Annotated in this window: 52 protein-coding genes (1 of these 52 only partly in view); 27 read left to right on the top strand and 25 right to left on the bottom strand. The window is 72.3% G+C overall.

Annotated elements, in window-relative coordinates; genetic code table 11:
* On the bottom strand, window positions 1-815 hold the 5' portion of the coding sequence (gene hemE, locus AC3YNX_RS11330; RefSeq protein WP_241248887.1) for a uroporphyrinogen decarboxylase. The gene continues 283 nt to the left of window position 1, outside the view; 815 of the gene's 1,098 nt are visible here — the first part of the coding sequence; the start codon lies at window positions 813-815; the stop codon falls past the left edge of the window.
* Window positions 816-931: 116 nt separating this feature from the next.
* Between hemE and AC3YNX_RS11325 the strand changes: the two genes are divergently transcribed.
* Window positions 932-1,498: a DUF3000 domain-containing protein gene (locus AC3YNX_RS11325; RefSeq protein ID WP_127784805.1), complete on the top strand. Its 567-nt coding sequence runs from the start codon at window positions 932-934 to the stop codon at window positions 1,496-1,498.
* 74 nt (window positions 1,499-1,572) lie between these two features.
* Entirely contained in the window at window positions 1,573-2,883 is a 1,311-nt protein-coding gene (locus tag AC3YNX_RS11320) for a ribonuclease D (protein ID WP_489995539.1), read from the top strand.
* Here the strand turns inward: AC3YNX_RS11320 and AC3YNX_RS11315 are convergent.
* The 6 genes from AC3YNX_RS11315 to AC3YNX_RS11290 form a co-directional block, all read right to left on the bottom strand.
* Window positions 2,880-4,037, bottom strand: a complete 1,158-nt coding sequence (locus AC3YNX_RS11315) for a sensor histidine kinase (protein WP_489995538.1) — start codon at window positions 4,035-4,037, stop codon at window positions 2,880-2,882. The two genes, AC3YNX_RS11320 and AC3YNX_RS11315, sit on opposite strands and share 4 nt — an antisense overlap.
* 7 nt (window positions 4,038-4,044) lie before the next feature.
* Window positions 4,045-4,710 carry a response regulator transcription factor gene (locus AC3YNX_RS11310; RefSeq protein WP_127783296.1) on the bottom strand — a complete coding sequence of 222 codons (666 nt, stop codon included), beginning with the start codon at window positions 4,708-4,710 and terminating at the stop codon, window positions 4,045-4,047.
* A 74-nt stretch (window positions 4,711-4,784) separates the two neighbouring features.
* A complete protein-coding gene (gene dxs, locus AC3YNX_RS11305; RefSeq protein ID WP_489995928.1) occupies window positions 4,785-6,725 on the bottom strand; it encodes a 1-deoxy-D-xylulose-5-phosphate synthase in 1,941 nt (646 codons plus the stop codon).
* A gap of 49 nt (window positions 6,726-6,774) precedes the next feature.
* Window positions 6,775-7,935 carry a CaiB/BaiF CoA transferase family protein gene (locus AC3YNX_RS11300; RefSeq protein ID WP_489995927.1) on the bottom strand — a complete coding sequence of 387 codons (1,161 nt, stop codon included), beginning with the start codon at window positions 7,933-7,935 and terminating at the stop codon, window positions 6,775-6,777.
* 157 nt (window positions 7,936-8,092) lie between these two features.
* On the bottom strand, window positions 8,093-9,352 hold the full coding sequence (locus AC3YNX_RS11295) for a class I SAM-dependent RNA methyltransferase (protein ID WP_489995537.1): 1,260 nt from the start codon (window positions 9,350-9,352) through the stop codon (window positions 8,093-8,095).
* Window positions 9,353-9,428: 76 nt separating this feature from the next.
* Window positions 9,429-11,435, bottom strand: coding sequence for an APC family permease (locus AC3YNX_RS11290; RefSeq protein ID WP_489995536.1), 2,007 nt, complete (start codon window positions 11,433-11,435; stop codon window positions 9,429-9,431).
* A 115-nt stretch (window positions 11,436-11,550) separates the two neighbouring features.
* Here AC3YNX_RS11290 and AC3YNX_RS11285 point away from each other — a divergent pair, with 115 nt between their 5' ends.
* Entirely contained in the window at window positions 11,551-12,213 is a 663-nt protein-coding gene (locus tag AC3YNX_RS11285) for a potassium channel family protein (protein ID WP_127783304.1), read from the top strand.
* Between the two features lie 57 nt (window positions 12,214-12,270).
* Entirely contained in the window at window positions 12,271-12,927 is a 657-nt protein-coding gene (locus tag AC3YNX_RS11280) for a potassium channel family protein (RefSeq protein ID WP_127783306.1), read from the top strand.
* A gap of 15 nt (window positions 12,928-12,942) precedes the next feature.
* Here AC3YNX_RS11280 and AC3YNX_RS11275 read toward each other — a convergent pair whose 3' ends face one another.
* The gene (locus AC3YNX_RS11275) at window positions 12,943-13,620 is read right to left on the bottom strand and encodes a DUF3159 domain-containing protein (RefSeq protein WP_489995535.1); all 678 of its coding nucleotides are present in this window, start codon (window positions 13,618-13,620) and stop codon (window positions 12,943-12,945) included.
* A 49-nt stretch (window positions 13,621-13,669) separates the two neighbouring features.
* On the bottom strand, window positions 13,670-14,047 hold the full coding sequence (locus AC3YNX_RS11270; protein ID WP_127783310.1) for an OB-fold nucleic acid binding domain-containing protein: 378 nt from the start codon (window positions 14,045-14,047) through the stop codon (window positions 13,670-13,672).
* A gap of 113 nt (window positions 14,048-14,160) precedes the next feature.
* On the opposite strand from AC3YNX_RS11270, the gene AC3YNX_RS11265 reads away from it, so the two are divergent.
* Window positions 14,161-14,901: an alpha/beta hydrolase gene (locus AC3YNX_RS11265; protein ID WP_489995534.1), complete on the top strand. Its 741-nt coding sequence runs from the start codon at window positions 14,161-14,163 to the stop codon at window positions 14,899-14,901.
* Here AC3YNX_RS11265 and AC3YNX_RS11260 read toward each other — a convergent pair.
* Complete coding sequence (locus AC3YNX_RS11260; protein ID WP_489995926.1) at window positions 14,898-15,626, bottom strand: DUF3710 domain-containing protein; 729 nt, start codon at window positions 15,624-15,626, stop codon at window positions 14,898-14,900. The two genes, AC3YNX_RS11265 and AC3YNX_RS11260, sit on opposite strands and share 4 nt — an antisense overlap.
* Before the next feature lie 2 nt (window positions 15,627-15,628).
* Window positions 15,629-16,159: a dUTP diphosphatase gene (gene dut, locus AC3YNX_RS11255; RefSeq protein WP_127783314.1), complete on the bottom strand. Its 531-nt coding sequence runs from the start codon at window positions 16,157-16,159 to the stop codon at window positions 15,629-15,631.
* Between dut and AC3YNX_RS11250 the strand changes: the two genes are divergently transcribed.
* Complete coding sequence (locus AC3YNX_RS11250; protein ID WP_127783316.1) at window positions 16,158-16,673, top strand: DUF3093 domain-containing protein; 516 nt, start codon at window positions 16,158-16,160, stop codon at window positions 16,671-16,673. The genes dut and AC3YNX_RS11250 overlap by 2 nt on opposite strands.
* Window positions 16,674-16,773: 100 nt before the next feature.
* On the opposite strand, the gene AC3YNX_RS11245 is transcribed toward AC3YNX_RS11250, so the two are convergent.
* Complete coding sequence (locus AC3YNX_RS11245) at window positions 16,774-17,076, bottom strand: DUF4193 domain-containing protein (RefSeq protein WP_127783318.1); 303 nt, start codon at window positions 17,074-17,076, stop codon at window positions 16,774-16,776.
* Between the two features lie 394 nt (window positions 17,077-17,470).
* Between AC3YNX_RS11245 and AC3YNX_RS11240 the strand changes: the two genes are divergently transcribed.
* A complete protein-coding gene (locus tag AC3YNX_RS11240; RefSeq protein ID WP_489995533.1) occupies window positions 17,471-18,598 on the top strand; it encodes a phosphotransferase family protein in 1,128 nt (375 codons plus the stop codon).
* Window positions 18,599-18,798: 200 nt separating this feature from the next.
* Window positions 18,799-19,500 carry an envelope integrity protein Cei gene (gene cei / locus AC3YNX_RS11235; protein ID WP_489982952.1) on the top strand — a complete coding sequence of 234 codons (702 nt, stop codon included), beginning with the start codon at window positions 18,799-18,801 and terminating at the stop codon, window positions 19,498-19,500.
* A gap of 12 nt (window positions 19,501-19,512) precedes the next feature.
* On the opposite strand, the gene AC3YNX_RS11230 is transcribed toward cei, so the two are convergent.
* Window positions 19,513-20,355, bottom strand: a complete 843-nt coding sequence (locus tag AC3YNX_RS11230; RefSeq protein ID WP_489995532.1) for an inositol monophosphatase family protein — start codon at window positions 20,353-20,355, stop codon at window positions 19,513-19,515.
* Between the two features lie 117 nt (window positions 20,356-20,472).
* Between AC3YNX_RS11230 and ppgK the strand changes: the two genes are divergently transcribed.
* The 3 genes from ppgK to lpdA all read left to right on the top strand — a co-directional run bounded on the left by ppgK (window position 20,473) and on the right by lpdA (window position 24,361).
* Complete coding sequence (ppgK, locus tag AC3YNX_RS11225) at window positions 20,473-21,258, top strand: polyphosphate--glucose phosphotransferase (RefSeq protein WP_489995531.1); 786 nt, start codon at window positions 20,473-20,475, stop codon at window positions 21,256-21,258.
* A 133-nt stretch (window positions 21,259-21,391) separates the two neighbouring features.
* Window positions 21,392-22,780, top strand: a complete 1,389-nt coding sequence (locus tag AC3YNX_RS11220) for an RNA polymerase sigma factor (RefSeq protein ID WP_489982950.1) — start codon at window positions 21,392-21,394, stop codon at window positions 22,778-22,780.
* 177 nt (window positions 22,781-22,957) lie between these two features.
* Complete coding sequence (gene lpdA / locus AC3YNX_RS11215; protein ID WP_127783328.1) at window positions 22,958-24,361, top strand: dihydrolipoyl dehydrogenase; 1,404 nt, start codon at window positions 22,958-22,960, stop codon at window positions 24,359-24,361.
* 90 nt (window positions 24,362-24,451) lie between these two features.
* On the opposite strand, the gene AC3YNX_RS11210 is transcribed toward lpdA, so the two are convergent.
* Both AC3YNX_RS11210 and AC3YNX_RS11205 read right to left on the bottom strand, forming a co-directional pair.
* Entirely contained in the window at window positions 24,452-24,805 is a 354-nt protein-coding gene (locus tag AC3YNX_RS11210; RefSeq protein WP_164860632.1) for a DUF952 domain-containing protein, read from the bottom strand.
* The gene (locus tag AC3YNX_RS11205; RefSeq protein WP_489995530.1) at window positions 24,806-25,870 is read right to left on the bottom strand and encodes a glutathione S-transferase family protein; all 1,065 of its coding nucleotides are present in this window, start codon (window positions 25,868-25,870) and stop codon (window positions 24,806-24,808) included.
* A 402-nt stretch (window positions 25,871-26,272) separates the two neighbouring features.
* Between AC3YNX_RS11205 and AC3YNX_RS11200 the strand changes: the two genes are divergently transcribed.
* The gene (locus AC3YNX_RS11200) at window positions 26,273-26,464 is read left to right on the top strand and encodes a DUF7455 domain-containing protein (protein WP_127783332.1); all 192 of its coding nucleotides are present in this window, start codon (window positions 26,273-26,275) and stop codon (window positions 26,462-26,464) included.
* A 94-nt stretch (window positions 26,465-26,558) separates the two neighbouring features.
* On the opposite strand, the gene AC3YNX_RS11195 is transcribed toward AC3YNX_RS11200, so the two are convergent.
* Both AC3YNX_RS11195 and AC3YNX_RS11190 read right to left on the bottom strand, forming a co-directional pair.
* On the bottom strand, window positions 26,559-26,858 hold the full coding sequence (locus tag AC3YNX_RS11195) for a DUF1540 domain-containing protein (protein WP_489982948.1): 300 nt from the start codon (window positions 26,856-26,858) through the stop codon (window positions 26,559-26,561).
* 124 nt (window positions 26,859-26,982) lie between these two features.
* Complete coding sequence (locus tag AC3YNX_RS11190; protein ID WP_127784812.1) at window positions 26,983-28,713, bottom strand: DEAD/DEAH box helicase; 1,731 nt, start codon at window positions 28,711-28,713, stop codon at window positions 26,983-26,985.
* A 228-nt stretch (window positions 28,714-28,941) separates the two neighbouring features.
* On the opposite strand from AC3YNX_RS11190, the gene AC3YNX_RS11185 reads away from it, so the two are divergent.
* Entirely contained in the window at window positions 28,942-30,234 is a 1,293-nt protein-coding gene (locus AC3YNX_RS11185; RefSeq protein WP_489982947.1) for a YihY/virulence factor BrkB family protein, read from the top strand.
* Here AC3YNX_RS11185 and AC3YNX_RS11180 read toward each other — a convergent pair.
* Together AC3YNX_RS11180 and AC3YNX_RS11175 are read right to left on the bottom strand one after the other, a co-directional pair.
* Window positions 30,201-30,443 (bottom strand): DUF3039 domain-containing protein, encoded by a 243-nt coding sequence (locus AC3YNX_RS11180; protein WP_127784813.1) that lies wholly within the window; start codon window positions 30,441-30,443, stop codon window positions 30,201-30,203. The genes AC3YNX_RS11185 and AC3YNX_RS11180 overlap by 34 nt on opposite strands.
* A 109-nt stretch (window positions 30,444-30,552) precedes the next feature.
* Complete coding sequence (locus AC3YNX_RS11175) at window positions 30,553-30,906, bottom strand: DUF3099 domain-containing protein (RefSeq protein WP_127783335.1); 354 nt, start codon at window positions 30,904-30,906, stop codon at window positions 30,553-30,555.
* Window positions 30,907-31,013: 107 nt separating this feature from the next.
* Here AC3YNX_RS11175 and AC3YNX_RS11170 point away from each other — a divergent pair, with 107 nt between their 5' ends.
* The 8 genes from AC3YNX_RS11170 to AC3YNX_RS11135 all read left to right on the top strand — a co-directional run bounded on the left by AC3YNX_RS11170 (window position 31,014) and on the right by AC3YNX_RS11135 (window position 41,019).
* Complete coding sequence (locus AC3YNX_RS11170) at window positions 31,014-32,564, top strand: DUF7782 domain-containing protein (RefSeq protein WP_489995529.1); 1,551 nt, start codon at window positions 31,014-31,016, stop codon at window positions 32,562-32,564.
* A gap of 136 nt (window positions 32,565-32,700) precedes the next feature.
* Window positions 32,701-33,957, top strand: a complete 1,257-nt coding sequence (locus AC3YNX_RS11165) for an ABC transporter ATP-binding protein (protein ID WP_127783337.1) — start codon at window positions 32,701-32,703, stop codon at window positions 33,955-33,957.
* Complete coding sequence (locus AC3YNX_RS11160; protein WP_489982944.1) at window positions 33,954-35,315, top strand: ABC transporter substrate-binding protein; 1,362 nt, start codon at window positions 33,954-33,956, stop codon at window positions 35,313-35,315. The genes AC3YNX_RS11165 and AC3YNX_RS11160 overlap by 4 nt, the downstream gene beginning before the upstream one ends.
* Before the next feature lie 63 nt (window positions 35,316-35,378).
* Window positions 35,379-36,773, top strand: a complete 1,395-nt coding sequence (locus AC3YNX_RS11155) for a carbohydrate ABC transporter permease (protein ID WP_489995528.1) — start codon at window positions 35,379-35,381, stop codon at window positions 36,771-36,773.
* Window positions 36,770-37,657, top strand: coding sequence for a carbohydrate ABC transporter permease (locus AC3YNX_RS11150; RefSeq protein ID WP_127783340.1), 888 nt, complete (start codon window positions 36,770-36,772; stop codon window positions 37,655-37,657). Before AC3YNX_RS11155 ends, AC3YNX_RS11150 begins: the two co-directional genes overlap by 4 nt.
* A 16-nt stretch (window positions 37,658-37,673) precedes the next feature.
* Window positions 37,674-38,099, top strand: coding sequence for a D-aminoacyl-tRNA deacylase (gene dtd, locus AC3YNX_RS11145; protein WP_489995527.1), 426 nt, complete (start codon window positions 37,674-37,676; stop codon window positions 38,097-38,099).
* 191 nt (window positions 38,100-38,290) lie between these two features.
* Entirely contained in the window at window positions 38,291-39,271 is a 981-nt protein-coding gene (locus AC3YNX_RS11140) for a sigma-70 family RNA polymerase sigma factor (RefSeq protein WP_489982942.1), read from the top strand.
* Between the two features lie 101 nt (window positions 39,272-39,372).
* Window positions 39,373-41,019, top strand: coding sequence for a fumarate hydratase (locus AC3YNX_RS11135; RefSeq protein ID WP_489982941.1), 1,647 nt, complete (start codon window positions 39,373-39,375; stop codon window positions 41,017-41,019).
* Window positions 41,020-41,053: 34 nt separating this feature from the next.
* Here AC3YNX_RS11135 and AC3YNX_RS11130 read toward each other — a convergent pair whose 3' ends face one another.
* Both AC3YNX_RS11130 and AC3YNX_RS11125 read right to left on the bottom strand, forming a co-directional pair.
* Window positions 41,054-43,750, bottom strand: coding sequence for a bifunctional acetate--CoA ligase family protein/GNAT family N-acetyltransferase (locus AC3YNX_RS11130; protein WP_489982940.1), 2,697 nt, complete (start codon window positions 43,748-43,750; stop codon window positions 41,054-41,056).
* Between the two features lie 36 nt (window positions 43,751-43,786).
* Window positions 43,787-44,983, bottom strand: a complete 1,197-nt coding sequence (locus AC3YNX_RS11125) for an acetoin utilization protein AcuC (RefSeq protein ID WP_127783345.1) — start codon at window positions 44,981-44,983, stop codon at window positions 43,787-43,789.
* 125 nt (window positions 44,984-45,108) lie between these two features.
* Between AC3YNX_RS11125 and AC3YNX_RS11120 the strand changes: the two genes are divergently transcribed.
* On the top strand, window positions 45,109-45,819 hold the full coding sequence (locus AC3YNX_RS11120; RefSeq protein WP_127784814.1) for an iron-dependent transcriptional repressor DtxR: 711 nt from the start codon (window positions 45,109-45,111) through the stop codon (window positions 45,817-45,819).
* A gap of 107 nt (window positions 45,820-45,926) precedes the next feature.
* A complete protein-coding gene (gene galE / locus AC3YNX_RS11115; RefSeq protein WP_489995526.1) occupies window positions 45,927-46,898 on the top strand; it encodes a UDP-glucose 4-epimerase GalE in 972 nt (323 codons plus the stop codon).
* Here the strand turns inward: galE and AC3YNX_RS11110 are convergent.
* The 3 genes from AC3YNX_RS11110 to AC3YNX_RS11100 form a co-directional block, all read right to left on the bottom strand.
* Window positions 46,864-47,970: a DUF4192 domain-containing protein gene (locus AC3YNX_RS11110; RefSeq protein ID WP_489995525.1), complete on the bottom strand. Its 1,107-nt coding sequence runs from the start codon at window positions 47,968-47,970 to the stop codon at window positions 46,864-46,866. The genes galE and AC3YNX_RS11110 overlap by 35 nt on opposite strands.
* Before the next feature lie 152 nt (window positions 47,971-48,122).
* The gene (locus tag AC3YNX_RS11105) at window positions 48,123-48,749 is read right to left on the bottom strand and encodes an MBL fold metallo-hydrolase (RefSeq protein WP_127783348.1); all 627 of its coding nucleotides are present in this window, start codon (window positions 48,747-48,749) and stop codon (window positions 48,123-48,125) included.
* The gene (locus tag AC3YNX_RS11100; RefSeq protein WP_489995524.1) at window positions 48,746-49,834 is read right to left on the bottom strand and encodes an S-(hydroxymethyl)mycothiol dehydrogenase; all 1,089 of its coding nucleotides are present in this window, start codon (window positions 49,832-49,834) and stop codon (window positions 48,746-48,748) included. Before AC3YNX_RS11100 ends, AC3YNX_RS11105 begins: the two co-directional genes overlap by 4 nt.
* 206 nt (window positions 49,835-50,040) lie before the next feature.
* On the opposite strand from AC3YNX_RS11100, the gene AC3YNX_RS11095 reads away from it, so the two are divergent.
* The 3 genes from AC3YNX_RS11095 to AC3YNX_RS11085 all read left to right on the top strand — a co-directional run bounded on the left by AC3YNX_RS11095 (window position 50,041) and on the right by AC3YNX_RS11085 (window position 53,085).
* Complete coding sequence (locus tag AC3YNX_RS11095) at window positions 50,041-50,430, top strand: nuclear transport factor 2 family protein (RefSeq protein ID WP_489995523.1); 390 nt, start codon at window positions 50,041-50,043, stop codon at window positions 50,428-50,430.
* A 94-nt stretch (window positions 50,431-50,524) separates the two neighbouring features.
* On the top strand, window positions 50,525-51,988 hold the full coding sequence (gene sthA / locus AC3YNX_RS11090) for a Si-specific NAD(P)(+) transhydrogenase (protein ID WP_127783351.1): 1,464 nt from the start codon (window positions 50,525-50,527) through the stop codon (window positions 51,986-51,988).
* 143 nt (window positions 51,989-52,131) lie between these two features.
* Window positions 52,132-53,085, top strand: coding sequence for a proteasome assembly chaperone family protein (locus AC3YNX_RS11085; protein WP_206517992.1), 954 nt, complete (start codon window positions 52,132-52,134; stop codon window positions 53,083-53,085).
* 26 nt (window positions 53,086-53,111) lie between these two features.
* Here the strand turns inward: AC3YNX_RS11085 and AC3YNX_RS11080 are convergent, their stop codons facing one another.
* Window positions 53,112-53,579, bottom strand: coding sequence for an SRPBCC family protein (locus tag AC3YNX_RS11080; protein WP_127783352.1), 468 nt, complete (start codon window positions 53,577-53,579; stop codon window positions 53,112-53,114).
* A 79-nt stretch (window positions 53,580-53,658) separates the two neighbouring features.
* Between AC3YNX_RS11080 and AC3YNX_RS11075 the strand changes: the two genes are divergently transcribed.
* Window positions 53,659-56,166 carry a DEAD/DEAH box helicase gene (locus AC3YNX_RS11075; RefSeq protein WP_489995522.1) on the top strand — a complete coding sequence of 836 codons (2,508 nt, stop codon included), beginning with the start codon at window positions 53,659-53,661 and terminating at the stop codon, window positions 56,164-56,166.
* Window positions 56,167-56,274 lie beyond the last annotated feature (108 nt).

Genomic DNA, 56,274 nt, shown 5'->3' with positions numbered 1-56,274 from the left:
CCCATGGCCCCGAGCAGCTCGCCGGTGCCCACGCCGAAGTGGATGCGCGGCAGCCCGGCGGTGCCGACCGCCTCCAGCACCCGCGCGGAGTGCGGCAGCACGAACTCGCGGTAGTCGGCCAGCGACAGCGCACCCGCCCAGGAGTCGAACAGCTGCACCGCGTCCACGCCGGCCTCGACCTGGGCGGAGAGGAACGTGATGGTGGAGTCGGCCAGCCGGCCCAGGAGGGCGTGCCAGGTGGTGGGGTCGGCGTACATCAGCGCCTTGGTGCGCTCGTGGTTGCGGCTCGGCCCGCCCTCGATGAGGTAGGAGGCCAGGGTGAACGGGGCGCCGGCGAAGCCGATCAGCGGGGTCTCGCCCAGCTCGCCGACCAGCAGCCGCACGGCCTCGGCCACCGGGGCCAGCTGGTCCGGGGTGAGCGGGGGCAGCGCGGCGACGTCGGCACTGGTGCGCACCGGCTCGGCCACCACCGGACCGGTGCCGGCGACGATGTCCAGGTCGATGCCCGCGGCCTTGAGCGGCACCACGATGTCGGAGAACAAGATGGCGGCGTCCACGTGGTGTCGGCGCACCGGCTGCATGGTCACCTCGCACACCAGCTCGGGCGTGAAGCAGGCGTCGAGCATGCCGATGCCCTTCCGCGCCTCGCGGTACTCCGGCAGCGACCGGCCGGCCTGGCGCATGAACCAGATGGGTCGGTGGCTGGGCTGCTGGCCGCGCGCCGCCGCCAGCAGCGGTGCGTCCGGCAGCGTGCGGCGGGCCCCGGTGGCGGGGATGACTGAGGTACTACCGTGGCTGTTCATCTCGGGGTCCATGCTGCCATGACGCGAGCCCGGCCCGGCGCCGCCACAGCCCCTCCGGCGCGACGGGTCCGACCGGCGCGCCTCCGGTCCGCGGGACCAGCCCGCGGCTAGCGTCCGTTCGTGTGACGATGTCCGGTGTGCTGGCCCAGCCAGAGGAGTTCCGCAAGGCAGTGTCCGCGCTGTCCGCTGCCTCGGCACGGGACGAGATCGAGCTCGGCCCCATCCGCCCGCCGCAGAAGCTGGCGCCCTACACATACGCCATCGGTGCCGAGGTCGAGGGCGCCGACGGCGAGCACAGCGAGGCCAGCGGCCGCCTGGTGCTGCTGCACGACCCGGACGGCCACGACGCCTGGAACGGCACCCTGCGCCTGGTCGCCTACATCCAGGCCGAGCTGGACGCCGACACCGCCAACGACCCGCTGCTGCCCGACGTGGGCTGGACCTGGCTGCTGGACGCCCTGGTGCAGAGTGGGGCGGACTACACCGCGCTGGGCGGCACGGTCACCGTGACGTCCTCGGTGCGCTTCGGCGACCTGGCCGGTCCGGCCCGCACCAACCAGCTGGAGCTGCGCGCGTCGTGGACGGCGAGCACCCCGGCGCTGGCCGCGCACGCCGACGCCTTCTGCGCCGCGCTCAGCTCGGCCGCCGGCCTGCCCCCGCTCGGCGTCCACTCCCTCCCGCCGCGCCGCGACTGACGCCCCGCACCGTGGTGGCCCCGCACCCGCCCGCAGCGTCGGGCGGCTCGCCCCGCGCCGTAGGGTCTGGTGCCGTGGTCGACAACCCTGAGCAGGCACGCACCGAGACCGACCCGTCCGCGCAGGAGCTGGCGCCCGACGCGGCGCCGGTGCCCAGTGCGGTTCCGCTGCTCACCCCCGCCGACGGCGTGCCCGACCTGGTGACGTCCGCCGGTGCGCTGACCGCGGTCGCCGAGCAGCTGGCTGCCGGCACGGGCCCGGTGGCGCTGGACGCCGAGCGAGCCTCCGGCTTCCGCTACTCCCAGCGCGCCTACCTGGTGCAGCTGCGCCGCCGCGGCGCCGGCTCGTTCCTGGTCGACCCCATCCCCGTTGCCAGTGACATGGCGCCACTGGCCGCCGCGCTGGACGGGCCCGAGTGGGTGCTGCACGCCGCCAGCCAGGACCTGCCCTGCCTGGCCGAGCTGGGCCTGCACCCCGCCTCGGTGTTCGACACCGAGCTGGCCGGGCGCCTCGCCGGCTTCGAGCGGGTGGGGCTGGCCGCGATGGTGGAGCGGGTGCTCGGACTGGCGCTGACCAAGGGCCACGGCGCCGACGACTGGTCCAAGCGGCCGCTGCCGCACGACTGGCTGGTGTACGCCGCGCTGGACGTGGAGGTGCTGCTGGAGCTGCGCGACGCCCTGGCCGCCGAGCTGGCCGAGCAGGGCAAGACCGAGTGGGCCCGCCAGGAGTTCGAGCACGTGCGCACCGCCGGTGGCCCCAAGCCCAAGCCCGACCGGTGGCGGCGCACCTCCGGGATCCACAAGGTGCGCAAGCCCCGTCAGCTGGCCGCGATCCGCGAGCTGTGGCTGGAGCGGGACAAGGTGGCCGCCGCCCGTGACATCGCCCCGGGCCGGGTGCTGCCCGACGCCGCGATCGTCAGCGCCGCGGTGGCCGATCCCACCGACGTCGGCGCGCTCACCGCGCTGCCGGTCTTTGGCGGTCGCGCCCAGCGGCGGCAGGCCCGCACCTGGCTGACCGCGCTGGAGCGGGCCCGCGCGCTGCCCGCCGACCAGCTGCCCACCGTCACCGCCCAGCACGAGGGCCCGCCGCCGGTGAGCCGCTGGTCCGACCGCGACCCCGACGCCGCAGCCCGGATGACCGCCGCCCGCAGCGCGCTCACCGCCCTCAGCGAGCAGCACCGGGTGCCGGCGGAGAACCTGCTGCTGCCCGACCTGCTGCGCCGGGTCTGCTGGAGCCCGCCCGCCGACCTGGACGTCGCCGCGGTGGCGGAGGTGCTGCGCGCCGGTGGCGCCCGGCCGTGGCAGCGCGAGCTGCTGGCCGAGCCGCTGGCCCAGGCGCTGCGCAGCACCGCCGACACCGCCGAGGCTGTCCCGGGCAGCAGCTAGCCAGCCGCGTCGGAGCTGCCGGCCGATCCGGTCGGTGGCGCGGGCGGCAGCGTCACCGTCACCTCCAGGCCCCCACCGGGCACGGGCGCCCCGTGCACGGTGCCCGCGTGCGCCTGCACCACCGCGGCCACGATGGCCAGGCCCAGGCCCGACCCCCGGTGCGCGGTGCGGCCGGTGCCCCCGCGGTGGAACGGCTCGAACAGCGCGGCCACCTCGTGGGCGGCCACGGGCGGCCCGGACGAGGTGACCGTCAACACCACCGCGCCGGTGGCCGCCACCTCGGTGCGCACCCGCAGCCACCCGCCGGGGACGTTGTGGCGCACCCCGTTCTCCACCAGGTTGCCCACCACCCGGGCCAGCAGTGCCGGGTCCCCGATCGTCGTCGCCGGCTGCAGCTGGCGGGTGACGGTGACCTGGCGCGCAGCCCGCTCCGGCTCCACCGCCGCCAGCGCCGGCGCCACCAGCGGGACCAGGTCCACCCGCTCGTGCACGGCCAGACCTGTCGCGCTGGTGCGGGCCACCATGAGCAGGCCCGCCACCATCGCCTCGGCGCGGTCGGTGGCGTCGCGCAGCACCTCCCCCATCCGGCGCAGCTCGGCGGCGTCGGCGAACGGGTCGGCCAGCGTCACGTCCACCTCGGTGCGCATCACTGCCAGCGGGGTGCGCAGCTCGTGGCTGGCGTCGGCGACAAACCGCTGCTGGGCCTCGAAGGACTGCTGCAGCCGATCGAGCATCCGGTCGAAGGCCTCGGCCAACCGGCCCACCTCGTCGCGGGGACCGGCGGCACCGGCGAGGCGGGTGCGCTCGTGCAGGGTGGTCTGGGACAGCGCCTGGGCCGTGGCGGTCACGTCGGTGAGGGGCCGCAGCACCCGACCGGTCAGCGTCCACGCCAGCAGGGCCGCCGCGGCGACCACCAGCAGCACCGCCACCGAGCCGTGGCCCAGGACGTCGGCCTGGGCCTGGTCGCGCACGGTGGCCAGCAGCACCTCGGGGGTGGTGACCACGCCGTCCACCACCACGGGCGCAGACGCGGGCAGCACCGCCACCGGCGACGAGGTGCGTCCAGCCAGCACCCAGGCCAGCAGCACCAGCACCAGGCTCATCCCCGCGACCAGCGCGGTGGCCAGCAGCGTCAGCCGCAGCCGCAGACCCACGGGGGGCTCAGTCCTGCACGGGCAGGCGGTAGCCCGACCCCACCACCGTGTCGATCACTCCGGGCTCACCCAGCTTCTTGCGCAGGGTCATCATCGTCACCCGCACCGTGGTGGTGAACGGGTCGGCGTTCTCGTCCCACACCCGCTCCAGCAGCTCCTCGCTGCTCACCACCGCACCCTGCGCGGCCATGAGCACCTCCAGGACGCCGAACTCCTTGCGCGTGAGCTCCACCAGCCGACCGTCGCGGTGGATGGTGCGACGGGCGGGATCCAGCTCCAGGTCGCCCACCACCATCGTCGGCGGGGTGGCCGGGGTGGTGCGCCGGCCCAGCGCCCGCACCCGGGCCACCAGCTCGGGGAACGCGAAGGGCTTGGTGAGGTAGTCGTCGGCGCCCATGGCCAGCCCGGACACCGTGTCGGCCACGCTGTCGCTGGCGGTGAGCATCAGCACCCGGCTGATCCCGCCGCCGGCCACCAGCTCCTGGCAGAGCGCGTCGCCGGAGACACCGGGCAGGTCGCGGTCGAGCACCACCACGTCGTAGCGGGTCACCGACGCCTTCTCCTGGCCGGCGAGGCCGTCCAGGGCGACGTCCACCGCCATGCCCTCACGCCGCAGTCCCCTGGCCACGGCCTCAGCCAACGGCTCCTCGTCCTCCACCACCAGAATGCGCACCCGCCCAGACTGCCACGTCAGCCTGTGACCTTTCTGAGACGCACCTGCGCAGGGGTGCCGGAGAGCCCTGCGGGCTAGTGCCGCTCGGACTCGCCGGTCTCCTGCTGGTCGCTCTCCGGGGCGCCGGAGAGCACGTCGGTGGACATCGCGGCGACCCAGCCGGTGATCTTGCGAGACAGGTGCTGGGCCGTGAGGTCGACGTCGGCCAGCACCTGCCCGCGCGAGGCGTGGTCCTGGAACTGCTGCGGGACGCCGAGGTCGCGGCAGGGCACGTCGACCTCCGCGGTGCGCAGGCGCTGCGAGACCGCCGAGCCGACGCCGCCGTGCACGCCGCCGTCCTCCAGCGTCAGCACCAGCCGGTGCCCGCGGGCCAGCTCCACCAGGTCCTCGCTCACCGGCAGCACCCAGCGCGGGTCCACCACGGTGACGCCGATGCCCTGCTTGGCCAGGCCCTGCGCGGTCTGCAGCGCCAGGTCGGCGAAGGCACCGACCGCCACCAGCAGCACGTCGCGGGCGTCGTCGGTGTCCGGGCGCAGCAACACGTCCGTGCCACCGGGCAGGCGCTCCAGGGCCGGCACCTGCTCGGGGACGGCGCCCTTGGGGAAGCGCAACGCGGTGGGCCCGTCGGTGACGTCGAGCGCCTCGGTGAGCTCCTCGCGCAGGGTCTGGGCGTCGCGCGGGGCGGCCACCTGCATGCCCGGCACCACGCCGAGCAGGGAGAGGTCCCACATGCCGTTGTGGCTGGCCCCGTCGGAGCCGGTGATGCCCGCCCGGTCCAGCACCAGGGTGACCGGCTGGCGCAGCAGCGCGACGTCCATCAGCAGCTGGTCGAACCCGCGGTTGAGGAAGGTGGCGTAGACCGCCACCACCGGGTGCATGCCACCCAGGGCCAGGCCGGCCGCGGAGGTCATCGCGTGCTGCTCGGCGATGCCCACGTCGAAGCACCGGTCCGGGTACTTCTCGGCGAACGGGGTGAGCCCGGTGGGACCGGGCATGGCGGCCGTGATGGCCACCAGCTCCGGGCGCAGCGCGCCGTGGGCGACCATCTCGGCGGCGAACACCGACGTCCAGCCCTGCGGCGCGGTGCCCACCGGCACGCCGGTGATGGGGTCGATGATGCCGGTGGAGTGCATCTGGTCGGCCTCGTGGTTCTCCGCGGGGGCGAAGCCCATCCCCTTGCGGGTGACCGCGTGCACGATCACCGGGCCGCCGAAGGCCTTGGCGCGGCGCAGCGCGGCCTCCATCATCTGCTGGTCGTGCCCGTCCACCGGACCGAGGTACTTGATGCCCAGGTCGGCGAACATCGCCTGCGGGCTCACCGCGTCCTTGATGCCGACCTTCATCCCGTGCAGCAGCGCGTAGGCGGAGCGACCCACCCAGGGCAGGCGCTGCACGGTCCTGCGGCCGGTGGCCAGCGCCTTCTCGTAGGCCGGCTGCACCCGCAGCGCGGCGAGGTGGTTGGCCAGCCCGCCGATGGTGGGCGAGTAGGAGCGGCCGTTGTCGTTGACCACGATGACCACCGAGCGGTCCTGGCCGGCGGCGATGTTGTTCAGCGCCTCCCAGCACATGCCCCCGGTGAGCGCGCCGTCACCGACCACCGCCACCACGTGCCGGCGCTGCTTGCGCAGCTGGAAGGCCTTGGCCAGCCCGTCGGCGTAGGACAGCGCCGCCGAGGCGTGGCTGGACTCCACCCAGTCGTGCTCGCTCTCCGCGCGCGAGGGGTAGCCGGACAGGCCGTCCTTCATGCGGAGGGTGTCGAAGCCGGCCTGGCGGCCGGTGACGATCTTGTGCACGTAGGCCTGGTGGCCGGTGTCGAAGATCAGCGGGTCCGACGGGGAGTCAAACACCCGGTGCAGCGCGAGCGTCAGCTCCACCACACCGAGGTTCGGCCCCAGGTGGCCGCCGGTGGCGGCCACCTTCTGCACCAGGAACTCACGGATCTCGGTCGCGAGCACGCGGAGCTCGGCCAGGTCCAGGCGCCGGAGATCGGCGGGCGACTGGACACCTCGCAACAGGCTCACAGCACTCACAACCCTCCGAGAAGACGACAGAACCCGTCCCACTCTACGTAGCGCTGGAGCGGACGGCCCCCGCCGCCAGCAGCGCGTCAACCTCGTCCGTCCCTACGCCCCAGTCGATCAAAGCGGCCCGGGTGTGCTGGCCCGGGTGCGGTGCCGGAGAGCGCACCGAGCTGGGGGTGCGGGTCAGCCGGGGAGCCGGTCCGGGCTGCGTCATGCCGGCGACCTCGACGAACGAGCCCCGAGCGACGGCGTGCGGGTGGGTGACGGCCTCGGCCGGGGAGAGCACCGGCGCCACGCAGGCGTCGGTGCCGTCGAAGACCTTGGTCCACTCCTCGCGGGTGCGGCTGGCGAAGATCGTGGTGAAGGTCTCGGTCAGCGCGGGCCAGCTGGACGGGTCGTTGCGGTCGGCGACGTCGCCGGCGCCCAGGCCCAGCCCGGTGAGCAGCTGGTCGTAGAACTGCGGCTCGATGGCGCCGACGGCCATGAACTGCCCGTCGGCGCAGGTGTAGCAGCGGTAGAACGGGGCGCTGCCGTCGAGCATGGCGCCGCCGCGCTCGGTGGGCCAGAAGCCGCTGGCCTGCCAGCCGTGCAGCATGGAGGTGAGCATGGCCGCGCCCTCGCTCATGGCGGTGTCCACCACCTGGCCGCGCCCGGAGCTCTGCCGCTCGTACAGCGCGGCGAGCACGCCGGCCACCAGCATCATCGCGCCGCCGCCGAAGTCGGCCACGTAGTTCACCGGCGGCACGGGCGGACCGTCCATCGGACCGATCGGGTGCAGCGCCCCGGAGTAGGCGAGGTAGGTGAGGTCGTGCCCGGCGGCCTGGCTCAGCGGACCGTCCTGGCCGTAGCCGGTGAGCCGGGCGAAGATCAGTCCGGGGTTGCGCTCGGCGCACTGCTCGGGGCCGAAGCCCAGCCGCTCGCAGACACCGGGGCGGAAGCCCTCCACCAGGACGTCGGCCTGCGCGGCCAGCTGCAGCACCACCTCCACGCCGGCGGGGTCCTTGAGGTCCACCGCCACCGAGCGCCGGCCGCGGCCCAGCGGGTCCAGCGGCGGGTCGGCGGGAGCGGTGCCGCCGACCGCGGTCGCGCGGTCCACCCGCAGCACCTCCGCCCCCATGTCGGCGAGCATCGTGACCGCGAACGGCCCCGGCGCCAGGCTGGCGATCTCCAGCACCTTCAGTCCCTGCAGCGGTCCGGCCACGATGTGATCCCACTCTCGTTCAGGCAGCACTTACGGTCAGCGCAGACGGTAACCGGTGTGACCCACGCCGCTGTCAGGTACCTCCACTGAGCGGACTGCCTTGGTAGCGGTTGCCGACGCGGGGGCCCCGCTTGGGCGTACTTGCAGACGCCCCACGGAGTCAGCGCTGGAACAGGGCGATGCACTCCACGTGGTGGGTCATCGGGAAGGCGTCGAAGGCGCGCAGCACGCTCAGCCGGTAGCCCTGGGCGGCCAGCAGGGCCACGTCGCGGCCCAGCGCCGCCGGGTCGCACGCCACGTAGACGATGCGGGTGGGCTCGGCCGCGGTGATCGCCTCCACCACCGCCCGTCCGGCTCCGCTGCGCGGCGGGTCGAGCACCACCACGTCCACCGGCACCGGCAGCGTCCGCAGCTGCTGCTCCACCTGCCCGGCCACCATGCGCACCTGCGGCAGGTCGGCCAGCGCCGCCGTGCCGTCGGCCACCGCCTGGCGGGAGGACTCCACCGCCACCACGGTGCCCGCAGCCCCCACCTGCTCGGCCAGCACCGCGGAGAACAGGCCCACCCCGCTGTAGAGGTCCCAGGCGGTGCCGCCGGCCGGGGCGTCGGCCAGCTCGGCCACCACCTGCGCGTAGACCTCGGCCGCGCCCACGTGGGCCTGCCAGAAGCCGTCGGCGGCCACTGCCCAGGTGCGCCCCGCGGCCTGCTCGGTGGCGGTGGCGCTGCCGCGGCGCAGCTGGGCCACCGGGCGCGGCTTGCGCCGGCCGCGCTGCGGGCGCTGCGGGGTGGTCAGCTCCACCACGTGCTGCTCCCCCGCGCCGTCGCGCACCACCTGCAGGTCCGCACCGGGGGTCCACTGCTGCCCCACCACGTCGTCCAGGGCGTGCGGCACCGCCTGCGGGCAGCCCAGCACCGGGATCACGTCGTTGCTGCGGTGCGGGTGAAAGCCCGGCTGGCCGTCGGCGGTCACCGCCATCCGCACCCGGCTGCGCCAGCCCAGGCCGTCGGGCGCGCCGGGCAGCTCCTCCACCACGACGTCCTCGGCGGTCATGTCCAGCCCGCCGAGGCGGCGCAGCTGCTCGGCCACCACCATGGCCTTCATCTGCCGCTGGGCGGGCAGCGCGGCGTGCTGGAAGTCGCAGCCACCGCAGCCGCCGGGACCGGCCACCGGGCAGCGTGGCACCACCCGGTCGGGCGAGGCGGTGAGGACGGCCACGGCGTCGGCACGGCAGAAGGACCCGCCGCGGTCCTCGGTGACCAGCGCGCGCACCCGCTCGCCGGGCAGGCCGTGGCGGACGAACACCACCCGACCCTCGTGCCGCGCCACGCAGAACCCGCCGTGCCCGGGGGCGCCGAGCTCCAGCTCCAGCGTCTCCCCCGTCCAGTCCAGGCTCTCCCCGGGTGCTGCCGTGCTGCTCATCGTGGTGCCGTCCTGCTCATCCTGGTGCTCATCGTGGTGCTCATCCTGGTGCTCATCGTGGTGCTCATCCTGGAGCTCATCGTGGTGCCGTCCGCTCGTCGAATCCGCGCCGGGACGCCCCCGGCGTCACCGACGGTGAGTCGGTCTTGCCGCCCTTCTGCGACGACGTCAGCTGCCACGGCACGCTGGTCACCATCACGCCGGGCTGAAACAGCAGCCGGCTCTTCAGCCGCAGCGCGCTCTGGTTGTGCAGCAGCTGCTCCCACCAGTGCCCCACCACGTACTCCGGCACGTACACCGTCACCACGTCGCGCGGGGACTCCCGGCGCACCCGGCTCACGTAGTCCAGGACCGGTCGGGTGATCTCCCGGTACGGCGACTCCACCACCTTCAGCGGCACCGGGATGTTGCGGGCGTTCCACTCCCGCACCAGCGCCCGGGTGTCCTTGTCGTCGACGTTCACCGTCACCGCCTCCAGCACGTCCGGCCGGGTCACCCGGGCGTAGGCCAGCGCCCGGATGGTCGGCTTGTGCAGCTTGGAGACGAGCACGATGGAGTGGTTGCGGCTGGGCAGCACCTGTTCACCCTCCGCCGACTCCAGCTCCACCGCCACCCGCTGGTAGTGCCGGTGGATCATCGTCATCATCAGGTAGAGCATCCCCATCGCCAGGATCGCGATCCACGCACCCGCCAGGAACTTGGTGAGCAGCACGATCACCAGCACGGCACCGGTCATGGTCATGCCCACCGCGTTGATGGTCTGGGACCGCCGCATCCCTCGACGCGCCATCGGGTCGGTCTCCACCTGCATCAGCCGGCTCCAGTGTCGGACCATGCCGAACTGGCTCACCGTGAAGGAGACGAACACCCCCACCACGTACAGGTTGAGCAGCGAGGTGACGCTGGCCTGGAAGGACACCACCAGCACGATCGCGGCGGCGGCGAGGAAGACGATGCCGTTGGAGAAGGCCAGCCGGTCGCCACGGGTGTGCAGCTGGCGCGGGAGGTAGCGGTCCTGGGCCAGGATCGAGCCGAGCACCGGGAAGCCGTTGAACGCGGTGTTGGCCGCCAGGGCCAGCACCAGGCCGGTGACGGCCGCGATGAAGTAGAAGCCCGGGGAGAAGCCGGAGAACACGGCCTGCGCGATCTGCGCCACCAAGGTCTTCTGCTCGTAGCCGGCGGGGGCTCCGTGCAGCTGGGTGGCCGGGTCCTCGGCGATGCGCACGTCGGTGAGCACCGCCAGGCTGACCAGGCCCAGCAGCATGGTCACCGAGATGACGCCGAGCAGCAGCAGCGTGGTGGCCGCGTTCTTGGACTTGGGCTTGCGGAAGGCGGGCACCCCGTTGCTGATGGCCTCCACCCCGGTGAGTGCCGCCGAGCCCTGGCTGAACGCGCGCAGCAGCAGGAAGGCCAGCGCGAACCCGGTGAGCTCGCTGCCGTGCTCGGGGACCAGCTCGAAGTTGGCCGACTCCGCCTGCACGTCGTCGCCGAGCAGCAGGATCCGGCTCAGTCCCCAGGCGATCATCACCAGCATGCCGCCCATGAAGGCGTAGGTCGGCAGCGCGAAGGCGGTGCCGGACTCGCGCAGCCCGCGCAGGTTCACCGCGGTGAGCAGGATGATCGCCGCCACGGCGAAGGTCACCTTGTGGGTGGCGATGAACGGCACGGCCGAGCCGATGTTGTCCGCGGCGGAGGAGATCGAGACGGCGACGGTGAGCGTGTAGTCGACCAGCAGCGCGCTGGCGACGGTGAGCCCGGCCGGCTTGCCGATGTTCACCGTGGCCACCTCGTAGTCGCCACCGCCGGAGGGGTAGGCGTGCACGTTCTGGCGGTAGCTGGTGACCACCACGAGCATCACCACCGCCACCACGAGGCCGATCCACGGCGCGTAGGTGTACGCCGCCAGCCCGGACACCGAGAGCATCAGGAAGATCTCTTGCGGTGCGTAGGCCACCGACGACATGGCGTCGGACGCGAACACCGGTAGCGCAAGCCGTTTGGGCAGCAGCGTGTCGCTCAGGGTGTCGCTGCGGAAGGGGCGGCCAAGCAGCAGGCGCTTGGCCACGCTCGAGATGGTGGGCACGAGGGTGAAGCGTAGGCCCCCAGCGCGTCAGCACCGGCCGGGCTGGCCACGGTTGCGCAGCGGCTGGCTGTAGCGTTCGCTACTTCCGGGAGCCACCAGCTGGAGGTCAGCACAAGTGCACGTCGTCATCATGGGCTGTGGGCGCGTCGGGTCGTCGCTGGCGGCCGGGCTCGAGCGCCTCGGCCACGACGTCGCGGTGATCGACCGCGACGCCCTGTCCTTCCGTCGCCTCGGCGCCGACTTCGCCGGCCGACAGATCACCGGCATGGGCTTTGACCGGGACGTGCTCATCGCCGCCGGCATCGAGCGGGCCGGCGCCTTCGCCGCGGTCTCCAGCGGTGACAACTCCAACATCATCTCCGCCCGGGTGGCCCGGGAGAACTTCGGCGTGGAGCGGGTGGTGGCCCGGATCTACGACGCCAAGCGGGCCGCGGTGTACGAGCGGCTGGGCATCCCCACCGTCGCCACCGTGCCCTGGACCACCGACCGCTTCCTGCGCACCCTGATGCAGGACAGCAGCTCCACCGCCTGGCGTGATCCCTCCGGCACCGTCGCGGTGCTCGAGGTCACCCTGCACGAGGACTGGGCGGGCCGGCGCGTCACCGACCTGGAGCAGACCATCGGCGCCCGCGTCGCGTTCATCCTGCGCTTCGGCGTCGGTGTGCTGCCCGACCGGCGCACGGTGGTGCAGGCCGACGACCAGGTCTACGTGGCCGCGGTCGCCGGCACTGTCGCCGAGGCCTCGGTGCTCGCCGCCGCGCCGCCGCCGGAAGAGTGAGCGCATGACGAGCCAGCCGAGCACGGGCAGCCACGACCACCGACAGGAGCAGGACACATGAGGGTCGCCATCGCCGGAGCAGGCAAGGTGGGCCGCTCGATCGCCAGGGAGCTGGTGGAGAACGACCACGAGGTGATGCTCATCGAGCGCGACCTCTCCCACATCGACGGCAGCGCGGTCCCCGCCGCGGAGTGGGTGCACGCCGACGCCTGCGAGCTGGCTTCCCTGGAGGAGGCGGGGCTGCAGGACTGCGAGGTGGTCATCGCCACCACCGGTGACGACAAGGCCAACCTGGTGGTCAGCCTGCTGGCCAAGACGGAGTTCGCGGTCCGCCGTGTGGTGGCCCGCGTGAACGAGCCGCGCAACGAGTGGCTGTTCACCGAGGCCTGGGGCGTCGACGTGGCGGTCTCCACCCCGCGCATGCTGGCCGCGATGGTCGAGGAGGCGGTGTCCGTCGGCGATCTGGTGCGCCTGATGACGCTGCGCCAGGGCCAGGCCAACCTGGTGGAGGTGACGCTGCCGCTGGACACCCCGTTGGCGGGCAAGCCGGTGAGCAGCCTGCAGCTGCCCCGCGACGCCGCGCTGGTGACCGTGCTGCGCGGCGGCCGGGTGATCGTGCCGCTGCCCGACGACTCCTTCGAGGGCGGCGACGAGCTGCTGTTCGTGGCCTCGGTCGAGGTGGAGGACCAGATCCGCACCGCGCTCAAGCGCTGAGCGAGACCCGGGGCGTCAGTCTCGCTGCTGCGGCCCCGCGCTGGGCTGGCCCGGCGGCTCGGGGGGTGCCGGTGCGACCGGGGGCGTCCCAGCCTCGATGATGCGGTCGGCTCGGCGCACGCAGGCGAAGGTCACCAGCAGCGCCAGGCCGTACAGCGGCAGGCCCATGCCGATCCGCGCGGTGGCCAGCCAGCCCTCCTGGTCGTTGCCGTAGAGCCACTGCTGCACCACGAAGCGCGCTCCGAAGACCGCCACCCAGGCCAGCGTGGCCACGTCGTAGGCGCGGACCGCGCCCCGGTGCGCGCGCCAGGCCCAGCCGTGCCCGTTGAGGAACGACCACACCACGCCCACCAGCGGCCACCGCACCAGCACCGACAGCGCGAAGAGCGCTCCGTAGACCAGGCTCGTGTAGATGCCCAGCAGGAAGTAGCCCTTGGCCGTGCCGGTGCGGTGGGCGATGTAGGCGGCGATGGCCACGCCGAAGAGTCCGGAGATCGCCGGCTGGACGCCTTCCTTGCGCACCGCCCGCAGCACGGCGATGGCGGCCGCGGCCCCCACCGCCGACCAGATGGCCGGGGTCAGGCTCGTCAGCGAGTTCACGACGACGAAGACCACCACGGGCAGGCTGGAGGCGAGCACTCCGCTGGTGCCGCCCATCTGCTCCAGCAGGGTCTTCTGGACCGGCGACGTCACCGGCGGTGCCGGGGGCTCGGGAGGTGTGCGGGAACCAGCAGCTGGATCGCTACTGCCCACACTGCAGCTCGTAGTGCGGGTTGTAGAGCACCTTGGCGCCGTTGCGCTCGGCGAGGCGACCGCGCACCTGCACGGTGCGGCCCGCCTCGATGCCGGGAATGCGGCGGCGGCCGATCCACACCAGGGTGATGCCGTCGGTGCCGTCGAAGAGCTCGGCCTCCAGGCTGGCGTCGCACCCGGCCGGGCTGCCCTCGGTGCTGCGGAGGCGCCCGAGCACGGTGACCTCCTCGCCCCGCGAGCAGTCGCAGGCCCGGCGAGCGCCGGCGGCCTCCGAGGTCTGGGTGATCTCATGGGCGTCGAGCTCGGCGACGTCGGTGGTGAGGCGGCGGGCGAGCCGCCGGAAGTAGCCGGCCTCGGTGCTGGCCATGGGGCGCTCCGTTGCGCTTGAGGAGGTACCTGGGACGGTCCCAGGTGTTGGGCTTGGTGAGCCTAACGCTCCCTGTGTACACCGCGTAACCCCAACCGGGAAGGATCGGGTGCATGCCCGAAATCGGACACCGTCCCCAGCCCCGCGCGGTGCTGCTGCCCGGCACCGGCTCGGACGCCGACTTCGTCCGCCGGGCGTTCGGAAAAGCGCTCGCCGCCTGCGGGATCGACCTGGTGGCGGTCGAGCCCGACCCGGTCGACGTGGTGGCCAGCTACCGCGCAGCACTGGACGCTGCGACGCGGGACTGTCACGGAGCGCTACTTGTGGGGGGCGTCTCACTTGGCGCCACCGTGGCGGCAGGCTGGGCCCGGGAGCACCCAGGAGTCCTCAGTGGCCTGCTGGTCGCGCTGCCGGCGTGGCTGGGCGAGCCGGGTGACGCGCCCGCCGCGCTCAGTGCCCGCTTCTCCGCCCAGCGCCTGCGGGAGCACGGTCTGGAGGCGGTGCTGGCCGAGGTGCACGCCTCCACACCGCCGTGGCTGTCCGCGGAGCTGAGCCGCGCCTGGCGCCGGCAGTGGCCCGCTCTGCCCACGGCCATGGACCACGCTGCCAACGCTGTGGGGCCCACGGCGACGGAGCTGGCCGAGCTGGGTGTGCCGACGGGCGTGGCGGGCGCGGTGGACGACCCGGTGCACCCGCTCGCGGTGGCCCAGCAGTGGGTGGCCTGCGCCCCTGCGGCCGTGCTGGACACGGTGACGCTGGCCGAGCTGGGCGCCGACCCCGGGGTGCTGGGGACCGCGTGCGTGCGGGCCTGGCAGGCCGCCCGCGCGGTGTCGGCAGCGCGGGCCGTCCGCTAGCTGTTCTGGGGGGAGCTCGGCTGACCGGACGAGTCCGGAGCGTCCGACTCCTCACCAGCCGGTCCCTGGGCGCCAGCGTCCTGCTGGGCGCGGGCCGCCTCCAGCTGGTCGGCCAGCACGGTGGGCAGGCGCACCGGCAGCGGCGAGCGGACCGGCAGCGGCTCGGTGCCGCGCACCACCACGGTGTCCCGCAGCAGCGCACGGGCCACGTCGGCCAGCTCGGCCTGCTTCTCGTCCGGGCCGGCGGCGACGCAGCGCACCATCCAGCGCGGACCGTCCACGCCGATGAACCGCATGGTGGCGCCGGCGCCCACGCCGATCACCTCACGGCCCCAGTGGCCGTCCTCGAGGCGAACCTCGGCGCCGTCGTCCTTGAGGGACTGGGCCAGCTCGCCGAGCACCTCGCGCCACATGCCCTCGCTGCGCGGCGCGGCGAAGGCGGCGATGGTGATGCGGCCGACCTCGGTGAGCAGGTGCAGCGCCCGCAGGGTGCCGTCCTCCTCCATCTCCACCTGGATCTGGGCGCCCTCCAGCAGCGGCACCCGCACCGACCCCAGGTCGAGGCGACCGTCGGCCTCCGGCTCGGCGTCGACCTCGCTGCTGTCGTAGGGGCCGTCGGCGGGGATGTCCGCGTCGTCGTCCGCCTGCTCGGCCAGCAGGTCCTCGGGAATGTCGGTCACGGTGGCCTCCGCCTCGCTCGCCCGCTTGTTGCGCCGCCCAAACATCGTCACTGCCCCTCAGTCGTGGTGCTACCCAGTGTGCTCATGCCGGTGGAGCCGTGCCCACCAGCTCCGCGCTCGGTGTCAGCGAGCTCGTCCACCTCGACGAAGCTGACCTGCGCCACCCGCTGCACCAGCAGCTGGGCGACCCGGTCTCCGCGCTGCAGCTCGATCGTGGCGGAACGGTCGTGGTTGACCAGGCACACCTTGATCTCCCCGCGGTAGCCGGCGTCGATGGTGCCTGGTGCGTTGAGCACGCCCAGTCCCAGCCGGGCCGCCAGGCCGGAGCGGGGGTGCACCAGGCCCACGTAGCCGGGCGGCAGCGCCAGGGCCAGGCCGGTGCCCACCAGCACCCGCTCACCCGGCTCCAGCCGCACCTCGTCCAGGGTGCACAGGTCCACGCCGGCGTCGTCGGCGTGCGCCCGACGGGGCACCACCGCGTCCGGGTGCAGTCGCCGCAGCGCGACCTCGAGCTGCTCGGGAGCGGCATGGACGGCAGAGGGGGATGGCACGGCGGCCGAGACTACCCTGGGGACCATGGCCGAACCTGCATCACCAGCCAGCTCCACGACCGGAGCGGGCGCAACCACCCGCGGCGCCTACACCGAGCGGCTGTGGGTCCCGTGGTGGTGGTGGCCGCTGGGCATCTTCGTGGCCGCCCTGCTGGCCGCCGAGGTGCACATGGGCGCACCGGGAGTGCGTGCGTGGCTGCCCTACGTCGTGCTGGTGCCGTTCGCGGCCTGGACGCTGGTCCGCATGGGCTCGCTGCGGCTGTCGGTGCGCGACGGCGAGCTCCGGGTGGGCGACGCCCACATCCCGGTGTCGCTGATCGCCCGTGCGGCGCCGGTGCCGGCCACCGCCAAGCGCGCCGCCATGGGCCGTCAGCTCGACCCGGCGGCCTACGTGCAGCACCGCACCTGGGTGCCCACCATGGTGCTGCTGGTGCTGGACGACCCCGACGACCCGACGCCGTACTGGCTGGTCAGCACCCGCCACCCGGACCGCGTCATCGCCGCGCTGCAGGAGGCGGGCCTGGGCGCCGAGCGCGACTGAGCACACCCGCACGACAAGAGGGGGAGGCCTGCAGCTGCAGGCCTCCCCCCTCTGTCGTGCGCCGTCCCTCGGTGGTGCAGGGCGCGGGCGGCAGTGCGCCTCAGGCCGCGCAGTCGCGGCAGATCGGCATGCCCTTGCGCTCGCCGGCGAAGCGGCTGCGGTGGTGCACCAGGAAGCAGCTGGAGCAGGTGAACTCGTCCGCCTGCTTGGGCACCACCCGCACCGACAGCTCCTCACCGGAGAGGTCTGCGCCGGGAAGCTCGAAGGACTCCGCGGTGTCGGTCTCGTCGACGTCGACGGCCGAGGACTGCGCCTCGTTGCGTCGCGCCTTGAGCTCCTCGAGCGAGTCCTCGGATATGTCGTCGGACTCCGTGCGTCGTGGAGCGTCGTAGTCTTGTGCCATCTTTGTTCCCCTGTCCTGCCTGTCTCTCGTGCTGCCCGTGTGTTGCCCGGCCGTGCTGGTGGTGCGCCCGCTGGGGAGTTGGTGCCCGGTGCGGTGGTGTCCTGAGCTGGTCTCGCGAAGCTGACACCTCAGAGCAGGCTCGTCACCTGTTCGGCGTTCGCCAGGTGTGGCTGCTCAACGTTCAGGTGCCCTTCCTTGTGCCCGGCCGCCAGTGTGATCTACGTCACGCTTTCCGCGTGCTCGGGGAAGACATCGTGGCGGGCGGAGCGGCTGGACCATAGCCGACGAACCTGAACGGCAGGTGAGATGTGCCCGATTCCCGGCCAGAAGAGCCTGTGTTTCGTGGCACACCCGGTTCCCGGCGGTGGGCGGGGCGCGGTTGTACGGTGCGCGGATGAGCAGCGAGCAGACCGCCCAGCCCCGTCCGCCGGCCGTGGACACCGTGCGCGAGGGCGCTCCCCCGGAGGTGGTCGGACCCTGGCTCGCCCAGCAGCTGGACGACCCGCGGTGGGCCACCTGCGACGTCACGCCCATCGGCGACGGCCGCTCCAACCTCACCTTCGGCGTGCACAGCCCGGCCGGCTCGGTGGTGCTGCGGCGGCCGCCGCTGGGCTCGGTGGCCGCCACCGCGCACGACATGGGCCGGGAGCGCACCGTCCTCACCGCGCTGGCCGGAACCGCCGTGCCCGTCCCCCAGGTGCTGGCCGGGCAGCGCGAGGCCGACCTGCTCGGCGCCCCCTTCTACGTGATGGAGCTGGTCGAGGGCACCGTGCCCACCGGCGCCGAGGGCGACGCCTGGGCTGATCGGCCGGGCGTCCGCGCGCGGGCGGGTGCGGCGATGGTGAACTGCCTGGCCGAGCTGCACAGCATCGACCCGTCCTCGGTCGGGCTGGCCGAGTTCGGCCGGCCGGAGGGCTTCATGGCCCGGCAGCTGCGCCGCTGGAGCACCCAGTGGGAGACCTGGCGCGACGGGCTGGCCGCCGCCTCGGGCAGCGACAGCCCCCGCCCGGAGCTCACCCGGCTCGCCGAGCGCCTCAGCGTCGCGGTGCCCACCTCGGCCGGCGCCAGCATCGTGCACGGCGACTACCGGCTGGAGAACATGATCTTCGCCCCCGAGGACCCCGCCCAGGTCCGCGCGGTGCTGGACTGGGAGATGTCCACCCTGGGGGATCCGCTGTCCGACCTGGGGCTGATGTTCATCTACTGGCACCAGGCCGAGGAGCAGGACGTGTGGCGCGCGGCCCAGGTGCTGCCCAGCGTCACCCGGCTGCCCGGCTTCCCCACCCGCATCGAGCTGCTGCACCACTACGCGCACCGGCGCGACCTCGACCCGCAGGCCCTGGAGCAGGACATCCAGTTCTACGTGGCGTTCGGCGCCTTCAAGCTGGCGGTGGTGCTGGCCGGCGTGGCCGCCCGCGCCAACGCCGGCGCGGCCGACGCCCGCACCGCCGCCGGCATCCTCACCGCCCTGGACCCGCTGGTGGCGCTGGGCCACCACGTCCTCGACCACGGCGTCCGCTAGACACGCCCGGACGGGCCCGCGCCGGGACACTGCGCCGGCCCGCGCCCGCGGCCACCTAGTCTGGTCGCGGGAACCGCGGGTACCTGGCCCTGCGCCGGCACCGGGCGGACCCTTCACCTGGCCGTGGCGGGGGCAGCGCTGCTCAGCAGCGGTCTGTCGCAGCAGCCCTCACGCGGCGGAACGAAAGGGCAGGACACGCGGTGGTTTCGCTGAGCACGGGAAGTCGGTCGCCGGGCGGCCCTCCGGGAGCGCACGACGGGTACCAACGTCGTCGCCCCCTGCCGGCCGTTGCGCTGCTCGTCGTGCTGAGCGTGCTGGTGCTGGTGGTGTGGGTGCAGGTGCTCACCCAGAGCAGCACGGCGGCGGACACCTCGGTCTGCCCCGAGCCCACCCCCGCCGGGGACAACGCCGGCATCGAGGTGGGTGTGCCGCAGACCGAGCAGGGCACCAAGATCACCTCGGCCGACCTGGCCGCGGCTCCCCCGTCCGCGCCCCAGGCCGCCCAGGTGCGGGTGCTCAACGCCAACGGCCAGCGCGGGCAGGCCTCGCTGGTGGCCGCGCAGCTGGCCCAGCTCGGCTTCACCCCGGCGCCGGACATGGCCTCCGGCAACGACACGGTGTTCACCGCGCAGGACATGCGCTGCCAGGCCCAGGTCCGCTTCGGCGAGGCCGGCAAGCCGGCGGCACGCACCCTGCAGCTGCTGGTGCCCTGCGCCGAGCTGGTGCAGGACGACCGCAAGGACCAGACGGTCGACCTGGCGCTGGGCACGGTGTTCAGCTCGCTCAGCTCCGACGCCGACGTGACCGCGGCGCTGACGGCGCTGTCCAAGCACGCCGCCGACCCGCAGACCCCGGCGCCGGACTCCACCGAGCTGGCCCAGGCCCTCTCGGTCAGCTGCTGAGACCAGCCCCGGTCAGGGCATCGGGCCGCTCCAGGCCCGCTCGACCAGGGTCAGCACTGCCGCGGACACGCCCGGGGCCGCCGCGAAGGTGAGCTCGCCGTGGCTGCCGGGGGCGGTGGCCGGGGGCGGGCGCACGTCCGCGCCGGCCTCGGCGGCGATCAGCACCCCCGCCCCCCAGTCCCACGGGCTCAGCCCGTGCTCGTAGTAGGCGTCCAGCCAGCCCGCCGCCACCGCACACAGGTCCAGCGCCGCCGAACCCACCCGGCGCACGTCGCGCACCTGCGGCAGCAGCTCGGCCACCACCGCGCCCTGGGTGACGCGGCGCCTGGCCTGGTAGCCGAACCCGGTGGCCACCAGGGCCAGCGCGGGGTCGGTCACGTCGTTGCAGCGCAGCGGCTGGCCGTCCAGGGTCGCGCCGGCCCCCAGCGCCGCGGAGAACACCCGCCCGCTGCCCACCTCCACCACCGCGCCGGCGATGCTCTGCCCGTCGCGCTGCACCGCCACCGACACCGCGTAGAAGGGCAGCCCGTAGAGGAAGTTCACGGTTCCGTCGATGGGGTCGATCAGCCAGCGCAGACCGTCGACGGCTGCGTCCCCGCCCTCCTCCTCGCCCAGCACCGCGTCCCCGGGTCGCAGCCGCCCCAGCTCGGACCGGATGAGCTGTTCGGACTCGGTGTCAGCCAGCGTGACCGGGTCGGTGCCGGAGGTCTTGGTGCGCACCGTCCCACTGCCGAGCACCTCGGCACGGCGGCGGGCCACCAGCTCGGCGGCGGCGGTGGCGACCTGGACGGCGACCTCGCGGAGCTCGACCCCCAGCGGATCGGGGCGCTGGGATCCGGCGGTGGGGTGAGTCATGCCGCCATCGCAGCACACTGCGGCCCAGCGCGCCCTGACCTGGCACCTCGTGGTGCGGGCGACGTCGGGCCCGGCACGAACTAGGGTCAGGGCGACCACACCTGCACCGAGGAGCCGATGACGATGACGACCACCACGGCGGACGTGCCCGCGGACCAACGGGCTTTCGGTATCGACGTCGGCGGCACCGGCATCAAGGGCGGCATCGTCGACCTGTCGACCGGCGCGCTGATCGGGGAGCGGCTCAAGATCGCCACCCCCCAGCCCGCCACGCCAGCCGCGGTGGCGGAGACCGCCGCGGAGCTGACCCGCCGGTTCGAGTGGGACGGCCCGGTGGGGCTCACCCTGCCGTCGGTGGTCAAGGACGGTGTCGCGCTGACGGCAGCCAACATCGACAAGGCGTGGATCGGCACGGACGCCCGCGCACTGTTCAGCGAGGCGCTGGGCGGGCGAGCGGTGCGGGTGCTCAACGACGCCGACGCCGCCGGGCTGGCGGAGTACCACTACGGCGCGGGCAAGGACGTCAGCGGGCTGGTGATCCTGCTGACCTTCGGCACCGGCATCGGATCGGCGATCATCCACGACGGGGTGCTGCTGCCCAACACCGAGTTCGGGCACATGGAGCTCGACGGCGACGACGCCGAGCACTCCGCGGCCGCGTCGGTGCGAGACGAGCGTCACCTGAGCTGGGACGAGTGGACCCCCTACGTCTCGCGGTTCCTGCGCAAGATGGAGGACCTGTTCTGGCCCGACCTGTTCATCGCCGGCGGCGGGGTGAGCCGCAAGGGCCACAAGTGGATCCCCCTGCTCGACAACCGCACGAACGTGGTGCCCGCGACCTTGAAGAACACCGCGGGCATCGTGGGCGCGGCGATGGCGGTTGCGGCGGACCTCCCAAACTGACCGGAGCGGGTAACCAGCCAGGAGTCGCTACAATGGGTTGATGTCTGCGGCCGACGCCGGGACACACCCACATGACCTCTCCGCCGAAAGCACCTCGGCGTGACGCCGCACGAACAGTCGCGAAAGGGCATACGTGGCAGCCACAAACACCCGTCAGACCGCAGCGGAGACGAGCGCGGCTGAGCCGACCGCCGTCAAGGCACCCGCGAAGAAGGCGGCCCGCAGCACGGCTGCCTCGAAGCCCGCGGCGACCGCCAAGGCTGCGGCCGGCGCCAAGGCTGCGGCCGGCGCCAAGGCTGCGGCCGGCGCCAAGGCCCCCGCCAAGCGGACCGCCAAGGCCAAGGCCACCGCCGAGAAGCAGGCCGACGCCGGACCCAAGGTCGTCGACCTGGCCGCCGGTCGCTCCGCCGACCTGCCGGACAGCGACGTCGCCCCGGAGAACGACGTCGTCGAGGTGCTCGCCGTCGGCGCTGCCGGTGACGACGACAAGGACGAGGTGGACCTCGAGCCGTCTGCGGCCGACAAGGCCTCCGGCGACTTCGTCTGGGACGAGGAGGAGTCCGAGGCCCTGCGCCAGGCGCGCAAGGACGCCGAGCTCACCGCCTCGGCCGACTCCGTCCGCGCCTACCTCAAGCAGATCGGCAAGGTCGCCCTCCTCAACGCCGAGGAGGAGGTCGAGCTGGCCAAGCGCATCGAGGCCGGCCTGTTCGCCGTCGAGCGCATGCGCCTCATCGCCGAGAAGGGCGAGAAGCTCCCCGTCGCCCAGCGCCGTGACCTGTCCTGGGTGATCCGGGACGGCAACCGCGCCAAGAACCACCTGCTCGAGGCCAACCTCCGCCTGGTGGTCTCGCTGGCCAAGCGCTACACCGGTCGCGGCATGGCGTTCCTGGACCTCATCCAGGAGGGCAACCTCGGCCTGATCCGCGCGGTGGAGAAGTTCGACTACACCAAGGGCTACAAGTTCTCCACCTACGCCACCTGGTGGATCCGCCAGGCCATCACCCGCGCCATGGCCGACCAGGCTCGCACCATCCGCATCCCGGTGCACATGGTCGAGGTCATCAACAAGCTCGGGCGCATCCAGCGCGAGCTCCTGCAGGACCTGGGCCGCGAGCCCACTCCGGAGGAGCTGGCCAAGGAGATGGACATCACCCCGGAGAAGGTGCTGGAGATCCAGCAGTACGCCCGGGAGCCCATCAGCCTCGACCAGACCATCGGTGACGAGGGCGACAGCCAGCTCGGTGACTTCATCGAGGACTCCGAGGCCGTGGTGGCCGTGGACGCCGTCAGCTTCACGCTGCTGCAGGACCAGCTCCAGTCGGTGCTGGCCACCCTCAGCGAGCGCGAGGCGGGAGTGGTGCGGCTGCGCTTCGGCCTGACCGACGGCCAGCCCCGCACCCTGGACGAGATCGGCCAGGTCTACGGCGTGACGCGTGAGCGCATCCGCCAGATCGAGTCCAAGACCATGTCCAAGCTGCGCCACCCCTCCCGCTCCCAGGTGTTGCGCGACTACCTGGACTAGCCCCCTAGGGGCGTCTGCAAGTACCACCCAGCGCGCCCCACCCGGTCTGCACCCGCTACCAACCGTCGTCCGCGTCCCGCGGGCGGCGGTTGGCTGCGTGTGGGGGCAGATCGCCCGCGCCAGCCGTGCACCGGGGACCCCGGTCGCCGCCGCGGCCCGCCGCCATAGGATGGGCCCATGCCTCATTTCGACGTTGTAGTCCTTGGTGCCGGTCCCGGCGGGTACGTGGCGGCCATCCGCGCCGCCCAGCTCGGCAAGAGCGTGGCCGTGATCGAGGAGAAGTACTGGGGAGGGGTCTGCCTCAACGTGGGCTGCATCCCCTCCAAGGCGTTGCTGCGCAACGCTGAGCTGGCCCACCTGGTCACCAAGGAGGCCAAGACCTTCGGCATCAGCGGCGAGGTCTCCTTCGACTACGGCGTCGCCTTCGACCGCAGCCGCAGCGTCGCCGACGGCCGCGTCAAGGGCGTCCACTTCCTGATGAAGAAGAACAAGATCACCGAGCTGGACGGCATCGGTCGCTTCACCGACAAGAAGACCATCGAGGTGGAGCTGTCCAAGGGCGGCACCGAGACGGTCACCTTCGACGACGTGATCATCGCCACCGGCGCCTCCACCAAGCTGCTCCCCGGGACGTCGCTGTCCGAGCGCGTGGTCACCTACGAGGAGCAGATCACCAACCGCGACCTGCCCGGCAGCGTGATCATCGCCGGCGCCGGGGCCATCGGTGTGGAGTTCGCCTACGTGCTGTCCAACTACGGCGTGAAGGTCACCGTGGTGGAGTTCCTCGACCGGCTGCTGCCGCTGGAGGACGTGGACGTGTCCAAGGAGCTGGGCAAGCGCTACCGCAAGCTCGGCGTCGAGGTGCTCACCTCCACCCGGGTGGAGAAGATCGACGACTCCGGCGACCAGGTGACGGTCACCGTCACCGACAGCAAGGGCACCCGCGACCTGCAGGCCGACAAGGTCATCCAGGCCATCGGCTTCCAGCCTCGGGTAGAGGGCTACGGCCTGGACACGCTCGGCGTCAAGCTCACCGAGCGCGGCGCCATCGAGATCGACGACTACATGCGCACCAACGTCGAGCACGTGTACGCCATCGGCGACGTCACCGCCAAGCTGATGCTCGCCCACGTCGCCGAGGCCCAGGGCGTGGTGGCCGCGGAGACCATCGCCGAGGCCGAGACCATGACGCTGGAGTACCCGATGATGCCGCGGGCCACCTTCTGCCAGCCGCAGGTGGCCAGCTTCGGCTACACCGAGGCGCAGGCCCGCGAGATGGCCGACCAGAAGGGCTGGAAGGTCAAGGTCGCCCAGTTCCCCTTCACCGCCAACGGCAAGGCCCACGGCCTCGCGGAGCCCAACGGCTTCGTCAAGGTGATCGCCGACGAGACCTACGGCGAGCTGCTGGGTGCGCACCTGATCGGACCCGAGGTCACCGAGCTGCTGCCCGAGCTGACCCTGGCGCAGAAGTGGGACCTCACCGCTGCCGAGCTGGCCCGCAACGTGCACGCGCACCCGACGCTCAGCGAGGCGCTGCAGGAGACCTTCCACGGCCTCACCGGGCACATGATCAACTTCTGAGCTCCGCTCGCCACGCAGCAGGCGGCGCACCCGGATGGGTGCGCCGCCTGCTGCGTCTGCAGGGAACGCCGGCCGGGACAGGACCCGCGGCTACGGCTCGGCCGGCTCAGGGGCGCCGAAGCGCCCGTCGGGGCCCGGCCGGTACGCGAGGACCCCGACCACCGCCGAGACCGGCAGCGGGGCGTACAGGTGCGGGAAGCGCATCGACTCGGGGTCACCCGGCACCCCCGGCTCCCAGCGCACCTCACCGGTGAGCCGCTGGGGGTCCACCCGCAGCAGCAGCACGTCCGCTCGTCCGGCGAAGAGCCGGTTCGCCGGCAGCGCCACCTGCTCGGGGGTGGACAGGTGCACGAACGGGCCAGGGTGGGCAGGGATCTCCCCCACCTGCTGGGCACGCACCCAGTCGTCCTCGAGCACCAGGTGCAGCAGCTCGCGCTCGGCCACCTAGTCGGCCCCGTGCCCGGGTGCGATCTCCTCGCCGGCGCGCACCGGTCCGGGCGGCGTGCCGTCGCCGAAGGGCCGCCCGCCCAGCTCCTCGCGGTGGTGGGCGGTGAGCCAGCCGCGCAGGTCCGGGCCCTGCGGCACGACCTGGGTGGGGTTGAGGTCGGTGTGCACCACGTAGTAGTGCTGCTTGATCTGCACGAAGTCGACGGTGTCGCCGAAGCCCGGTGTCTGGAACAGGTCCCGGGCGTAGCCCCACAGCGCCGGCATCTCGCTGAGCTTCTGCCGGTTGGCCTTGAAGTGCCCGTGGTAGACGGGGTCGAAGCGCGCCAGGGTGGTGAACAGCCGGACGTCGGCCTCGGTGATGGTGTCGCCGACGAGGTAGCGCTGCCCGCTCAGGCGCTCCTCCAGCCAGTCCAGCGCCGTCCACAGCCGGTCGTAGGCCTGGTCGTAGGCCTCCTGCGAGCCGGCGAAGCCGCACCGGTACACCCCGTTGTTGACCTCGGTGAACACCCGCTTGTTCACCTCGGCCAGCTCGTCCAGGTGCTCCTGGGGCAGCAGGTCGGGGGCGCCGTCGCGGTGGAAGTCGCTCCACTCGGTGGAGAAGTCCTCGGTGATCTGCGGGTAGTCGTTGGTGACCACCTTGCCGGTGGGCACGTCCACGATGGCAGGCACGGTGATGCCCCGCGCGTAGTCCGGGAACCGCGCGAAGTAGGCCTCCTGCAGGCGCTCGATGCCCAGCACCGGGTCCTTCCCGCCGGGGTCGAGGTCGAAGCGCCAGCTGCGCTTGTCGTGCGTGGGTCCGGGCAGCGCCAGGGAGATCGCGTCCTCCAGGCCCAGCAGCCGCCGCACGATGACGGTGCGGTTGGCCCACGGGCACGCCCGGGCGGCGACCAGCCGGTAGCGCCCGGCCTCCACCGGGTAGCCGTCGCGGCCGTCCCGGGTGATGCGCGTCTGGATGTAGGCGGTGTCGCGGGTGAACTCCTTGCCGCCCGTGACGTAGGCGCCGGCCGTGCTGTGCTCGTCCCTGGTGTCCCGGTCGTGCTCGCTGGACACGGTCTCGCTCATGGCCTGCTCCTGTGCTGGTCGCCGGAGGTGGCCGCCGCGTCGGCAGCCCCCTGTACCGCGAACCTACCGGTGCCGGCTGTCGGCCTGCGGGGGCGTCCGGAGGTTGCGCTGAGAGCGAAACGCGCACGCGTGCGCGAGCCCCTCGACGGACCACAGGTTGGTGGTCTCGGCCCCCTGACGGCGCTCCGACCTGGGGTTTTGCCCCCGCCGGACAGTGGGACCCCGGTAGGGCGTGCGACCGGCCACAACACGACGAGCGGGGGAACAGAACACGTCGGCCGAACGTCTGACAGAGTGCAAGGACATCAGAACGACTGTCACGAGCTTCCACGGGTGGCTACTGGTGGTTTGCAGCGAGCACACTAGGGCGTCTGCGCGAGCGGGCGTCAGGACGGAGGACACATGACCGGGACCTTGACGATCCCCGAGATCACCGCCACCGACCGGTGCGACCGGTGCGGTGCGGGCGCACGTGTCCGCGTGATGCTGCCCTCGGGCGGCGAGCTTCTCTTCTGCGGGCACCACGGTCACGAGCACGAGGCGCGTCTGCGCGACATGGACGCGACCATCGTGGAGGGAGCTCCGGTCTCCTGACCAGAGCCTGAACCAGCAGGGGCACCCACCGACGCGGTGGGTGCCCCTGCTGCTGTCTGCGGACCCGCTTCCCTGGTAGGCCGGCGGGCGCGGGCTAGGCCGGCTCGTAGGTGAGGCAGCTGGCCATGTCAGCGCCGCCCTCGGCGCCGATGCGCACGGCGTCGGCGCTGCACTCCAGGTTGCTGTTGTGCGTGCAGTCCACGCGTTGGCAGGCACCCACCTGGGCCTGGGCCCGCGGCAGCCCGCCCTTGGTGGTCAGCGGGATGAAGGTGCCGCAGTCGGCGGTGCCGTTCTGCCCGTGGACGTTGATGGCAAAGGCGTGACACCCGTGCTCGTTGTAGGAACAGCTGCTGACCGTGCAGTCGGCGACCTGGGGCATCTCGAGCGTGGCCATGGGAACCTCCGAGCGGAGAACGTCGGGTGAGCGTGCGACCTCCTCGACGGTAGCCACGCCCACCGTCGCCCACCAGCAAGGTGAGCCTCCCCTGACCAGCAGGTTCACTCCACCCGGAGTGCAGCTACCACTTGCGCAGCAAGGCGATCCGCTCGTTCAGCTGCTCCACGGTGGCCATCGCGGTGGGCGGCCCGCCGCACTTCTCCCGCAGGTCGCGGTGGATCACCCCGTGCGGCTGCCCGGTGCGGTGGTTGCGCATCGCCACCAGCGTGTTCAGCTCGCGGCGCAGCGCGGCCAGCTTGGCGGCGGTGTCAGCGGTGCGCACCGGCGCCGGGGCGGGTGCGGCCGGCTCGGGCGCGCGGCTGTCGAGCTGCTCGCTCTGCCGCTTGCGCAGCAGGTCGCGCATCTGGGTGGGGTCCAGCAGGCCCGGCAGCCCCAGGTAGTCGGCCTCCTCGTCGCTGCCGGAGAACGCCGCGGTCCCAAAGCTGGAGCCGTCGTAGATCACCTGGTCCAGCTCGGCGTCGGCGCCCAGGGAGGTGAAGGACTGCTCCTCCTCCCCCGGCTCGTCCTGCTGCTTGTTGGCCTGGGCGAGCAGCTGGTCGTCCAGCCCCTCCGGCTCGCGGTGCGGCTTGCCCAGCACGTGGTCGCGCTGCGCCTCCAGCTGGCTGGCCAGGTCCAGCAGCACGGGCACCGAGGGCAGGAAGACGCTGGCGGTCTCCCCCTTGCGGCGCGAGCGCACGAAGCGGCCGATGGCCTGGGCGAAGTACAGCGGCGTGGCCGCGGACGTCGCGTAGACGCCGACGGCCAGGCGGGGGACGTCCACGCCCTCGCTCACCATCCGCACGGCGACCATCCACCGCTCGTTGCTCTGCGCGAAGGAGGAGATGCGCGCCGAGGACCCCGGGTCGTCGGAGAGCACCAGGGCGGGAGCCACGCCGGTGATGGCGGTGAGCAGCTCGGCGTAGGCGCGGGCCATGGTCTGGTCGGTGGCAATCACCAGCCCGCCGGCGTCCTCCATGCCGCCGGCGCGCAGCTGGCCCAACCGGGTGTCGGCGGCGTGCAGCACCGCCGGGATCCAGTCGCCGCCGGGGTCCAGCGCAGTGCGCCAGGCCCGGGCCGTCTGCTCGGCGGTGAGCGGCTCGCCCAGTCGCGCGGTGAACTCCTCGCCGGCACTGGTGCGCCAGCGGGCCTCGCCGGAGTACGCCAGGAACACCACCGGGCGCACCACGCCGTCCTTGAGCGCGTCGGCGTAGCCGTAGGTGTGGTCGGCCTTGGACCGGTCGAAGCCGTCCGGGCCGGGCTCGTAGGTGACGAACGGGATGGGGCTGTCGTCGCTGCGGAACGGCGTACCGGTCAGCGCCAGGCGCCGGGTGGCGGGGTCGAAGGCCTCCCGCACCGCGTCGCCCCAGCTCTTGGCGTCGCCGCCGTGGTGGATCTCGTCCAGGATCACCAGGGTGCGCCGGCTGTCGGTGCGGGCGCGGTGCTTGAAGGGGTGCGCGGCCACCTGGGCGTAGGTCACCACCACGCCCTGGTAGTCGCCCGACGTCTGCCCGGTGGAGTTGCTGAAGCGGGAGTCCAGGGCGATGCCGGCCATCCCGGCGGCCGCGGCCCACTGGTGCTTGAGGTGCTCGGTGGGCGCGACCACGGTCACCTGGTCGATGGTGCGGTCGCGCAGCAGCTCGCTGGCCACCCGCAGCCCGAAGGTCGTCTTTCCGGCGCCCGGGGTGGCCACGGCCAGGAAGTCCTGCGGCTTGGTGGCCAGGTAGCGCGACAGCGCGCGTCGCTGCCAGGCACGCAGCGGCGCCGCCTTGGGCTGCACGTCAACGACGTCACCTACGTCATCGGCATCCAGCACGGTGACAACCAACTCCCTCACGATCACGACATGAATTCCCGGCGCGGTCCGCGCTGCGCAGCAGCACCCGGCGCCGTGCAGAGGGTAGTCGTCGACCGGCAGTGGTCCCCGTCACGACGCCCGTGCCCGCGGTGATCGTGGCGCGGGTCGTGCCTGCAGCGGTCCGGCGGGCGACACGACGGTGCGTAACCGGCCAACCGCGGTGCGGTAGTGAATCCTGGGGGGATCATGGACTCCCCCACCAGCCGGCCCAGCGACCTGTCGGTGCGTCCCGCCGCGCGCGGACCGCACCGGCTGCTGTGGCGAACCGTGACGAAGGCGTGGGGCGACTCGATCTTCGGCCGCGCCGCACAGGCGGCCTTCTGGCAGACGCTGTCGCTGCCGCCGCTGCTGCTGGGCCTGCTCGGCTCCATCGGCTACATCGGTGGCTGGTTCGGCCCCGACACCGTCGAGGTGGTGCAGTCCAAGATCCTCACGTTCTGCCGCAGCACGTTCAGCCCGTCGGTGGTGGACCAGATCATCGCCCCGACCGTGAGCGACGTCCTGCTGCGCGGCCGTGCCGACATCGTGTCGCTGGGCTTCCTGCTGTCGCTGTGGGCAGGGTCCTCGGCGGTCTCCTCGTTCGTGGACTCCATCGTGCTGGCCCACAACCAGCACAACGAGCGCAACCCCGTGTGGCAGCGGATCTTCGCGCTGCTGCTCTACGTGGTGGCGCTGGTGCTGGCGGTGTTCACCGTGCCGCTGCTGGCCCTGGGGCCCGGCCTGGTGTCGGAGCGGGTGCCCGAGACGTGGCGGCAGACCACCGAGACGCTCATCCAGTCGGTCTACTACCCGACGGTCGGGGTGATCGCCCTGATCGCGCTGGCCACGCTGTACAAGTTCGCGCTGCCGCGCTCGCTGCCGTGGCACCGGATGATCCCCGGCGCGATCTTCGCCGGGGCGTTCTTCCTGGCCGCCGCGGCGGGGCTGCGGATGTACTTCAGCTGGGTGACCAGCACCGGCTACACCTACGGCGCGCTGGCCAGTCCCATCGCGTTCCTGCTGTTCACGTTCTTCCTGGGCTTCGCGGTGGTGCTGGGCGCGGAGTTCAACGCCACCGTGCAGGAGTTCTGGCCGGCCAAGGCCACCCGTCTGGACCAGATGCGCGAGCGCATCCAGCTGCGGGGCCGCTCCGACGACGGTGACGGCCCCGAGGAGGACGGCCCCGAGGAGGACGTCACGGCGGAGGACAGCACGGCCGGTCCGGGAACCCACGTGTCGGTTCCGACAGACGGTGCCTCGCCAGTGCCCGAGCCCAGCGACACGGCCCGAGTCCGCGCGGCAGGCGGCGGTCCGGCTGCCACTGCGTCGTCCCGGGTGCGCGTCGCCGGCCGAGGCGGCGCCCCCACCGCCGCCCGCGACGCGACCACCAGCACGCTGGGGCGGCTGGGCACGCGCATCACCACGCCGCGCACCCTCAGCTTCACGCCCTCAGGCGTGCCGAGAGCTCAGTCGTCGCCGCCGGGACGCAGGCCCTCGTAGACCTTCTTGCAGTCCGGGCACACCGGGGAGCCCGGCTTGGCCGACCGCGTGACCGGGAAGACCTCGCCGCAGAGAGCCACCACGTGGGTGCCCATGACGGCGCTCTCCGCGATCTTGTTCTTCTTGACGTAGTGGAAGACCTTGGGCGTGTCGTCGCCGGTCGTCTCGCGCTCGCGGGTGTCCGGCGCGACCGTGGTCTGCGTGGACAGGGTGGGGTTCAGGGTCTGGGTGCTCACAGCGACCATGATGCCGCACCCAGGCACCAGCGTCACCCCTCGGTCAGGCGTCGCGCACGCCCCGTCCCGCCGTGGCTGGAGCTCAGCCCTCGATGACGTCGCGACGGGCGGGCTCGATGGCCGGACGGTCGCTGCCGTCACCGTAGCGGTAGTGGTTCAGGTACTCCTGCTTCTGCGCCGGACCGTCGTTGGCGATGAGCACGGCCATCCACGGCAGCGGCACCGAGATGAGGATGACCGCCAGGGGCAGCCAGGGATTCTCGAAGATGGAGTACAGGACCGCGGCGATGACCAGGGCCGGGATGCGGAAGGCCATCATGATCGCGTACTTGCGGACGCGGGCCTTGTGCTGCTCGTCGTAGGAGCGCTGTGCGGCGGTGATGAGCACCGCGTCGTCGCGGCCACCGCCTCGTCCGGCAAATCCGTGTTCGGCCATTGGTTCAGTGTCCCACCGCGCCGAGAAGATCGCACCCGTCAGGGGCATCACAGCACCGGCCCCGGGGCGGGCCGCGCTCCTCGGGGCGCGCTGAGCACAATGCGCCCATGAGTGATGCCCGCCCGAGCGCTGCCCCCGTCCCGGACCTGGTGCCCCTGTGCGCCGACCTGCGCACCGCGTTCCTGCGCGCCGGCTTCCACACCGACGGCGTGCTGGCGCTGCTGGGCGCGGACGTCAACGCTGCCCTCGGCCGCAACGAGGCGGTGCCGGTGCGCCGGGTGCTGGACCGCCAGGGCTCCACCGATCCCGGCGGGCAGTCCCTGGCCACGCTGGTGCGGCTGTTCCTGCTCGGCGACACCTGCCCCGAGCCGGCGGCCGCGGCGGCGCTGGCGCCGCTGGACCTCGACGCCGCCGTGGCCGGCGGGCTGCTGCAGCGCCACGGAGGTGCGGTGCGCGCGGCGCTGGACGTGCGGCCGCTGGACACCGGGGCGGGCACCCGCTGGGTGGTGTCGGACCTGGACGCGGACCGGGGTGAGCTGGCTGGGGACCGGGAGTACGTGCCGGGGGTGGGGCAGGCCTCGGTGTCGCTGCTGCAGGCCATCCCCGCGCTGGCACCGGCCACCGCGCTGGACCTGGGCACCGGCTGCGGGGTGCAGGCCCTGCAGGTGGGCGAGCACGCCGGTGCCGTGACCGCGACCGACGTCAGCCCGCGCGCCCTGGCCATGGCCGCGGCCACCTTTGCCCTGAACCAGGTGTCGGTGGAGCTGTTGGCCGGGTCGTGGTTCGAGCCGGTGGCCGGGCGCCGCTTCGACCAGGTGGTGGCCAACCCGCCGTTCGTGGTGGGCCCCGCCGAGGTGCACAGCGTCTACCGCGACTCCGGGCTCGACCTCGACGGCGCCAGCGAGCTGGTGATCCGTGGCATCCCCGAGCACCTCAACCTCGGGGGCACCGCCACCTTGCTGGCGTCGTGGGTGCACGTGCGCGGGCAGGACTGGCGACAGCGGGTGGCGTCGTGGCTGCCTGAGCACGGCATCGACGCCTGGGTGGTGCAGCGCGACGTCGCCGAGCCCGCCCTCTACGTGAGCACCTGGCTGCGCGACGGCGGGCTGGACCCGCGCACCGGCGAGGGCGCCCGCCGCTACGACGCCTGGCTGGAGCACCTGGAGCGCTCCGAGGTCACCGGCATCGGGTTCGGGTACGTGACGCTGCGGGCCACCGATACGCCGTCGGACGTGCTCGCCGAGGACCTGCTGCACCCGTTCACCGACCCGCTGGGCCCCGAGGCGCAGGCGTACCTGGCCCGGGTGGCGTGGCTGCGTGAGCACGACCTGCTCGACGCGCAGCTGGCCGTGGCGCCCGGGGTGGTGCTGCAGCGGGTGGCTGTCGCCGCCAATGAAGGATGGAAGCCCTTGGTGGCCAGGGTGACTCGCACCGACGGTCCGCGCTGGGAGCACGAGGTGGACGAGCTCGCGGTCTCGCTGCTGGCGGGGCTGCGCCCGGACGGGCTTCCGCTCGGGGAGCTGGTGGGGATGTTGGAGCTGGCTCACGGCGAGGACGAGGGTGCGCTGACCGGCCCCGCCACCGCCCTGGTGCACGACCTGCTGCGACACGGCCTGGTGCTCCCGGCGGACCTGGCTGGCGACACACCGACCCGGTGATGGTGGTGATCATCTGCGGCGCGCCGTTGTAGCGTGAGCCGCCTTACGCCCGGCTCAGTCAACGTCGACGAGCGCTCTGCGCGTCTCGGCGACAGCTGTGCCCGGCACCATTGACTTGATCGTCAGGAGCTGCGGAATGGCTGGGCTCACCCTGTCGGGGATCGGCAAGGTCTACGACGACGGCACCCGTGCGGTGCGCGACCTCACCATCGACATCGCCGACGGCGAGCTGATCGTCTTCGTCGGCCCCTCCGGCTGTGGCAAGACCACGGCGCTGCGGATGGTCGCCGGTCTGGAGAACATCAGCGAGGGCGAGCTGCGCATCGGCGACCGGGTGGTGAACTCGGTGCCGCCGCGCGACCGCGACGTCGCCATGGTCTTCCAGTCCTACGCGCTGTACCCGCACCTGTCGGTGCGCGACAACATCGCGTTCGGCCTGAAGCTGCGCAAGATGCCCAAGGCGGAGATCCGCAAGCGGGTGGAGGAGGCGGCTCGGGTCCTCGACCTCACCGACTACCTCGACCGCAAGCCGCGCAACCTCTCCGGTGGCCAGCGCCAGCGGGTGGCCATGGGCCGGGCGATCGTGCGCGAGCCCCAGGTGTTCCTGATGGACGAGCCGCTGTCCAACCTCGACGCCAAGCTCCGGGTGCAGATGCGCACCGAGATCGCGCGGCTGCAGCGCGACCTGGCCGTGACCACCATCTACGTCACCCACGACCAGACCGAGGCGATGACGCTGGGCCACCGGGTGGCGGTCATGCGCAAGGGCGAGCTGCAGCAGATCGCCCCGCCCCAGGAGCTCTACGACCGCCCCCGCAACATCTTCGTGGCCGGCTTCATCGGCTCCCCCGCGATGAACCTGCTGATGGGCACCCTCTCCCGAGGTGCCGACGACGCGCTGCAGCTGCAGCTGGGCTCGCAGTCGCTGCCGCTGCCCGCCTCGGTGCTCGCCGCGCGACCGGCGCTGGCCGAGCACGTGGACCGCAAGGTGGTGGTGGGCGTGCGGCCGGAGGACCTGGACGACGCGTCGCTGCGCCCCGGTGCCGACGAGGCGACCCTGCAGGTGGTGGCCGAGCTCATCGAGCCGCTGGGCTCGGACCTGGTGGTGCACCTGGGCCTGGACGCGGAGTCCGCGGCCACCGTCGCCGACCTCGCGGACCTGGCCGACCTCGACGAGCTGCCCGGTGGGGACTCCTCCGTGGGCCGCGACGGTGCAACCGCCACCATGGTCGCCCGGTTCAACCCTCGCAGCGACGTCAGCGTCGGCACACCGGTCACGGTGCGCGTCGACACCGAGCGCCTGCACTTCTTCGACCCGAGCAGCGGACTCGGAATCTGGGCAGCCGAGCCCGACCCCGGACCCGGCGCCGACACTAGGGAGGAAATCGCATGAGATCGCACCGCAAGAGATTCCTGGCGCTGGGAGCGCTCGTCACCGGGGCTGCGCTGCTCGCCGCCTGCTCGTCGAGCCAGGAGTCCTCCTCCAGCTCGTCGTCGGCCAGCCCCACCACGTCCTCCAGCGCCTCGGCGCTGCCGCAGCTCAACGGCCAGGAGTTCGCCATCCTGGGCCCCTGGACCAAGGACGAGCAGGTCACCTTCCAGAAGGTGATCGACGACTTCAACGCCAAGACCGGCGCCAAGGGCACCTACACCTCCGGTGGCGACGACGTGCCGACCATCCTGGGGACCAAGGTCGCCGGTGGCGCCCCGCCGGACGTCGCGGTGATCGCCTCCCCCGGCACGGTGGAGAAGTTCGCCAAGGAGGGCAAGCTCAAGCCCGCCAACCCGCAGGTGCAGGCGGCCGTGGCCGCCAACTACAGCCCGCTGTGGACCGAGCTGGGCAGCGTCGACGGCAAGCTCTACAGCGTCTACGCCGACGCCTCCAACAAGTCCACCTTCTGGTACTCCACCAAGGCCTTCGAGACCGCGGGCGTCACCGACGAGCCGAAGACCTGGGACGACCTGGTGAAGACCGCCCAGACGCTGGCCGACTCCGGCGTCCAGGTGCCGATCGCCGTCGCCGGTGGAGACGGCTGGACCCTGACCGACTGGTTCGAGAACGTCTACATCCGCACCGCGGGCCTGGACAGCTACGACAAGCTGACCAAGCACGAGATCCCGTGGACCGACCCGTCGGTGACCAAGGCGCTGGAGACCCTGAAGAAGATCTGGGGCAACAAGGCGCTGGTCGGTGACCCGGCCACCGCGCTGCAGACCAGCTTCACCCAGTCGGTGGCCAACACCTTCAAGAACGACGCCCCCTCGGCCATGGTCTACGAGGCCAGCTTCGTGGCCACCCAGATCGGCCAGGAGGTGCCCACCGCCAAGGTCGGCACCGACGCCAAGTTCTTCCCGTTCCCCGAGATCGACGGCTCCCCGCAGTCGGTCGTCGGTGGCGGTGACGCGGTGGTGGCCTTCACCGACAACCCCGCCGCGCAGGCGTTCCTGCAGTACATGGCCTCCACCGACGCCGCCAAGCTCATGGTGTCCAGCGAGGGCAGTGGCTTCGCCTCGGCCAACAAGACGCTGCAGGCGTCGGACTACCCGAACGAGACCCTGGCCAAGGTCGGGGCGGACATCGTCGCCGCCGGTGACAAGTTCCGCTTCGACATGTCCGACCAGACGCCCTCGGCGTTCGGCGGCACCAAGGGCCAGGGGCAGTGGAAGGCCCTGCAGGACTTCCTCGGCAACGGTGACGTCGCCGCCGCCCAGGCCCAGCTGGAGTCGGCCGCCAAGGCCGCCTACAAGTAGCTCCTTCCCGCTGCCGGTGATCCAGCCGGCAGGACATCCGATCACGAGGCAGGACGAGCACCGATGAGCCAGGACGCAGGGACGACGAGCGCTGACGTGCTCGTCAGGGCGGAACCAGACGTCGTCCCTGCGTCCCGGTCTCGGGGCGCAGGGCGCGGCAAGCGGGCGCACCCGCCCGGCGAGGGGCGCTGGCTGGCCTACGCGTTCCTGGGGCCGGCGCTGGTGCTGCTCGCCGCAGTCCTGCTCTACCCGATCGGCTACTCCCTGGCCCGCAGCTTCTTCAGCGACGCCGGCAGCGGCTGGGGCGACTGGGTGGGGCTGGACAACTACACGGCCCTGTTCACCAACCCGGACAACTTCACCGCGGTCAAGAACAACATCATCTGGATCGTGGTGGCGCCCACGGTGGTCACCATCGTGGGCCTGCTCTTCGCGGTGCTCAGCGAGCGGGTCCGCTGGGGGACCGCGTTCAAGCTCATCCTGTTCATGCCCATGGCCATCTCGTTCCTGGCCTCGGGCATCACCTTCCAGATGATCTACTCCGACCAGCCCACCCGTGGGCTGGCCAACGCGGTCGCGGTGGGCGTGCACGACACGTTCAGCCCGGCCGCCTCCTACCCCACCGTCAAGCCTCGCCCGGTCGCCGGGCTCGAGGGCGCGGAGGGAAGCGACTACACCTCCACCGCCGCCGTCGCCGCCGGCACCCCGGTGCTGCTGCCGATGGTGGGGCTGCCGGTGGCCAACCCACCCGCCGACGCGGCCCCGGCCGCACCGGCCCCGAACGGCGCGGGCCTGCACGGCACGGTGTGGAACGACTTCGCCGCCGGCGGTGGCGGCACCGTGGGCAGCATCGACTCCGGCGAGCTGGGCCTGCCGGGCCTGGAGATCCAGGCCGTCCGCGACGGCGCAGTGGTGGAGACCGCCACCGTCAGCGCCGACGGCACCTTCTCCTTCCCCTCCCTCACCGAGGGCAGCTACCAGCTGCGCCTGCCGGCCAGCAACTTCGCCGCGCCCTACGGTGGGCTGAACTGGCTGGGGCCCGACCTCATCACCCCGGCCATCCTCATCGCCTACCTGTGGGTGTGGGCCGGCTTCGCCATGGTCCTCATCGCCTCCGGGCTGGCCGCCATCCCCCGCGACGTGCTCGAGGCCGCCCGGATCGACGGCGCCACCGAGTGGCAGGTGTTCCGCCGGGTCACCGCGCCGCTGCTGGCCCCGGTGCTGATGGTGGTGTTCGTGACGCTGGTGATCAACGTGCTCAAGATCTTCGACCTGGTCTACGTGATGACCCAGGGCACCGGCAGCGGTCCGGCCGCCACCGTGCTCGCCGTGCAGATGTACAACCTGTACGCCAACGGCAGCTACGGCAGCTCCAGCGCCATCGGCATCGCGCTGGTGCTGCTGGTGCTGCCCGCCATGCTGTTCAACATCCGCCGGTTCCGAACGGAGCAGAGTTGACCACCGCAGGCACCGACCTCGTCACCGGCCGCGGGCGCACGCTGCCCCAGCGCATCGTCGCCCGGCTCACCAGCGGCACGGCCACCATCGTGCTGGTCGTCATCGCGCTGGTCTGGCTGCTGCCCACCTTCGGGCTGCTGGTCCAGTCGGTGCGCAACAAGGAGTTCTACTCCTCTGGCGGGTGGTGGCAGGCGCTGCTGCACCCCGCCCAGCTCACCGCCGACAACTACTCGGCGCTGCTGTCCACCTCGGCGATCACCGACTCCTTCCTGAACACCGTCAAGATCACCGTCCCGTCCACCCTGCTGGTGGTGCTCATCGGCGCCCTGGCCGGCTACGCCTTCGCGTGGCTGGAGTTCCCCGGGCGCGACTGGCTGTTCATCGCCGTCATCGCGCTGCTGGTGGTGCCCATCCAGGTGGCGCTGATCCCGGTGGTCAAGCTGTTCAGCACGGTGGGCATCTACGGCTCGGTCACCGGCCTGGTGGTCTTCCACGTGGCGTTCGGCCTGCCGTTCGCCATCTTCCTGTTCCGCAACTACTTCGCCGGCATCCCCAAGGACCTGCTGGAGGCGGCGCGGATGGACGGCGCCGGCGAGCTGCGCATCTTCCTCACGGTGATCCTGCCGCTGGGCCTGCCGGCCATCGCCTCGCTGGCCATCTTCCAGTTCCTCTGGGTGTGGAACGACCTGCTGGTGGCGCTGGTGTTCTCCGACTCCTCCACCCAGCCGCTCACCGTGGCGCTGTCCTCCCAGATGCGGGCATTCGGCGCCAGCATCGACATCCTGGCCCCCGGCGCGTTCCTGTCGCTCATCGTCCCGCTCGGGGTGTTCTTCGCCTTCCAGCGGTACTTCGTGCAGGGCGTGATGGCGGGCTCGGTCAAGTAGCCGGGCGGGACCAGGAGTGCGCGCCGTCATCTCCCGGGTGAGCAGCGCCTCGGTCACCGTGGACGGCGAGCTGGTGGCGGAGCTGACGGGCCCGGGGCTGCTGGTGCTGCTGGCCGTCGCCCGGGACGACCAGCCCGCGGCAGCGGCCACCATGGCCCGCAAGATCGCCGAGCTGCGCCTGCTGCGCGAGGAGCGCTCGGTGGCCGACACCGGCGCCGGGGTGCTGGTGGTCAGCCAGTTCACCCTCTACGGCGACACCCGCAAGGGCCGGCGCCCGTCCTGGTCAGCCGCGGCCGCCCCCGAGCACGCCACCGCGCTGATCCAGCGGGTGCTCGCCGAGCTGGCCCAGCGCGGGGTGCCCGCCGCCACGGGTCGATTCGGCGCCGACATGGCGGTGGCGTCGGTCAACGACGGCCCGTTCACGGTGCTGGTCGACTGCTGAGGCGCGCTCGCCCACCGCCGGCAAAGATCGTCCGCGTGCCGCGGTGCGTCTCACAATCGGACTCTCAGGAACTTCTCAGCCCGAGCGAGCGTTTGCCCAGGTCACAGCGGGTGTGACGCGGTGAGACAGGGAACTAATCACCGCCGTCCCGTCGTTGAAGTCAGTGAGAACCAACGACACGGAGGCGCACCATGACATCTGCCACCACCACCTCCACGGGAACCGCAAAGTCCATGTCCGACGGCGACCTGGACGCCCAGAGCCCCGCAGCCGACCTGGTCCGCGTGTACCTCAACGGGATCGGACGCACCGCGCTGCTGACTGCTGCTGACGAGGTGGAGCTGTCGAAGCGCATCGAGGCCGGGCTCTACGCCCAGCACCTGCTCAGCGAGGGCACCAAGATCAGCCCGGCCCGCAAGCGAGACCTGAACACCCTGGTCCGCGAGGGCCACGCCGCCCGCCAGCGCCTGCTGGAGGCCAACCTGCGGCTGGTCGTCTCGCTGGCCAAGCGCTACACCGGCCGCGGGATGCCCCTGCTCGACCTGATCCAGGAGGGCAACCTCGGCCTCATCCGGGCGATGGAGAAGTTCGACTACGCCAAGGGCTTCAAGTTCTCCACCTACGCCACCTGGTGGATCCGCCAGGCCATCACCCGCGGCATGGCCGACCAGAGTCGCACCATCCGGCTGCCCGTCCACCTGGTGGAGCAGGTGAACAAGCTCGCCCGGATCAAGCGGGAGCTGCACCAGCAGCTGGGCCGGGAGGCCACCGACGAGGAGCTCGCCACCGAGGCAGGCATCCCGGAGCACAAGATCGCCGACCTGCTCGACCACAGCCGGGACCCGGTGAGCCTGGACATGCCGGTGGGCAGCGACGAGGAGGCCCCGCTGGGAGACTTCATCGAGGACGCCGACGCCACCGACGCCGAGAGCGCGGTGATCTCCGGACTGCTGCACTCCGACATCTTCTCGGTGCTCGCCACCCTGGACGAGCGCGAGCAGCAGGTCATCCGGCTGCGCTTCGGCCTGGACGACGGACAGCCCCGCACCCTGGACCAGATCGGCAAGCTCTTCGGGCTCTCCCGGGAGCGGGTCCGCCAGATCGAGCGCGAGGTGATGGGCAAGCTGCGTGCCGGCGACCGCGCGGAGCGGCTGCGCTCCTACGCCAGCTAGCCAGCACGGCCCGACGAGGCCGGGACCCGCACGGGCCCTGGCCTCGTCGGCCGTCCGTGGCCGTGCGGGAGGCCTCCGCCGCTCCGGTAGCGTGCCTGTCCATGACGAGCGTGCCCCCCTTCACCGAGCTGCTGCCCCTCACCGACGACGGCACCGAGTACCGCCTCGTCAGCACCGAGGGGGTGCGCCGGGTGGACACCGAGCTGGGCTCGTTCCTGCAGGTGTCCCCGGAGGCGCTGACCACGCTGGCCAAGGCGGCCATCACCGACATCCAGCACCTGCTGCGCACCAGCCACCTCAAGCAGCTGCGCGCCATCGTGGACGACCCGGAGGCCAGCGGCAACGACCGCTTCGTGGCCATGGACCTGCTGCGCAACGCCTGCGTCGCCGCGGGCAAGGTGCTGCCGATGTGCCAGGACACCGGCACCGCCATCGTGATGGGCAAGAAGGGTGAGCGGGTGCTCACCGGCGGTGGGGACGAGGCCGCGCTGTCGGAGGGCATCCGGCAGGCCTACGCCGAGCTGAACCTGCGCTACTCGCAGATGGCCCCGCTGACCATGTGGGAGGAGCGCAACACCGGCACCAACCTGCCCGCCCAGATCGACCTCAACGCCGTCGACGGCGACGCCTACCACTTCCTGGTGATGGCCAAGGGCGGCGGCAGCGCCAACAAGACGTTCCTCTACCAGGAGACCAAGGCGGTGCTCAACCCGCGCCGCCTGGCCATGTTCCTGGACGAGAAGCTGCGCTCGCTGGGCACCGCGGCGTGCCCGCCCTACCACCTGGCCATCGTCGTCGGTGGGCTGTCGGCCGAGCAGAACCTCAAGGTGGCCAAGCTGGCGTCGGCGCGCTACCTGGACACCCTGCCCACCGAGGGCTCGGCGGCCGGGCACGCCTTCCGGGACACCGACCTGGAGGAGCAGGTGCTGGAGATGACCCGCCAGTTCGGCATCGGCGCCCAGTTCGGCGGCAAGTACTTCTGCCACGACGTCCGGGTGATCCGGCTGCCCCGCCACGGCGCCTCGCTGCCCATCGGCCTGGCCGTGAGCTGCTCGGCAGACCGCCAGGCCAAGGCCAAGATCACCGCCGACGGCATCTTCCTGGAGCAGCTGGAGCGCGACCCCGCCCAGTTCCTGCCCGAGGTGACCGACGAGGACCTCTCCGACGAGGTCGTGCAGATCGACCTCACCCGCCCCATGTCGGAGATCCAGGCGACGCTGAGCGCCCTGCCGGTGAAGACCCGGCTGTCGCTGACCGGCCCGCTGGTGGTGGCCCGGGACATCGCGCACGCCAAGATCGCCGAGCGGCTGGAGGCCGGCGAGCCCATGCCGCAGTACCTGCGCGACCACCCGGTGTACTACGCCGGCCCGGCCAAGACGCCCGAGGGCTACGCCTCCGGGTCCTTCGGCCCCACCACCGCGGGCCGGATGGACGCCTACGTGGCGCAGTTCCAGGCCGCCGGCGGGTCCATGGTGATGCTGGCCAAGGGCAACCGCAGCAAGCAGGTCACCGAGGCCTGCTCCACCCACGGCGGGTTCTACCTGGGCTCCATCGGTGGCCCGGCCGCCCGCCTCGCCCAGGACTGCATCACCTCGGTGGAGGTGCTGGAGTACCCCGAGCTGGGCATGGAGGCGGTGTGGAAGATCGAGGTGCAGGACTTCCCCGCGTTCATCGTGGTGGACGACAAGGGCAACGACTTCTTCGCCGGCACCTCCCAGCCCACCCTGCAGATCAGCTTCCGTCGCTAGCCGAGCAGCGCGCCGCTAGCCGAGCACCGGGGTGCTAGCGCAGCCGGCGCGGGCCCAGGTCGGCCCGCGTCGGCTCCGGCCCGATGCGCACCCGGGCCGCGGTCACCGACGCGCCGTCCGGCGAGGCCAGGATCGGGCCGCAGGAGAGCTCGCGGATCTGGCTGACGTGCTCGGCCAGCGCAGCCACCTGGCCCACCACGAGGGCCAGGGAGTCCAGGTCCGCGGGCTCGCTGCCCCGGTAGCCGGTGAGCAGCGGCGCAGCCTTGGGCGCGCGGATCAGCTCCTCCGGCGAGGTCAGGGGCAGCACCCGGTACGCGCGGTCGCCCAGCAGGTCGGAGATCACCCCGGACAGGCCGAAGGAGATCAGCGACCCGAACGACGGGTCGTCCTGCACCGCCACCGTGCAGTTGATGCCCTTGCCCGCCATCTGCTGCACGTACACCGAGCTGTTGCCGGACACCTCCCGCAGGTCGTCGTAGGCGATGCGCACCGCGTCGTCGCTGCTCACGTCCAGGCGCACCCCGATGAGGTCGGAGCGGTCGCGCCACTGCTCCCCCATCGCCTTGACCGCCACCGGGAAGCCCAGCTCGTGCGCGGCGGCGACGGCCTGGTCGGCGTCGTGGGCGACCCGGAAGGCCGCCACCTCCACCCCGTAGGTGTCCAGCAGCGCCGCGGCCTCGTCGTCGGTGAGCCAGCGCCCCTCCGGGGCGTCGGCCAGCCAGCCCTGCACCAGCTCACGGGCCCGGGCCACGTCCACCAGCTCAGGGTGGGCCAGCGGCTCCGGGTCCGGGCCGGGGCGCTCGCGCCACTGGGCGTAGCGCACCGCCCGCGACAGCGCCAGCGCCGCCCGCTCCGGGCCGGGGTAGGAGGGCACCGAGCCGCGCGCGGGCTGCCCGTCCGCGCCAAGCACGGCCAGGGAGTCCGGAATGCCCTCGGCGGCGAGGAAGGTGGTGACCACCGGCTTGTGCGAGCCGGCCAGCGTCTCCCGCAGGGCGGTGGCGAACTCGGTGCCGGGGATGGCCACCGGCGGCACGAACACCGCGATCAGCGCGTCCACGTCGTCGGCGGCCAGCGCGTCGCCCACGGCCTTGGCGAACTCCTGCGGGGTGGCGCTGGCGCCCACGTCCACCGGGTCGCCCACCACGGTGAGCCCGCGGCTGCGGGCGGCGTCGGCGCCCAGCACGCCCAGCGCCGTGGAGTTGCCCACCACGGCCACCCGCGGACCCGCCGGCAGCGGTTGGTAGGCGAGCAGCAGGGCGCAGTCGAAGAGCTGGGCGATGGACTCCACCCGGATGACGCCGGCCTCCTCGAACAGCGCCTGCACGCTCGCCTCGTCCACCTCCACGCTGGTGGCCGCCAGGCCGGCGGGCACCGCGTGGCGGCCGCTCTTGACCACGATCACCGGCTTGTTGCGGGCCAGGCGCCGGGCCAGGCGGGAGAACTTGCGCGGGTTGCCGAAGCTCTCCAGGTACAGCAGCACCACGTCGGTGGCCGGGTCGGAGTCCCAGTACTGCAGCAGGTCGTTGCCGGAGATGTCGGCGCGGTTGCCGGCCGAGACGAAGGTGGACAACCCCAGGCCGCGCTCGGCGGCGGCGGCGAGGATGGCGATGCCCAGGGCGCCGGACTGGCAGAAGAAGCCCACCCGCCCGGCCGGCGGCAGCACCGGGGCCAGGGTGGCGTTGAGCGCCACCTCGGGGTCGGTGTTGGCCACGCCGAGGGCGCTGGGGCCGACCACCCGCATGCCGTGGGCGCGGGCGGCCTCCACCATGCGTCGCTCGGCGGCCAGGCCCTCGGGCCCAGCCTCGCTGAAGCCGGCGGAGATCACCACCAGCGCCTTGACGCCCTTGGCCAGGCAGTCGTCGAGCACGGCCTCCACCCCGCTGGCGGGCACCGCCACCACCGCCAGGTCCACCGGGTCGGGGATGTCGGAGACCGCGGCGTAGGCGCGGATGCCCTGCACGGAGCGGTTCTCCGCGTTGACCGGGTACACCGGCCCGGTGAACCCCGCCCGCAGCAGGTTCACCAGCACCGCGTGGCCCACCTTGAACCGGTCGGTGGAGGCGCCGATGACCGCGACCGAGGACGGGTGCAGCACGTTGTGCACGCTGCGGGCCTCCGAGGCGCGCTCCCGGAAGTTGCGCACGGTGAGCAGGGCCTCGGAGGGGTCGACGGCGAACTCCAGGTGCAGCACACCACCGTCGAAGGAGCGCTTGATCTGGTAGCCGGCCTGCTTGAACACCCCGAGCATGCTGCGGTTCTCCGACAGCACCTCCGCCACGAACGTGCGGATGCCGCACTCGGCCGCCGCCGCGGCGAGGTGCTCCAGCAGCACCGACCCCAGCCCGCGGCCCTGGTGGGCGTCGGCCACCACGAAGGCCACCTCGGCGGAGTGCCCGTCGCCGACGTTGGTGAGCCGCTCGTAGCGGCCCACGGCGATGATCTCCCCGCCCAGCAGCACCACGAACGCCACCCGGTCGTGGTGGTCGACGGTGGAGAAGCGGGCCAGGTCGCGGGCCGACATGGTGGGGTACGGACCGAAGTAGCGCAGGTAGCGGGTGCGCTCGGAGAGCTGGCTGTGGAAGCGGACCAGGTCGTCGGCCAGGTCCGGGGTCATCGGCCGCAGGTGCACCGTGCCGCCGTCGGAGGCCAGCGCGTCACCCTCCCAGTGCTTGGGGTAGTGGTAGGGGTCGATCTCCTCGGCCACCTCGACCTTGTCATCCATGGTGGACATCCTTACTCCTCAGTCCCCCTGCTCGGTCCCGCGATCTCAGTCTCGAGGGTCCTCCGGGTCCAGCCCGAGAAGCGGGAACACCGCACGTCGCGTGTCGCGAATCATGGTGTCCACCTTGGTCGTTGCTGGATCTCCGCTGGCAGCCACGCCGTCCCAGGGCTGGTGGGTGACGTCGGTGCCGTCACCCATTGTGGTGGGTACCGGCACCTGCGGCGAGAGCGTGGCCACGTGGGCGGTCCAGTCTGCGGGCACCTGCCGCTCCACGGCGACGTCGCGGTCGAGCACCGCGGCGAGCAGGTGCGTCCACGAGCGGGGCACCACCCGCAGCAGCCCGTAGCCGCCGCCGCCCATCGCCAGCCACCGCCCCTCCGCAGTCTCCTCGGCCAGCGCCCGCAGCGCCTGGAAGATGGCCCGGTGCCCGTCCACGCTCAGGCGCAGGTCAGCCAGCGGGTCCTCGCGGTGGGTGTCCACCCCGCACTGGGTGACCAGCACCTGCGGGCGGAAGGCGCGCAGCACCCCGGGAACGACGGCGTGGAAGGCCCGCAGCCACGACTGGTCGTCGGTGCCGGGCATCAGCGGCAGGTTGACGGTGCTGCCGGCCGCCTCGCCCCGGCCGACCTCCTGGGGCCAGCCGGTGCCGGGCCAGAGCGTGGCGGGGTGCTGGTGCAGGGACAGGGTGAGCACCCGCGGGTCGTGCACGAACGCCGCCTGCACCCCGTCGCCGTGGTGGACGTCCACGTCCACGTAGGCGATGCGGTCGTAGCCGTGGTCGAGCAGCCAGGAGATGGCGATGGCGGGGTCGTTGTAGACGCAGAACCCGGAGGCTGCGTCGGCCATGGCGTGGTGCAGGCCGCCGCCGAGGGAGACCGCCCGGCGCGTGCGGCCGGCGGCGATCTCCCGCGCGGCGGCCAGCGAGCCGCCGGTGAGCAGCGCGCTGGACTCGTGCATGTGCTCGAAGATGGGGTTGTCCTCGGTGCCCAGGCCATGGTTGACCGCCTGCAGCTGGGTGGGCGCGCCCTTGACCGCCGCCAGGTAGGCCGGGGTGTGGATGCGCAGCAGGTCGTCGTCGGTGGCCGCCTGCGGCCGGATGGTCTCCACCCCGTCCAACAGACCCAGCCCGCGGGACAGCCGCATGGTCAGGTCCAGCCGGATGGGGTCGAGCGGGTGGTCCTCGCTCAGCTTGTAGCTGAGGTAGTCACTGGTCCACACGACTGCAGCTGGCGCCTGGCTCATGCCGGCGACGCTACTGTCTGGCAGCCGCCAGCGGGATCGCGGCGTGCCGGGCGAGCGTCTCGCCACAGCCTTCGTCGGATGACCACCCCGGTACATATACTCGTGGACAACGAAGGGGTGTGAGCGTGAACGACCTGGTCGACACCACGGAAATGTACCTGCGGACCATCTACGAGCTCGAGGAAGAGGGCGTCACCCCGCTGCGCGCCCGCATTGCCGAGCGCCTGGAGCAGAGTGGCCCGACCGTGAGCCAGACCGTGGCGCGCATGGAGCGGGACGGCCTGCTCGCCGTGGCCCAGGACCGTCACCTGGAGCTGACGCCCGAGGGCCGTGCCGTGGCCATCGCGGTGATGCGCAAGCACCGGCTGGCCGAGCGACTGCTGGTGGACGTCATCGGGCTCGCCTGGGAAGAGGTGCACGCCGAGGCCTGCCGCTGGGAGCACGTGATGAGCGAGGGCGTGGAGCGCCGCCTGGTGGAGGTGCTCGACCACCCCACGACCTCCCCCTACGGCAACCCGATCCCCGGCCTGGCCGACCTCGGAGGCACCCCGAGCCCCGTCAACGGCGCCACGCTGGTCCGGCTCACCGACGCCGCCGGCAAGGCCCCGGTGGCCGTGGTGGTGCGCCGCATCTCCGAGCACGTGCAGACCGACGCCGGGGTGATGGCGCAGCTGCGCCAGGCCGGCGTGGTGCCCGACGCCCGGGTCACCGTGGAGCGCACCCGCACCGGGGTGGAGATCACCGTCACCGGGCACACCACCGCCCACCTGCCCACCGAGATGGCGCACGCGGTCCAGGTGGAGCTGGTCGACGCAGCCGCTCCGGCCGCCAGCTAGCCCGCGACACCGCTCACCGCGACGCCGCTCGCCGCCGGGGCACCGGCGGGGCCGACCAGCCACGCCAGGAACCGCAAGCCCGCCCGTCCCACCAGGAAGAGGTCGTCGTGAAGCTGCTCGTCACCGGAGGGGCCGGCTACGTCGGCAGCGTGTGCACCGACCTGCTGGTGGAGCGCGGTCACGACGTCACGGTGCTGGACAACCTCTCCACCGGGCACCGCGACGCGGTCTCCCCCGCCGCCCGCTTCGTGGAGGGCGACGTGGCCACCGACGCCCACGCACTGCTGGCCGAGGGCATGGACGGCGTGCTGCACTTCGCCGCCAAGTCGCTGGTCGGCGAGTCGGTGGAGCGCCCCGAGCTGTACTGGTTCGGCAACGTGGTGACCAGCCTGCAGCTGCTGGAGGCGGTGCGGGCCACCGGTGTGCCGCGGCTGGTGTTCTCCTCCACCGCTGCCACCTACGGCGAGCCCGAGACCAACCCGATCACGGAGGACGCGCCCACCCGGCCCACCAACCCCTACGGCGCGAGCAAGCTGGCGATCGACCACGCCATCACCTCCTACGCCAACGCCCACGGCCTGGCGGCGGTGAGCCTGCGCTACTTCAACGTGGCCGGCGCCCACGGCGGCTACGGCGAGCGGCACACCGTGGAGACGCACCTGATCCCGCTGGTGCTGCAGGTGGCCAGCGGCGGTCGCGAGCACATCACCGTCTACGGCGACGACTGGCCGACCGCGGACGGCACCTGCCTGCGCGACTACATCCACGTGCGTGACCTCGCCGAGGCGCACCTGCTGGCGCTGGAGCACGCCGAGGCGGGGCGGCACAGCATCTACAACCTGGGCACCGGCACTGGTTTCTCCGTGCTGGAGGTCATCGAGGCCTGCCGCCGGGTGACCGGCCACCCCATCCCCGCGCAGGTGGCTGCTCGCCGCGCCGGCGACCCGGCCGTGCTGGTGGCCTCCAGCGCGCGAGCGGCCGCCGAGCTCGGCTGGAAGCCGTCGCGGCCCGAGCTGGACACCATCGTGGCCGACGCGTGGTCCCTCATCCAGCAGCGGACGGCCCAGCCGGGAGCGTGACCCCGAGGTCGGCGGCGACCTCGATCGCGGTGTCGGCCAGCTCGCGCACCGCCTCCGGGCGCAGACCACCGGCCAGGGCGGCCTCCAGCAGCCCCGCCATGCGGTGTCCGGGGTCAGCCTCCAGCGCCGCGCGCAGCGCGATCCCCGCCAGCGGGCCCTCGCCGCGCACGTAGCAGCCGTAGGCCACCAGCACCGCCGGCTCCGCCTTCTCCGGCTCGGGCAGCAACCGGCACAGCTGCAGCCACAGCGACTCGGCCGCCGCGGCGTGCTCGCCCACCGCCAGGGCGAAGCACGCGTCGCGCACCAGCGGGTCCGCCAGCGCCACCCCCAGGCGGGCCGCCTCGTCGGCGTCCACTGCCTCCCCGTTCTCGGTGCGGGCCACGGCGGCCAGCACCGCCTCCAGGTCCTCCCGCACCGCCCGCTGGCCCCAGGTCTGCCGCGCCTGCAGCGACTCCTCCAGCGCCCGGTCGACCAGCTGGGCGCACCGCCGGCGCTCGTCGGCGTCGCCACCACCCAGCAGCGCGTCCAGCTCCTCGCGCCCCCCGTGGATCACCCGCCCGTGCGCCACGTGCGCGGCGGCGGCCGGGCAGCTCTGCGGGTCGGGCAGCACACCGGCATCCGTTCGCCACCGGCCATCGACAGCGCCGGACACCCGGTCCCGGCTCCACCACGGTGCACCGGCCGCGACGACCGCCACGCCGTGCACCCCCAGCACCGCGGTGCCCACCGCCTCGCAGGCGGCCACCAGCTCGGTGAGGAGGTCGGCGTGGGCGTCCGGGCGCCGGGACCGGTCGTCGACCACCACCAGGACCACCGCCACCGTGCCACGCCGGGCGCACTGCACCGACAGCTCCTCGGTGAGCGCCGGGACGTGCCCCGGCTCGGCCTGGTGCGGGTGCGGCAGGTCCACCCGCATCACCAGTCCCACCCGGGCGCCGGTGGGCCCCTCCAGGCAGAGCAGGACCAGTGAGCGCTGGGGCACGAAGCCCAGCAGGGCGGGCAGCGAGGCGATCAGCTCGCCTGGCTCGGCGATGCGGATGGTGCTCGGGGGCGAGTCGGCTGAGGTGGTCATGGCGTGACCCTGCCGCCCGGGCGCGACGGGCAACGGCCACCCACCCCACGCTGTGGACACTCCGGGCGGAGTGTGGACCACAGTCGTGGCGGGGGCGGCCGTTGCGGTGACGTGTCGGGCCTGCCTGCTAGCCGGGCGAGACCGGCGGGGGCTCAGCTGCCGCGGGCGATCCACTCCTGCAGGTGTGGGGCCTCGCTGCCGATGGTCGTGCCGTCGCCGTGGCCGGTGAGCACCGTGGTGTCCTCGGGCAGGGCGAACAGCCGGTCCCGGATGGAGCCGATGATGGTCGGGAAGTCCGAGTACGACCGCCCGGTGGCGCCGGGGCCGCCGGAGAACAAGGTGTCGCCGGTGCACAGCACGCCCGCCTCGGGCAGGTACAGGCACGAGCTGCCCGGGGAGTGCCCTGGCGTGTGCAGCACCTGGATCTCGGTGCCGGCCACCGAGATGCGCTGCCCGTCGGACAGCTCGCCGTGCTGCACGCCCGGGTGGGTCATGTCCCACAGCACCTGGTCGGCCGGGTGCAGCAGCACCGGGGCGTCGAGCTGCTCGCCCAGCTGCGGTGCGACCGTCACGTGGTCGTCGTGGCCGTGCGTGCACACCACTGCCAGCACGCGGCGGCCACCCACGGCGTCGATGATCGGCTGGGCGTCGTGGGCGGCGTCGACCACCACCACCTCGGAGTCGTCACCGATCAGCCAGATGTTGTTGTCCACGTCCCAGGTGCCGCCGTCGAGGCTGAAGGTGCCGGAGGTGACCACGTGGTCCACGCGCACGCTCACAGCACCACCACCGAGCGCAGTGCGCCGCCGGAGTGGATGGTGGTGAAGGCCTGCTCCACGTCCTCCAGGCCGATCCGCTCGGTGACGAAGCGCTCCAGCGGCAGCCGGCCCTGCTGGTACAGGTCCACCAGGACCGGGAAGTCCCGCTCGGGCAGGCAGTCGCCGTACCACGACGACTTCAGCGAGCCGCCGTGGGAGAACAGGTCCACCAGGGGCATCTCGATCTGCATCTCCGGCGTGGGCACCCCCACCAGCACCACGGTGCCGGCCAGGTCACGGGCGTAGAAGGCCTGCTTCCAGGTCTCCGGACGACCCACCGCGTCGATCACCACGTCCGCGCCGAAGCCGTCGGTGAGCTCCTGCACCGCGGTCACCACGTCGTCCACGGCGGAGGCGTCGATGGTGTGGGTGGCACCGAGGTCGGTGGCCCACTCCAGCTTCTTGGGGTCGCGGTCGATGGCGATGATCTTCGACGCCCCGGCCAGGCGGGCACCGGCGATCGCCGCGTCGCCCACGCCGCCGCAGCCGATCACCGCCACCGAGTCACCCCGGCTGACGTTGCCGGTGTTCACCGCCGCACCGATCCCGGCCATCACGCCGCAGCCGAGCAGGCCCACCACGGCGGGATCGGCCGAGGCGTCCACCTTGGTGCACTGGCCAGCCGCGACGAGGGTCTTGTCGGCGAAGGAGCCGATGCCCAGCGCCGGGGTGAGCTCGGTGCCGTCCTCCAGCGTCATCTTCTGCGTGGCGTTGTGGGTGTTGAAGCAGTACCACGGGCGGCCACGCTTGCAGGCCCGGCACTCCCCGCACACCGCGCGCCAGTTGAGCACCACGAAGTCGCCCGGCTGCACGTGCGTGACGCCCTCGCCGATCGACTCCACCACGCCGGCCGCCTCGTGGCCCAGCAGGAAGGGGAACTCGTCGTTGATCCCGCCGTCGCGGTAGGTCAGGTCGGTGTGGCAGACGCCGCAGGCCTGCACGTCCACGACCACCTCGCCGGGACCAGGGTCGGGAACGGTGATGGTCACCAGCTCCACCGGGGCACCCTTGCTCCGGGCGATCACTCCGCGTACCTGCTGGGGCATGTGCTGCCACCTCTCTCGACTTGGGCGGGAAGACCTGCGGCTCGGACAGAGCCGACGTCGCCGACCATCGTCCCAGAACCCGCACCAGGCGCGCGGACCGCGGTGACGGCCACCCACCACCCACCGGGAACGGCCCTCGCCGTCGCCGACGCGTGCGGGCTAGAACTAGGCCCCGACCCTCGCCTCCCACCGCTCAGGAGCCCGCCGTGCCCGCACCCGACCAGCTGCGCGACGTCGTCGCCACCTACATCGCCTCCGTCACCGCCGGGGACGTCGACACGATCGTCGGCCTCTACGCCGACGACGCCACCCTGGAGGACCCCTACGGCGGCCCGGTGCGGCGCGGCCGCGAGGAGATCGCCACCCACTACAGCGGCATGGCGGGGATGAAGCTGGAGGCCGAGCTGGTGACCGTGCGCGCGGTCGCCGACACCGCGGCGTTCCAGCTGGACGTGCGCATGCACGCCGGCGGCCGGGTCACCACCATCTCCAGCATCGACGTGATGACCTTCGACGAGCAGGGCCGCATCACGGCCATGCGCGCCTACTGGGGGAACGACGACGTGGCCGTCTCCGACGACCCTGCGGGTGAGTAAGAGCGGCGTTACCGTCCCGTAAGGACTTCTCTTCGCCCCGGGCCGGCACCGGCTGCTCCGGTAGCGTCACACACTTACCGTCGGAAGGACTTCCATGACCGACAGCGCGACGATCGACGAGGTGCCGGCCCCGGTCGAGGCGGAGGACGAGGCCAACGACTACGACCTGGTGGTGATCGGCTCCGGCCCCGGAGGGCAGAAGGCGGCGATCGCTGCGGCCAAGCTGGGCAAGCGGGTTGCCGTCGTGGAGAAGGTCAGGATGCTCGGCGGGGTGTGCACCAACACCGGCACCATCCCGTCCAAGACCATGCGCGAGGCCGTGCTCTACCTCACCGGCATGAACGAGCGCACGCTCTACGGCGACAGCTACCGGGTGAAGTCCGACATCACGGTGGACGACCTGCTGGCGCGCACGCAGCACACCATCGGCAAGGACACCCAGACGGTGCGGTCCCAGCTGATGCGCAACCGGGTGGACCTGCTCACCGGCACCGCGCACTTCAGCGACCCGCACACCGTGGTGGTCGACGGGGAGAACAAGCGCGAGCACACCACCGTCCGGGCGGCCAAGATCGTCATCGCCACCGGCACCCGGCCAGCCCGGCCGGCGGACGTGGAGTTCGACGACGAGCGGGTGCTGGACTCCGACGGCATCCTCCACCTGACCAAGATCCCCGCCAGCATGGTCGTGGTGGGCGCCGGCGTGGTGGGCATCGAGTACGCCTCCATGTTCGCCGCCCTGGGCACCCGGGTCACCGTGGTGGAGCAGCGGGCCGGGATGCTGGCGTTCTGCGACTCCGAGATCGTGGAGTCGCTGAAGTTCCACCTGCGCGACCTGGCGGTCACCTTCCGCTTCGGCGAGGAGGTCACCAAGGTGACCAAGGGCAGCCGCGGCACGGTGACCACGCTGGCCAGCGGCAAGCGCATCCCCGCCGAGACGGTGATGTACTCCGCCGGCCGGCAGGGCCTCACCGACGAGCTCAAGCTGAAGGCGGCGGGGCTGAAGGCGGACAAGCGCGGCCGCATCGCGGTGGACGAGCACTACCGCACCGAGGTCGACCACATCTACGCCGTCGGCGACGTCATCGGCTTCCCCGCGCTGGCGGCGACGTCCATGGACCAGGGTCGCCTGGCCGCCTACCACGCCTTCGGCGAGCCCACGCCGAAGGACCTGGGCCTGCAGCCGATCGGCATCTACTCCATCCCCGAGGTCTCCTACGTGGGCAAGACCGAGGTGCAGCTCACCGAGTCGTCGGTGCCCTACGAGGTGGGCACCGCCCGCTACCGCGAGCTCGCCCGCGGGCAGATCACCGGCGACGCCTACGGGATGCTCAAGCTGTTGGTCTCCACCGAGGACCGCACCCTGCTCGGCGTGCACGTCTTCGGCTCCGGCGCCACCGACCTGGTGCACATCGGCCAGGCGGTGATGGGGTGTGGTGGCACGGTGGACTACCTGGTGGACGCGGTGTTCAACTACCCCACCCTCTCCGAGGCCTACAAGGTGGCGGCGCTGGACGTCACCAACAAGATCCGCGCGCTCAACGCCTTCTCCAGCTGAGGCCTGCTCCAGCTGAGCGGGTCGCCCCGCCGGCTGTGACGGGTCTCGCCTCCTCGGGCGAGACGCGGGCGGGACGGAATGCGGCACCGCAGCCCGACGTTGGGGGACAATGTAGGGACGTGACGGAAGGTGACGAACCACCCATGACCAACGACGAGAGCTCCCCCATGTACGAACTTGAGTTCCCCTCCCCCGAGCTGACGGGTGCGGACGGGAGCGGTCCGGTGCTGGTGCACGGGATGGAAGGCTTCTCCGACGCCGGGCACGCGGTCCGCATCGCCACCACGCACCTGCGCGAGTCGATGGAGACCGACCTGGTCGCCAGCTTCGACATCGACGCGCTGCTGGACTACCGCTCCCGCCGGCCGATGATGGGCTTCGAGGGCGACCACTTCGCCAGCTACGCCGAGCCCACGCTGAACCTGTACTCGGTCAAGGACGCCACCGGCACCCCGTTCCTGCTCCTGGCCGGCATGGAGCCCGACCTGAAGTGGGAGCGGTTCATCACCGCGGTCCGAATGCTGTCGGAGCGCTTCGGCGTGCGCCGCACCATCGGCCTCAACGCCATCCCCATGGCCGTGCCGCACACCCGCCCCACCGGGGTCACCGCGCACGGCACCTCCACCGACCTGGTCCGCGGCTACGAGCCGTGGGTGGGCAACGTGCAGGTTCCGGCCAGCGCGGCCTCGCTGCTCGAGCTGCGCCTGGGCGAGGCGGGGCACGAGGCGATGGGCTTCGCCGTGCACGTGCCGCACTACCTCACCCAGACCGACTACCCCGAGGCCGCGCTCACCCTGCTGTCGCACCTGAGCGACGCCTCCGGGTTGACGCTGCCCACCGAGGAGCTCACCGAGGCCGCAGCTCGGGTGCGCGAGCAGATCGACGCGCAGGTGACCGCCTCGGAGGAGGTGGCCACCGTGGTGCAGGCCCTGGAGCGCCAGTACGACGCCTACGTCGGCTCGCAGGAGCGGACCTCGCTGCTGGCGGCCAACGGCGAGCTGCCCACCGGTGACGAGCTGGGGGCCGAGCTCGAGCGCTTCCTCGCCCAGAACGCCGGGCAGGACCCCTCCTCCGGCGACGGTCCCGAGGGGCTGTAGCCGGAGCAGGGTCTGCCCGCGGCAGGTCAGCTGGCGAAGCGCTGCTGCAGCTTCTCCAGGGTGCGGGTGATGCCGGTGCCGTTCATCTTGGGCACGCCGACGAGCTCGAGCGCCTTGGGCAGCACGTGGGTGCCGTAGCTGAAGGTCTCCACCACCTCGGTCTGCCCGGGCGAGACCGGGGCGAGCTCCCACCGCCAGGTGTGACCCATGGGGTGGCGCCACTCGATCACCCGGTCGGGCTCGAAGTCCACGACGGTGCTGGTGATGCGGTAAGGCACGCCGTACATCTTCATGCTCACCGAGAACTTGGCACCCTTGCTGAGCGTGTCGGGCGCCTTCACCGAGTCGCGCACCGTGCCGGACCCGTCCAGCTCGCCGTGGCGCCGCGGGTCCGCCGCTAGGGCGAAGACCTCGGCGGGAGTGGCGTCCACCACGACTCGTCGGGAGACCCTGCGCGGGCCTGTTTCCACTGTGGTCACCTGTGTGTCAGCCATCTCGTCAACCTAGCCAACTTCACCCGCGATCGCCCGCCGCGCCACCGCCAGCGCCCGGCAGGGCACGATAGGTACCACCATGACAACTCCCGCTCCGGCCACCCTGACCGCCCGGATCCCCAGCTCGCCCGACGAGGACTCCCTGTTCGAGGCCTTCACCGAGTGGACCCAGGAGCGCGGGATCACCCTCTACCCCGCGCAGGAGGAGGCGGTGCTGGAGATCGTCTCCGGCTCGCACGTCGTCCTGGCCACCCCCACCGGGTCGGGGAAGTCGATGGTGGCCATCGGCGCGCACTTCGCGGCGATGGCGGCCAAGAAGCGCACCTTCTACACCGCCCCCATCAAGGCGCTGGTGAGCGAGAAGTTCTTCGCCCTGTGCGAGGTGTTCGGCGCGGAGAACGTCGGCATGATGACCGGCGACGCCGCGGTGAACTCCAGCGCGCCAATCATCTGTGCCACCGCCGAGATCGTGGCCAACCTCGCGCTGCGCGAGGGCACCGGCGCGGACATCGGCCAGGTGGTGATGGACGAGTTCCACTTCTACTCCGAGCCCGACCGCGGGTGGGCCTGGCAGGTGCCGCTCATCGAGCTGCCCGACGCGCAGTTCGTCCTCATGTCCGCGACCCTCGGCGACGTCAGCTTCTTCGTGGACGACCTGCGGCGCCGCACCGGCCGGGAGGTGGCCGTGGTCAGCGGCACCGAGCGCCCGGTGCCGCTGATGTTCTCCTACGTCAACACCCCGCTGCAGGAGACCATCGAGGAGCTCGTCGCCACCAACCAGGCGCCGGTCTACGTCGTGCACTTCACCCAGGCCTCCGCGCTGGAGCGGGCCCAGGCGCTCACCAGCGTCAAGCTGTGCACCAAGGCGGAGAAGGACGCCGTGGCCGAGATGATCGGTGGCTTCCGCTTCTCCACCGGCTTCGGCAAGACGCTCTCGCGGCTGGTGCGGATGGGCATCGGCGTGCACCACGCCGGGATGCTGCCCAAGTACCGCCGGCTGGTGGAGCGCCTGGCCCAGGCCGGCCTGCTCAAGGTCATCTGCGGCACCGACACCCTCGGGGTGGGCATCAACGTGCCCATCCGCACCGTGCTGTTCACCGGTCTCACCAAGTACGACGGGGTGCGCACCCGGCACCTGCGGGCTCGGGAGTTCCACCAGATCGCCGGCCGGGCCGGGCGTGCGGGCTACGACACGCTGGGCACCGTGGTGGTGCAGGCCCCCGAGCACGACGTGGAGAACGCCCGGCTGGTGGCCAAGGCCGGCGACGACCCCAAGAAGCTCAAGCGGGTGCAGCGCAAGAAGGCGCCGGAGGGTTTCGTCTCCTGGGGCCGGCCCACCTTCGACCGCCTGGTGGCCGCCGACCCCGAGCAGCTCACCTCCCGGTTCTCGGTGAGCAACTCCATGCTGCTCAACGTGATCAGCCGTCCGGGCGACGCCTTCGCCGCGATGCGCCACCTCATCACCGACAACCACGAGAGCCCCGCCCAGCAGCGCAAGCACGCGCTGTCGGCCATCCGGCTCTACCGCAGCCTGCGCGACGCCGGCATCGTGCGGGTGCTGCCCGAGCCCGACGAGCACGGCCGCACCGTGGCGCTGACGGTGGACCTGCAGCGCGACTTCGCGCTGAACCAGGCGCTGTCGCCGTTCGCGCTGGCGGTGCTGGAGCTGCTCGACCCGGCCTCGCCCACCTACGCCCTGGACGTGGTGTCGGTGATCGAGTCGACGCTGGACGACCCCCGCCAGGTGCTCATGGCCCAGCAGCACGCCGCCCGTGGTGAGGCGGTGGCGGCGATGAAGGCCGAGGGCATCGAGTACGAGGAGCGGATGGAGCTGCTGGAGGAGGTCACCTGGCCCAAGCCACTGGCCGAGGAGCTGCTCTACCCGGCGTTCGAGACCTACCGACAGGGCCACCCGTGGGTGAGCGAGCTCAACCTGTCGCCCAAGTCGGTGGTGCGCGACATGGTGGAGCACTCCATGACCTTCACCGAGCTGGTCAGCCACTACAACCTGGGCCGCTCCGAGGGCTTGGTGCTGCGCTACCTCACCGACGCCTACCGGGCGCTGCGCCAGACGGTTCCCGAGGACGCCCGCACCGAGGAGCTCGCCGACCTCACCGAGTGGCTCGGCGAGCTGATCCGCGGGGTGGACTCCAGCCTGCTCGACGAGTGGGAGGCCCTGCAGAACCCGGAGAGCGTCCCGCACGAGCAGCCGCTGGACGACGCTCCCCGGTCGATCACCGCCAACACCCGCAGCTTCCGGGTGCTGGTGCGCAACGCCCTGTTCCGCCGCATCCAGCTGGCCGCGCGCGAGCAGTGGGACGCCCTGGACGACCTCGACCCGGACGTGGACTGGGCGGGCTCGCTGGAGGAGTACTTCGACGACCACGACGAGATCGGCACCGGCCCCGACGCCCGCGGCCCCCAGCTGTTCCAGGTGGAGCAGAACCCCGGCACGTGGAAGGTGCGCCAGGTGCTGGCCGACCCCGCCGGCGACCACGACTGGGCCGTGCTGGCCGAGGTCGACCTGGCCGCCTCCGACGAGAAGGGAGAGGTCGCGCTCACCGTCACCGCTGTGCAGCGGATGTGACGGTGGGCGCGACCCCTCCCAGGGTCGGGCTCTCGTGCTGAACCTAGATGCTCGTGCTGAACCTAGATGCTCGTGCTGAACCTAGATGCTCGTGCTGAACCTAGATGC

This window comes from Rhodococcus sp. Z13_19A (assembly GCF_058133575.1).
Note: the sequence above shows the minus strand (reverse complement) of the source record. Positions and strands in the feature narration are given on the sequence as shown.

Bases quoted from the DNA above. Each gene is read 5' to 3' on its own strand.
- AC3YNX_RS11325 (WP_127784805.1), top strand. From the start codon at position 932: ATGTCCGGTGTGCTGGCCCAGCCAGAGGAGTTCCGCAAGGCAGTGTCC.
- AC3YNX_RS11295 (WP_489995537.1), bottom strand. From the start codon at position 9,352: ATGAGCAGCACGGCAGCACCCGGGGAGAGCCTGGACTGGACGGGGGAG.
- AC3YNX_RS11280 (WP_127783306.1), top strand. From the start codon at position 12,271: ATGAGGGTCGCCATCGCCGGAGCAGGCAAGGTGGGCCGCTCGATCGCC.
- AC3YNX_RS11270 (WP_127783310.1), bottom strand. From the start codon at position 14,047: ATGGCCAGCACCGAGGCCGGCTACTTCCGGCGGCTCGCCCGCCGCCTC.
- AC3YNX_RS11265 (WP_489995534.1), top strand. From the start codon at position 14,161: ATGCCCGAAATCGGACACCGTCCCCAGCCCCGCGCGGTGCTGCTGCCC.
- AC3YNX_RS11260 (WP_489995926.1), bottom strand. From the start codon at position 15,626: ATGTTTGGGCGGCGCAACAAGCGGGCGAGCGAGGCGGAGGCCACCGTG.
- AC3YNX_RS11250 (WP_127783316.1), top strand. From the start codon at position 16,158: ATGGCCGAACCTGCATCACCAGCCAGCTCCACGACCGGAGCGGGCGCA.
- dut (WP_127783314.1), bottom strand. From the start codon at position 16,159: ATGGTCCCCAGGGTAGTCTCGGCCGCCGTGCCATCCCCCTCTGCCGTC.
- AC3YNX_RS11245 (WP_127783318.1), bottom strand. From the start codon at position 17,076: ATGGCACAAGACTACGACGCTCCACGACGCACGGAGTCCGACGACATA.
- AC3YNX_RS11240 (WP_489995533.1), top strand. From the start codon at position 17,471: ATGAGCAGCGAGCAGACCGCCCAGCCCCGTCCGCCGGCCGTGGACACC.
- AC3YNX_RS11230 (WP_489995532.1), bottom strand. From the start codon at position 20,355: ATGACTCACCCCACCGCCGGATCCCAGCGCCCCGATCCGCTGGGGGTC.
- ppgK (WP_489995531.1), top strand. From the start codon at position 20,473: ATGACGATGACGACCACCACGGCGGACGTGCCCGCGGACCAACGGGCT.
- lpdA (WP_127783328.1), top strand. From the start codon at position 22,958: ATGCCTCATTTCGACGTTGTAGTCCTTGGTGCCGGTCCCGGCGGGTAC.
- AC3YNX_RS11205 (WP_489995530.1), bottom strand. From the start codon at position 25,870: ATGAGCGAGACCGTGTCCAGCGAGCACGACCGGGACACCAGGGACGAG.
- AC3YNX_RS11200 (WP_127783332.1), top strand. From the start codon at position 26,273: ATGACCGGGACCTTGACGATCCCCGAGATCACCGCCACCGACCGGTGC.
- AC3YNX_RS11195 (WP_489982948.1), bottom strand. From the start codon at position 26,858: ATGGCCACGCTCGAGATGCCCCAGGTCGCCGACTGCACGGTCAGCAGC.
- AC3YNX_RS11185 (WP_489982947.1), top strand. From the start codon at position 28,942: ATGGACTCCCCCACCAGCCGGCCCAGCGACCTGTCGGTGCGTCCCGCC.
- AC3YNX_RS11175 (WP_127783335.1), bottom strand. From the start codon at position 30,906: ATGGCCGAACACGGATTTGCCGGACGAGGCGGTGGCCGCGACGACGCG.
- AC3YNX_RS11170 (WP_489995529.1), top strand. From the start codon at position 31,014: ATGAGTGATGCCCGCCCGAGCGCTGCCCCCGTCCCGGACCTGGTGCCC.
- AC3YNX_RS11165 (WP_127783337.1), top strand. From the start codon at position 32,701: ATGGCTGGGCTCACCCTGTCGGGGATCGGCAAGGTCTACGACGACGGC.
- AC3YNX_RS11160 (WP_489982944.1), top strand. From the start codon at position 33,954: ATGAGATCGCACCGCAAGAGATTCCTGGCGCTGGGAGCGCTCGTCACC.
- AC3YNX_RS11155 (WP_489995528.1), top strand. From the start codon at position 35,379: ATGAGCCAGGACGCAGGGACGACGAGCGCTGACGTGCTCGTCAGGGCG.
- AC3YNX_RS11140 (WP_489982942.1), top strand. From the start codon at position 38,291: ATGACATCTGCCACCACCACCTCCACGGGAACCGCAAAGTCCATGTCC.
- AC3YNX_RS11135 (WP_489982941.1), top strand. From the start codon at position 39,373: ATGACGAGCGTGCCCCCCTTCACCGAGCTGCTGCCCCTCACCGACGAC.
- AC3YNX_RS11130 (WP_489982940.1), bottom strand. From the start codon at position 43,750: ATGTCCACCATGGATGACAAGGTCGAGGTGGCCGAGGAGATCGACCCC.
- AC3YNX_RS11125 (WP_127783345.1), bottom strand. From the start codon at position 44,983: ATGAGCCAGGCGCCAGCTGCAGTCGTGTGGACCAGTGACTACCTCAGC.
- AC3YNX_RS11110 (WP_489995525.1), bottom strand. From the start codon at position 47,970: ATGACCACCTCAGCCGACTCGCCCCCGAGCACCATCCGCATCGCCGAG.
- AC3YNX_RS11100 (WP_489995524.1), bottom strand. From the start codon at position 49,834: ATGCCCCAGCAGGTACGCGGAGTGATCGCCCGGAGCAAGGGTGCCCCG.
- sthA (WP_127783351.1), top strand. From the start codon at position 50,525: ATGACCGACAGCGCGACGATCGACGAGGTGCCGGCCCCGGTCGAGGCG.
- AC3YNX_RS11085 (WP_206517992.1), top strand. From the start codon at position 52,132: ATGACCAACGACGAGAGCTCCCCCATGTACGAACTTGAGTTCCCCTCC.
- AC3YNX_RS11080 (WP_127783352.1), bottom strand. From the start codon at position 53,579: ATGGCTGACACACAGGTGACCACAGTGGAAACAGGCCCGCGCAGGGTC.
- AC3YNX_RS11075 (WP_489995522.1), top strand. From the start codon at position 53,659: ATGACAACTCCCGCTCCGGCCACCCTGACCGCCCGGATCCCCAGCTCG.